Origin of the sequence: Sphingomonas sp. PvP055 (assembly GCF_040546365.1) — a bacterium.
Taxonomy (GTDB): domain Bacteria; phylum Pseudomonadota; class Alphaproteobacteria; order Sphingomonadales; family Sphingomonadaceae; genus Sphingomonas; species Sphingomonas echinoides_A.
The window spans coordinates 848046-904500 of sequence record NZ_JBEPNS010000001.1 but is presented as its reverse complement, the minus strand read 5'-3'; the positions used below and the strand labels follow the sequence as shown (position 1 = coordinate 904500).

54 protein-coding genes (2 of these 54 only partly in view) are annotated in these 56455 nt (G+C 66.3%); 19 read left to right on the top strand and 35 right to left on the bottom strand.

Annotated elements, in window-relative coordinates; all coding sequences use genetic code 11:
• The 15 genes from ABIC16_RS04555 to ruvB all read right to left on the bottom strand — a co-directional run.
• Positions 1-27: the start of a hypothetical protein gene (locus tag ABIC16_RS04555; RefSeq protein WP_354290187.1), read on the bottom strand. 402 nt of this gene lie to the left of the window's left edge; only the first 27 of its 429 coding nucleotides appear in the window; its start codon is at positions 25-27; its stop codon lies beyond the left edge, outside the window.
• 11 nt (positions 28-38) lie between these two features.
• A complete protein-coding gene (locus tag ABIC16_RS04550; protein WP_354290186.1) occupies positions 39-572 on the bottom strand; it encodes a demethoxyubiquinone hydroxylase family protein in 534 nt (177 codons plus the stop codon).
• A 2-nt stretch (positions 573-574) separates the two neighbouring features.
• The gene (locus ABIC16_RS04545) at positions 575-1042 is read right to left on the bottom strand and encodes a disulfide bond formation protein B (RefSeq protein ID WP_354290185.1); all 468 of its coding nucleotides are present in this window, start codon (positions 1040-1042) and stop codon (positions 575-577) included.
• A gap of 1 nt (position 1043) precedes the next feature.
• Positions 1044-2387: a S41 family peptidase gene (locus tag ABIC16_RS04540; RefSeq protein WP_354290184.1), complete on the bottom strand. Its 1344-nt coding sequence runs from the start codon at positions 2385-2387 to the stop codon at positions 1044-1046.
• A gap of 107 nt (positions 2388-2494) precedes the next feature.
• A complete protein-coding gene (locus tag ABIC16_RS04535; RefSeq protein WP_354290183.1) occupies positions 2495-3610 on the bottom strand; it encodes a murein hydrolase activator EnvC family protein in 1116 nt (371 codons plus the stop codon).
• Between the two features lie 59 nt (positions 3611-3669).
• Positions 3670-4092 (bottom strand): 23S rRNA (pseudouridine(1915)-N(3))-methyltransferase RlmH, encoded by a 423-nt coding sequence (locus ABIC16_RS04530; protein ID WP_277968102.1) that lies wholly within the window; start codon positions 4090-4092, stop codon positions 3670-3672.
• Positions 4093-4131: 39 nt separating this feature from the next.
• A complete protein-coding gene (rsfS, locus tag ABIC16_RS04525) occupies positions 4132-4542 on the bottom strand; it encodes a ribosome silencing factor (RefSeq protein WP_431358354.1) in 411 nt (136 codons plus the stop codon).
• 8 nt (positions 4543-4550) lie between these two features.
• Positions 4551-5165 carry a nicotinate-nucleotide adenylyltransferase gene (locus tag ABIC16_RS04520; protein ID WP_277968103.1) on the bottom strand — a complete coding sequence of 205 codons (615 nt, stop codon included), beginning with the start codon at positions 5163-5165 and terminating at the stop codon, positions 4551-4553.
• Positions 5165-6433, bottom strand: a complete 1269-nt coding sequence (locus ABIC16_RS04515; RefSeq protein WP_354290182.1) for a glutamate-5-semialdehyde dehydrogenase — start codon at positions 6431-6433, stop codon at positions 5165-5167. The genes ABIC16_RS04520 and ABIC16_RS04515 overlap by 1 nt, the downstream gene beginning before the upstream one ends.
• 194 nt (positions 6434-6627) lie before the next feature.
• The gene (gene ftsH / locus ABIC16_RS04510; RefSeq protein ID WP_277968105.1) at positions 6628-8580 is read right to left on the bottom strand and encodes an ATP-dependent zinc metalloprotease FtsH; all 1953 of its coding nucleotides are present in this window, start codon (positions 8578-8580) and stop codon (positions 6628-6630) included.
• An 81-nt stretch (positions 8581-8661) separates the two neighbouring features.
• Entirely contained in the window at positions 8662-9696 is a 1035-nt protein-coding gene (tilS, locus tag ABIC16_RS04505; protein WP_354290181.1) for a tRNA lysidine(34) synthetase TilS, read from the bottom strand.
• A 1-nt stretch (position 9697) separates the two neighbouring features.
• Positions 9698-10666 carry a tetratricopeptide repeat protein gene (locus ABIC16_RS04500; RefSeq protein WP_354292261.1) on the bottom strand — a complete coding sequence of 323 codons (969 nt, stop codon included), beginning with the start codon at positions 10664-10666 and terminating at the stop codon, positions 9698-9700.
• Positions 10667-10718: 52 nt separating this feature from the next.
• Entirely contained in the window at positions 10719-11645 is a 927-nt protein-coding gene (locus ABIC16_RS04495; RefSeq protein ID WP_354290180.1) for a helix-turn-helix domain-containing protein, read from the bottom strand.
• Positions 11646-11753: 108 nt separating this feature from the next.
• On the bottom strand, positions 11754-14024 hold the full coding sequence (gene ptsP / locus ABIC16_RS04490; RefSeq protein ID WP_277968109.1) for a phosphoenolpyruvate--protein phosphotransferase: 2271 nt from the start codon (positions 14022-14024) through the stop codon (positions 11754-11756).
• Between the two features lie 69 nt (positions 14025-14093).
• Entirely contained in the window at positions 14094-15116 is a 1023-nt protein-coding gene (ruvB, locus tag ABIC16_RS04485) for a Holliday junction branch migration DNA helicase RuvB (RefSeq protein WP_277968110.1), read from the bottom strand.
• A gap of 59 nt (positions 15117-15175) precedes the next feature.
• Here ruvB and ABIC16_RS04480 point away from each other — a divergent pair, with 59 nt between their 5' ends.
• Positions 15176-16075, top strand: coding sequence for a 2-hydroxyacid dehydrogenase (locus tag ABIC16_RS04480; protein ID WP_354290179.1), 900 nt, complete (start codon positions 15176-15178; stop codon positions 16073-16075).
• A gap of 16 nt (positions 16076-16091) precedes the next feature.
• Here ABIC16_RS04480 and ruvA read toward each other — a convergent pair whose 3' ends face one another.
• The 5 genes from ruvA to ABIC16_RS04455 form a co-directional block, all read right to left on the bottom strand.
• Positions 16092-16688: a Holliday junction branch migration protein RuvA gene (gene ruvA / locus ABIC16_RS04475; RefSeq protein ID WP_277968112.1), complete on the bottom strand. Its 597-nt coding sequence runs from the start codon at positions 16686-16688 to the stop codon at positions 16092-16094.
• 112 nt (positions 16689-16800) lie between these two features.
• Positions 16801-17286 (bottom strand): crossover junction endodeoxyribonuclease RuvC, encoded by a 486-nt coding sequence (ruvC, locus tag ABIC16_RS04470; protein WP_277968113.1) that lies wholly within the window; start codon positions 17284-17286, stop codon positions 16801-16803.
• Positions 17287-17667: 381 nt separating this feature from the next.
• On the bottom strand, positions 17668-18411 hold the full coding sequence (locus ABIC16_RS04465; protein WP_277968114.1) for a YebC/PmpR family DNA-binding transcriptional regulator: 744 nt from the start codon (positions 18409-18411) through the stop codon (positions 17668-17670).
• 142 nt (positions 18412-18553) lie between these two features.
• Positions 18554-18793, bottom strand: a complete 240-nt coding sequence (locus ABIC16_RS04460) for a DUF2312 domain-containing protein (RefSeq protein ID WP_010160912.1) — start codon at positions 18791-18793, stop codon at positions 18554-18556.
• 218 nt (positions 18794-19011) lie between these two features.
• Positions 19012-19308 (bottom strand): DUF1244 domain-containing protein, encoded by a 297-nt coding sequence (locus ABIC16_RS04455; protein WP_354290178.1) that lies wholly within the window; start codon positions 19306-19308, stop codon positions 19012-19014.
• Positions 19309-19391: 83 nt separating this feature from the next.
• Between ABIC16_RS04455 and pyk the strand changes: the two genes are divergently transcribed.
• Positions 19392-20846 (top strand): pyruvate kinase, encoded by a 1455-nt coding sequence (gene pyk, locus ABIC16_RS04450; RefSeq protein ID WP_354290177.1) that lies wholly within the window; start codon positions 19392-19394, stop codon positions 20844-20846.
• Positions 20847-20995: 149 nt separating this feature from the next.
• On the opposite strand, the gene ABIC16_RS04445 is transcribed toward pyk, so the two are convergent.
• Together ABIC16_RS04445 and ykgO are read right to left on the bottom strand one after the other, a co-directional pair.
• The gene (locus tag ABIC16_RS04445; RefSeq protein WP_354290176.1) at positions 20996-21613 is read right to left on the bottom strand and encodes an HAD family hydrolase; all 618 of its coding nucleotides are present in this window, start codon (positions 21611-21613) and stop codon (positions 20996-20998) included.
• Between the two features lie 7 nt (positions 21614-21620).
• The gene (gene ykgO / locus ABIC16_RS04440; protein ID WP_004210176.1) at positions 21621-21746 is read right to left on the bottom strand and encodes a type B 50S ribosomal protein L36; all 126 of its coding nucleotides are present in this window, start codon (positions 21744-21746) and stop codon (positions 21621-21623) included.
• A gap of 150 nt (positions 21747-21896) precedes the next feature.
• Here ykgO and ABIC16_RS04435 point away from each other — a divergent pair, with 150 nt between their 5' ends.
• The 3 genes from ABIC16_RS04435 to ABIC16_RS04425 all read left to right on the top strand — a co-directional run bounded on the left by ABIC16_RS04435 (position 21897) and on the right by ABIC16_RS04425 (position 24229).
• Entirely contained in the window at positions 21897-22586 is a 690-nt protein-coding gene (locus ABIC16_RS04435; protein ID WP_354290175.1) for a DUF4136 domain-containing protein, read from the top strand.
• Positions 22583-23731 carry a M14 family metallopeptidase gene (locus ABIC16_RS04430; RefSeq protein WP_354290174.1) on the top strand — a complete coding sequence of 383 codons (1149 nt, stop codon included), beginning with the start codon at positions 22583-22585 and terminating at the stop codon, positions 23729-23731. The genes ABIC16_RS04435 and ABIC16_RS04430 overlap by 4 nt, the downstream gene beginning before the upstream one ends.
• A gap of 63 nt (positions 23732-23794) precedes the next feature.
• On the top strand, positions 23795-24229 hold the full coding sequence (locus ABIC16_RS04425; protein WP_354290173.1) for a hypothetical protein: 435 nt from the start codon (positions 23795-23797) through the stop codon (positions 24227-24229).
• 24 nt (positions 24230-24253) lie between these two features.
• Here the strand turns inward: ABIC16_RS04425 and ABIC16_RS04420 are convergent, their stop codons facing one another.
• The 3 genes from ABIC16_RS04420 to ABIC16_RS21165 form a co-directional block, all read right to left on the bottom strand.
• Entirely contained in the window at positions 24254-25405 is a 1152-nt protein-coding gene (locus tag ABIC16_RS04420; protein ID WP_354290172.1) for an acyltransferase family protein, read from the bottom strand.
• A gap of 143 nt (positions 25406-25548) precedes the next feature.
• Complete coding sequence (locus tag ABIC16_RS21170; RefSeq protein ID WP_502958282.1) at positions 25549-26445, bottom strand: methyl-accepting chemotaxis protein; 897 nt, start codon at positions 26443-26445, stop codon at positions 25549-25551.
• A gap of 48 nt (positions 26446-26493) precedes the next feature.
• A complete protein-coding gene (locus ABIC16_RS21165) occupies positions 26494-27402 on the bottom strand; it encodes a CHASE3 domain-containing protein (RefSeq protein ID WP_502958281.1) in 909 nt (302 codons plus the stop codon).
• An 893-nt stretch (positions 27403-28295) separates the two neighbouring features.
• Here ABIC16_RS21165 and gpmA point away from each other — a divergent pair.
• The 3 genes from gpmA to ABIC16_RS04400 all read left to right on the top strand — a co-directional run bounded on the left by gpmA (position 28296) and on the right by ABIC16_RS04400 (position 31038).
• The gene (gpmA, locus tag ABIC16_RS04410; RefSeq protein ID WP_354290171.1) at positions 28296-28982 is read left to right on the top strand and encodes a 2,3-diphosphoglycerate-dependent phosphoglycerate mutase; all 687 of its coding nucleotides are present in this window, start codon (positions 28296-28298) and stop codon (positions 28980-28982) included.
• A gap of 432 nt (positions 28983-29414) precedes the next feature.
• The gene (gene purE, locus ABIC16_RS04405; RefSeq protein ID WP_277968142.1) at positions 29415-29894 is read left to right on the top strand and encodes a 5-(carboxyamino)imidazole ribonucleotide mutase; all 480 of its coding nucleotides are present in this window, start codon (positions 29415-29417) and stop codon (positions 29892-29894) included.
• A gap of 76 nt (positions 29895-29970) precedes the next feature.
• Entirely contained in the window at positions 29971-31038 is a 1068-nt protein-coding gene (locus tag ABIC16_RS04400) for a 5-(carboxyamino)imidazole ribonucleotide synthase (RefSeq protein ID WP_354290170.1), read from the top strand.
• Positions 31039-31056: 18 nt separating this feature from the next.
• Here the strand turns inward: ABIC16_RS04400 and ABIC16_RS04395 are convergent, their stop codons facing one another.
• Both ABIC16_RS04395 and ABIC16_RS04390 read right to left on the bottom strand, forming a co-directional pair.
• Complete coding sequence (locus ABIC16_RS04395) at positions 31057-31680, bottom strand: retropepsin-like aspartic protease family protein (protein ID WP_354290169.1); 624 nt, start codon at positions 31678-31680, stop codon at positions 31057-31059.
• Positions 31681-31857: 177 nt separating this feature from the next.
• Complete coding sequence (locus ABIC16_RS04390) at positions 31858-34116, bottom strand: NADP-dependent malic enzyme (protein WP_354290168.1); 2259 nt, start codon at positions 34114-34116, stop codon at positions 31858-31860.
• Positions 34117-34439: 323 nt separating this feature from the next.
• Between ABIC16_RS04390 and ABIC16_RS04385 the strand changes: the two genes are divergently transcribed.
• Positions 34440-35204 (top strand): helix-turn-helix domain-containing protein, encoded by a 765-nt coding sequence (locus ABIC16_RS04385; protein WP_354290167.1) that lies wholly within the window; start codon positions 34440-34442, stop codon positions 35202-35204.
• A gap of 124 nt (positions 35205-35328) precedes the next feature.
• On the top strand, positions 35329-37902 hold the full coding sequence (gene mutS / locus ABIC16_RS04380; RefSeq protein WP_354292260.1) for a DNA mismatch repair protein MutS: 2574 nt from the start codon (positions 35329-35331) through the stop codon (positions 37900-37902).
• Between the two features lie 245 nt (positions 37903-38147).
• Here the strand turns inward: mutS and ABIC16_RS04375 are convergent, their stop codons facing one another.
• Positions 38148-38831, bottom strand: a complete 684-nt coding sequence (locus ABIC16_RS04375; RefSeq protein WP_354290166.1) for a GNAT family N-acetyltransferase — start codon at positions 38829-38831, stop codon at positions 38148-38150.
• Positions 38832-38952: 121 nt separating this feature from the next.
• On the opposite strand from ABIC16_RS04375, the gene ABIC16_RS04370 reads away from it, so the two are divergent.
• A complete protein-coding gene (locus tag ABIC16_RS04370; protein WP_354290165.1) occupies positions 38953-41697 on the top strand; it encodes a [protein-PII] uridylyltransferase in 2745 nt (914 codons plus the stop codon).
• A 139-nt stretch (positions 41698-41836) separates the two neighbouring features.
• Here the strand turns inward: ABIC16_RS04370 and infC are convergent, their stop codons facing one another.
• The 4 genes from infC to ABIC16_RS04350 all read right to left on the bottom strand — a co-directional run bounded on the left by infC (position 41837) and on the right by ABIC16_RS04350 (position 46993).
• The gene (infC, locus tag ABIC16_RS04365) at positions 41837-42340 is read right to left on the bottom strand and encodes a translation initiation factor IF-3 (protein ID WP_232283442.1); all 504 of its coding nucleotides are present in this window, start codon (positions 42338-42340) and stop codon (positions 41837-41839) included.
• Positions 42341-42602: 262 nt separating this feature from the next.
• Positions 42603-44594 carry a threonine--tRNA ligase gene (thrS, locus tag ABIC16_RS04360; protein ID WP_354290164.1) on the bottom strand — a complete coding sequence of 664 codons (1992 nt, stop codon included), beginning with the start codon at positions 44592-44594 and terminating at the stop codon, positions 42603-42605.
• 200 nt (positions 44595-44794) lie between these two features.
• On the bottom strand, positions 44795-46081 hold the full coding sequence (locus tag ABIC16_RS04355; RefSeq protein WP_354290163.1) for a methyl-accepting chemotaxis protein: 1287 nt from the start codon (positions 46079-46081) through the stop codon (positions 44795-44797).
• A 96-nt stretch (positions 46082-46177) separates the two neighbouring features.
• Complete coding sequence (locus tag ABIC16_RS04350) at positions 46178-46993, bottom strand: LD-carboxypeptidase (RefSeq protein WP_277968130.1); 816 nt, start codon at positions 46991-46993, stop codon at positions 46178-46180.
• 46 nt (positions 46994-47039) lie between these two features.
• Here ABIC16_RS04350 and ABIC16_RS04345 point away from each other — a divergent pair, with 46 nt between their 5' ends.
• The 7 genes from ABIC16_RS04345 to ABIC16_RS04315 all read left to right on the top strand — a co-directional run bounded on the left by ABIC16_RS04345 (position 47040) and on the right by ABIC16_RS04315 (position 52436).
• Positions 47040-48446, top strand: a complete 1407-nt coding sequence (locus tag ABIC16_RS04345) for a glutamate ligase domain-containing protein (RefSeq protein ID WP_354290162.1) — start codon at positions 47040-47042, stop codon at positions 48444-48446.
• A gap of 11 nt (positions 48447-48457) precedes the next feature.
• Positions 48458-48700, top strand: coding sequence for a DUF6356 family protein (locus ABIC16_RS04340; protein WP_354290161.1), 243 nt, complete (start codon positions 48458-48460; stop codon positions 48698-48700).
• 146 nt (positions 48701-48846) lie between these two features.
• Positions 48847-49575: an alpha/beta hydrolase gene (locus tag ABIC16_RS04335; protein ID WP_354290160.1), complete on the top strand. Its 729-nt coding sequence runs from the start codon at positions 48847-48849 to the stop codon at positions 49573-49575.
• Positions 49572-50327 carry a tetratricopeptide repeat protein gene (locus tag ABIC16_RS04330; protein WP_354290159.1) on the top strand — a complete coding sequence of 252 codons (756 nt, stop codon included), beginning with the start codon at positions 49572-49574 and terminating at the stop codon, positions 50325-50327. The genes ABIC16_RS04335 and ABIC16_RS04330 overlap by 4 nt, the downstream gene beginning before the upstream one ends.
• Positions 50328-50442: 115 nt before the next feature.
• Entirely contained in the window at positions 50443-50859 is a 417-nt protein-coding gene (locus ABIC16_RS04325) for a VOC family protein (RefSeq protein ID WP_354290158.1), read from the top strand.
• Positions 50859-51593: a hydroxyacylglutathione hydrolase gene (gene gloB, locus ABIC16_RS04320; RefSeq protein ID WP_354290157.1), complete on the top strand. Its 735-nt coding sequence runs from the start codon at positions 50859-50861 to the stop codon at positions 51591-51593. Before ABIC16_RS04325 ends, gloB begins: the two co-directional genes overlap by 1 nt.
• A 51-nt stretch (positions 51594-51644) precedes the next feature.
• Positions 51645-52436, top strand: a complete 792-nt coding sequence (locus ABIC16_RS04315) for a DUF6491 family protein (protein ID WP_354290156.1) — start codon at positions 51645-51647, stop codon at positions 52434-52436.
• 139 nt (positions 52437-52575) lie between these two features.
• Here the strand turns inward: ABIC16_RS04315 and hslU are convergent, their stop codons facing one another.
• The 3 genes from hslU to ABIC16_RS04300 form a co-directional block, all read right to left on the bottom strand.
• Positions 52576-53871 carry an ATP-dependent protease ATPase subunit HslU gene (gene hslU / locus ABIC16_RS04310; protein ID WP_277968139.1) on the bottom strand — a complete coding sequence of 432 codons (1296 nt, stop codon included), beginning with the start codon at positions 53869-53871 and terminating at the stop codon, positions 52576-52578.
• Positions 53872-54043: 172 nt separating this feature from the next.
• Entirely contained in the window at positions 54044-54595 is a 552-nt protein-coding gene (gene hslV / locus ABIC16_RS04305) for an ATP-dependent protease subunit HslV (RefSeq protein WP_277971114.1), read from the bottom strand.
• A 99-nt stretch (positions 54596-54694) separates the two neighbouring features.
• A complete protein-coding gene (locus ABIC16_RS04300) occupies positions 54695-55588 on the bottom strand; it encodes a LysR family transcriptional regulator (RefSeq protein ID WP_354290155.1) in 894 nt (297 codons plus the stop codon).
• 90 nt (positions 55589-55678) lie between these two features.
• Between ABIC16_RS04300 and ABIC16_RS04295 the strand changes: the two genes are divergently transcribed.
• Positions 55679-56455, top strand: the 5' portion of a protein-coding gene (locus tag ABIC16_RS04295; protein WP_354290154.1) for an NAD-dependent epimerase/dehydratase family protein. 171 nt of this gene lie beyond the right edge of the window; the window shows 777 of its 948 coding nt (coding positions 1-777); the start codon lies at positions 55679-55681; its stop codon lies beyond the right edge, outside the window.

Here is a 56455-nt window from a genome sequence, read left to right as displayed (position 1 = left end):
CAGCCGGGGGAACAGGGATCGAGTCATCGGGGTCTCCGTCAAATGCGCTTGGCTGTGGCGATGGCGACCTTGCAGCCCAGCCGGATCAGCCCACTCAGGACCGGATAGCCGATTGCGTTTTCGGCGCCCGCTGCGAGTGCGGTTTCGCGGTGCTCGATTTCCTCGGCCTGGAAGTCGCGGATCGCGTCGGTCAGTTCCGGGTCGCTGTCGCCCAAGGCAACGAGCTGATCCTCATAATGCTTGTCGATTTCGGTTTCGACCGCGGCGGTGCACGCCATTGCCGCTTCCGGGCTGATCGCCGCGGTTGCCGCGCCGAGGGCGAAGCCCGCCACGTTCCAGATCGGTTCGAGGAGCGTCGGACGAACCCCACGCCGCGCCATCATCGCATCGAAGAACGCGCGGTGGCGTTCTTCCTGGTTCGCCATGCCAGCAATCGCGCGCGCGGCTGGGCTGCGGTCCCCGAGCACGGCGAGCTGGCCTGCATAAATGCGGGTCGCGCCGAATTCCCCGGCCTGATCGACCCGGATCATCGATTTGGTCGCGCGGCGCGCATCGCCCGGTTTCCAGTTCATGCTCATTTCCTCCGCAATGCCCAGAAGATGGCGATTGCTCCGCCGATCGAAAAGACCGCGTTGAACCCCGCGAGCGATATGCCGCCGAGCGTCCATTGCGCGACGTCGCACCGCACGATCGGCGCCTTCATGATCGATTCGATCGTGACCGGGCCGGTCATCGTCGACGTGCATTCGGTGAAGCCCTGCCACCAGTGATATTCGACACCCGCGTGGAAGACGCCGATCAGCCCGCTGACTAGGACCGCGACCCCGGCAAGCGCGACGAGCAGGCGCTGCGTCCCCCGCCCCGGCAGGACGAACGCAAGGACCGCAAGAACGAGCGCAACGACATGCGGGTAGCGCTGAAACCAGCACAATTCGCACGGGTACAACCCGCCGACATATTGCGACACGAGCGCGCCGCCAAGCAGCGCCCCCGGCACGACCAGCGCCAACAGGCGCGCAAGCGGGAACCGTTCCGCAGTCATCCTACTTGGCCGCCGTTGCCGACCGCGGAGCAGCGGTGCCGAGGCGACCGATCGTCTGCAACGCATAGTTCATCTGGAAGTCCTCGATCCCCTTCGCCTTCAACTGCTCGGGCGTGGCGGCGAAACGCGGGTCGGTCTTGGTGTCTTCCTCGATCGCGGCGTTGTCGGCCTTGACCTCGTTGATGAGGTGGCGACGCAAATCGTCCTCACGGAACACCGGGCGGGACTTATAATCCGGATCGGAGATCTGTGGCACGGCGATATCGGGTTCGATCCCGCCCTCCTGCACCGACCGGCCCGAAGGCGTGTAATAGCGCGATGTCGTCAGGCGCAGCGCCGCGTTCGCGCCGAGATCGATCACGGTCTGGACCGACCCCTTGCCGAACGAGCGTTCGCCCATGACGAGCGCGCGGTGATGATCCTGCAACGCGCCTGCGACGATTTCCGACGCCGACGCAGTCCCTGCGTTGGTCAGCACGATGATCGGCAGCCCGTGCGCGAGATCGCCCTTCACGTAGCTCTCGGCATAGAAAGGCTCGATATCCGCCTTGTCGCGGCCGCGTTGCGAGACGATTTCGCCGCTGCTGAGGAAATTGTCCGCAACCGCGATCGATTCGTCGCGCAGCCCGCCGCCATTGTCGCGCAAGTCGACGATGTAGCCGAGCGGATCGCGGCCCAACTGCTTCTGGATTCCCTTGATCGCGGCGGTCACGGCATCGCCGGTATGTTCCGAGAATGCGTTGATGTTGATGACGCCGACGCCGTCCTTGACGCTCCACTTGACCGGCTTCTGGACGATCTTCTCGCGGATCAGTGCGACGACGATCGGCTTGTCGCGGCCTGGGCGCAGCAGCGTGAGGCTGACCTTCGATCCGGGAGGCCCGCGCATCTGGGTGATCGCCTCGTCCAGCGACTGGCCGAAGATGAGCTTGCCGTTGATGTGGGTGATATAGTCGCCCGACTTGATCCCGGCGCGCCCGCCCGGCGTGTCTTCCTGCGGCGCAATGACCTTGATCGCCCCGTCCTGCATCGTCACTGTCAAGCCGAGGCCACCGTAGCTGCCCAGCGTCTGGATCCGCAGATTGTCGTAATCGAGCCCGGTCTCATACGCGCTATGCGGGTCGAGCGCCGCGAGCATCCCGTCGATCGCGCCCTTGACCAGCGTCTTGTCGTCGACCTTGTCGACATATTCCGCCTTCACGCGATTGTAGACGTCGAGGAACACCGACATCTCGCGGTAGGTGCCGGTATCGACCGCTGCCATCGCGCTGGTTCCCACCGGAACGATCGCCAGCACTCCCGCAATCGCGGTCGCTTGCAGCAGGGACGTTGAAAAACGCGACATCGGCGAAATACTCGAGCGGCGGAAAGGTACGCTGTACCGTAGCCGGGTTTGCAGGATCAACATTGCACATGGCGCATGAACCGAAGCGGAACAAGCCGCCGCAGCGATCAGCCCAGCAGCGGCGTGAGATCGACCGGCCGGTCGCGCCGCCGAAGTTCGACCGTGACGCGGGGCGCAGCGCCAGCCGGCGCAGTGCCGATCGGCGCGCCCGCGCCGACCTGAGTGCCGACCGCCACGGACGTTGCGCCGAGCCCGGAGACGAGCGAGGTCCACCCCGCGCCATGATCGAGGATGACGATCGTCCCATATCCGCGGAACGGCCCCGCAAAGGCGACCCGCCCCGCCGCCGGGGCGACGACCGGTGCGCCAGCGGTGGGCGCCACGGTCAAACCGCGGGACCGGACGCCCGCGTCCGACACCTCGCCGAAGCCCGTGACGAGTTTTCCGGTCGTGGGCAGGCGATACGGCGCACCGTCCGGCCAGATCGCGCCCATCGTCGCACCCGCGACACCCGGACGGGGTTCCGGCCCCGGAAGGGCCGCAAGCGCGCGTTCGGTGGTGGTTTCGGCACCGGCCTGGTCCATCAGGTCGACAAGCTCGCGCGCGGTTTCGCCAAGCGCGATCGCACGATCCGATTCGAACACGGCGTCGCGCCCCAAGGCGCGCGCGCGCAACCGGTGTGCCAGTTCGAGACGACTGAGCGACAGCCGCTGCGCTTCGAGCCGCGACCGACTTTCCGCCAGCGCCTGCCCCGCGAGCGTGGCCTGCATCTGCAGCGTTCGCGCCTGCGCGAGATCCGTCCGGACGCGCTCCGTCCGCGCGCGGATTACCGGCATTGCGCCCGCCAACACCGCTCGGACATGGACCAGATCGTCGAGCGATCCGGGCTGAATCACCGCCAGTAGCGCCGGGCGCTGCGACAGCGCCTGCAACGCCGCAAGCAGGCGCGCAACGGGGCGTTGCTGTGCCGCCAGACGGGTACGATGGGTGTCCAGCAAACGTGTGACGATCGAAACTTGCGCTTGCCCCGCGACGATGTCGGCCTGCGCCTGTTCGATCCGCGCGGCGACGGCAGCCTCCCGGGCAAGGGCTTGGCGCGCTTGATTCTGCTCGCCCTCGGCTAGACGCTCCAGCGCGGTCGAGCGCGCTGCCGCTGCCGCCGATTGCGCGCGCGCGCGCGCAAGTTCGGTGCGCCGGTCCGCAGGCGGTTGCGCAGGCGCCATGCTACCCGCGCATAGCGTCCCCGCCACCACCAGGGTCACGAGCGTGCGCGACCGCACGATCAACCCTCGCGATGATAGGGGTGGTTGGCCAGGATGCTCGTGGCGCGCCACAGTTGCTCCGCAAGCATGGCGCGAGCGAGCAGATGCGGCCACGTCGCCCGCCCGAAGCTCAGCAGGAGATCCGCCTGCGCGCGCGCCGCATCGTCGAAGCCGTCCGCCGCACCGATCAGGAAGCGAACTTCGCGCACCCCACCGTCCCGCCATTTCTCCAGCGTCGCGGCGATGTCGCGCGAGGGCAGCACGACACCCGTCTCATCCAGCAGAACGACACGCGTTCCCGCTTCGAGGACCGGCATCTTGCCACCCGTGTCGGGCAGTTCGGTCAGCTTGTAGGGCCAGTTCAGCCGTTTGACATAACGCTCGACCAGTTCGGCCTCAGGCCCGCGCCCGATCCGGCCGCGCGCGATGATATGCAGCAGCATTTGCCCTTACCCCTGCCCCGGTCACAGCGCCGGCGCGTGTTACGCTTCGCCGCCGAACGGATCGGGCGTGGCAGGCGGCGTCGGCGCATCACCGAAGGCCCACATCCGTTCGAGATTGTAGAAGCTGCGGACTTCAGGGCGGAACAGGTGGACGATCACGTCGCCGGCATCGATCAGCACCCAGTCCGCGGTCGGCAAGCCTTCGATCCGGGTCGAGCGGCGGAGTTCACCCTTGATCTTCTCGGCCAGCTTCTGCGCCATCGAGGCGACCTGCCGAGTCGAGCGGCCGCTCGCAATTACCATATAGTCGGCGATCGTCGATTTGCCCGCCAGCGGGATCGAAATGGTATCGACCGCCTGGTCGTCGTCGAGCGACGCGAGCACGAGCCGATGCAACGCCTCGACCTCATCGGGTTCGGACGCGCGATACACAGGAGAAGTTGAAGCCAAGGCGATTCCTATTCGGTAGGGGAAGTGACAGCATCTGGCAGGAAATGCCGCTGCCAGGCGGGGTCTGCAGCACGAAGCTGCGTCGCGGAGCGCGGGTCGGGGCGGAAGCGCAACAGCACGAGGGCCGGCAATCTCCACTGCGTCCAGTTCTTCGCCTGGTATGCGGGCCGACGAGCGCGCCGCAACCAACCCATCGCGGGAGCCGCGAGAGCATCGCTGTCATACCCCGGACGCGCGATCACCGCAATCGGAACCTCACGCGCGATCGTGCGCCACCCTTTCCACTGATCGAACTGCGCGAGATTGTCCGCGCCCATCAGCCAGATGAAGCGCTTTCTGGGGTAAAGCCGGCGGAGCCGCGTGACGGTATCCACGGTGTAGCGCGTGCCCAGACGCTGTTCGATCGCGCTGACGCGGATCGGTGCGCGGCGTGCCATCTTGGTCGCGGATGCAACGCGCGCGGCGAATGGCGCCATATCCCGACGGCTATCCTTGAGTGGATTGCCGGGCGAGACCAGCCACCATACTTCGTCCAGCCCCAGCGCATCCAGCGCGGCGAGGCTGATCGCACGGTGGCCGCCATGCGCGGGATTGAACGAGCCGCCGAGAAGACCGACCCGCATCAACCGCGGATCTGTCCCGTACCGTAGCCGATCCATTTGTAGGTGGTAAGCCCTTCGAGCGCGACCGGGCCGCGCGCGTGCAGCCGCCCGGTGGCAATTCCGATTTCGGCGCCGAGGCCGAACTCGCCGCCGTCCGCAAACTGGGTGGACGCGTTCCACAGGACGATTGCGCTGTCGACTTCGGCGAGGAACCGCTCGGCAACGGCTGGGTCGGCGGCGACGATCGCGTCGGTATGATGCGATCCGTGCCGATCGATATGCGCGATTGCGCCATCGACCCCATCAACCAGCGCCGCCGAAGCGATCGCCTCAAGGTATTCGGTATCCCAATCGGCGTCCGTTGCCTGGGGCAGTGCCGGCAATCGCCCCGACAGCGCCGAATCGACGCGAACTTCGCACCCGCCATCGCACAACGCCAAGACCAGGCCGTCCGGATCGCCATATCCGCGATCGATCAGCAACGTCTCCATCGCGCCACAGACGCCGGTCCGCCGCAACTTGGCATCGCGCACGATCGCTTTCGCCATCACAGGGTCGGCTGAGGCGTCGACATAGACGTGGTTGATCCCGTCGAGATGCGCGAGCACGGGCACGCGCGCTTCCGCCTGGACGCGCGCGACGAGGCCCTTGCCGCCGCGCGGGACGATCAGATCGATCGCGGCGCCTCCGTGCGATCCGTCTGCCGCCAGCATCGCGCCGACCGCGGCGCGATCGGTCGTCTGGACCAACTGGACTGCATCCGCCGAAACACCCTCCGCGGTCAGCCCCGAAACCATCGCCGCGTGAATCGCTCGGTTGCTCTCGATCGCCTCTGATCCACCCCGGAGGATGACCGCATTGCCCGACATCACCGCGAGCGCGGCGGCATCCGCGGTGACGTTGGGGCGGCTTTCGTAGATGATGCCGATGACGCCGATCGGCACGCGCACGCGCCGCAGGACGAGACCGTTCGGGCGTGTCCGCTCGTCGATCGTCGCGCCGACCGTGTCCTCAAGCCCCGCCACAGCCACGACGCCATCGGCCATTGCGCGAACGCGGCCGGAATCGAGCCGGAGCCGATCCAGCATTGCCGAGGAAAGACCTGAGGCGACGGCCTTCGCCACGTCGGCGGCATTGGCGGCGAGGATCGTCGCTTCCGCCGCGACGAGCGCCGCCGCGGCCGCGCGCAATGCTGCGGCTTTGGTTTCGGTTGGCACCGTTGCCAGCACACGCGCGGCGGCACGCGAACGGAGCGTCAGGTCTGCGACATGGGCGGCTACATCGGTCATTTCGGAGTCGCTATCATGGCGACGGGTGCCGCCGCAAAGCGAAATCACACGGCGTGCGCGTGGAGGATACCCAAGGGACGACTTCCCCCGCCATCCACGGTGCCTTTTGTGACCGGCCTGTCCCTAAAACGAAAAGAGCGCCGTTCCGATCCGGAACGACGCTCTTCTCAACGGTGAGGCGCGATCAGTTCGAGTCAGGCGCCGAGGGGAGTCGGGCTGCCGAACGGGCCGCCGCCCTTGGGACGACGTGTCTTAGGGATCGACGTTCCGGCGCCCGGTACCGACGGGCTCTTGGGTCCGTCATCGCGCGACAGGCTGCCGTCGGCGATGAGCGCCTTGATCTCGTCGCCCGAGAGCGTCTCATATTCGAGCAATGCGCCTGCAAGCAGGTGTAGCTGATCGATATGATGCGTCAGCAAATGCTTTGCCCGATCGAGACCACCCTGAACGATCGACTTGATTTCGTCATCGATCAGCTGAGCGGTCTGGTTGGACATGCGAACCGGCTGCGAGTTGGAATAGCCGAGGAACGATTCCCCTTCCGGCTGCGAATATTCCACCGGACCAACCTTGTCCGACATGCCCCATTTGGTGACCATGTCGCGTGCCAGACCCGTCGCATATTGGATGTCCGACGATGCACCCGAAGACACTTTGTCATAGCCGAAGATGACTTCCTCGGCGACCCGGCCACCCATCGAGACCGCAAGGTTCGCGTACATCTTGTCGCGGTGGTAGCTGTACGAGTCGCGCTCCGGCAAACGCATCACCATGCCCAGCGCCCGACCGCGCGGAATGATCGTCGCCTTGTGGATCGGGTCCGACGCCGCTTCGTGGATCGACACGATTGCGTGACCGGCTTCGTGATAGGCGGTCATCCGCTTCTCGTCCTCGGTCATCACCATGGAGCGGCGTTCCGCACCCATCATGACCTTGTCCTTGGCTTCCTCGAACTCGGCCATCGCGACCAGCCGCTTGCCCTTGCGCGCCGCCGTCAGCGCGGCCTCGTTGACGAGGTTGGCAAGATCCGCGCCCGAGAAGCCCGGCGTGCCGCGCGCAATGACGCGGGCATCAACGTCGGGTGCTAGCGGCACCTTCTTCATATGCACTTCGACGATCTTGATGCGGCCTTCAATGTCCGGCCGGGGCACAACGACCTGGCGATCGAACCGGCCCGGACGCAGCAGCGCAGGGTCAAGCACGTCGGGACGGTTGGTTGCCGCAATGATGATGATGCCTTCGTTCGCTTCGAACCCGTCCATCTCGACCAGCAACTGGTTGAGCGTCTGCTCGCGCTCGTCATTGCCGTTGCCAAGCCCGGCACCGCGATGACGACCGACCGCGTCGATTTCGTCGATGAAGACGATGCACGGAGCGGACTTCTTGGCCTGTTCAAACATATCGCGGACACGGCTTGCACCGACGCCGACGAACATTTCAACGAAGTCAGATCCCGAAATCGTAAAGAACGGAACCCCCGCCTCCCCCGCAATCGCGCGGGCGAGCAGGGTCTTGCCAGTACCCGGCGAGCCAACAAGCAAGGCGCCCTTCGGGATCTTGCCGCCAAGGCGCGCGAACTTTGTCGGGTCCTTGAGGAACTCGACGATTTCCTGAAGCTCCTCGCGGGCCTCGTCGATGCCGGCGACGTCGTCGAAGGTCACGCGACCTTCCTTTTGCGTCAGCATCTTGGCGCGGCTTTTGCCGAAACCCATCGCGCCCGAGCCGGAATTCTTCTGCATCTGCCGCAGGACGAAATACCCCAGCCCCAGGAACAGGAAGAACGGCAGCGATTGCATCAGCAGAATCTGCCAGATCGGCGCGCCTTCTTCCGGCTTGGCGCTGATCACGACGCCCTTTTCACGCAGGCGGTCGGTCAGACGCGGATCCTGCGGCGCGAACGTGCGAAACTTGGTATTGTCGGAATAGCTGCCGGTGACGACTTCGCCCGCGATATTAACGTCCCGAACCGACCCGGCCTCGACCTTGTCGAGGAACGTCGAATAGGCGATCTGGTTCGCGCCCGTTCCGGCAGTGCGGGTATCGATCAAGGTCACGAACAGCGCCAACGCCACCAGGATGCCGACCCAGATAAGCAGAGACTTCATCCAGGGGTTCGGCCCTTCGGGCGGCTTTTCGTTGTCGTTCATGGGTTGATCGTACCTTTCTCGAACGCTGAAGATAAGCACAGAAGGATTAATGGCAATGGAACGCCGCGGCGGAATCGTCGATCAGCGCGATCGGCGCGGCGGTTCCGGCGTAAATTGCACGATATCAGCGATCGGGAACGCCATTACGCCGCCTTGCGTCGCCGAAACGCCAATCCGAATCGCATCGAGAAACGACTCGACGTTGCTGGCGAGGTCGAACGCCGGGCGGGTGATTCGCGCGGAATGCCGCACGGCGAGAATGGCTCTGCGCACCAGCAGACGTTGCACGGCGCGAGGCAGGTCCGCGATCCGCAGCGCGATCACGCCCTCGCCCCGGTCCAGCAGACGATCGTCCCACAGCCACGCGGCGATCTCCTCCAGCGCAGCGTGTGCCTCGCCAGCGTGATGCGCGGTTCGGGCAAGACCCGCCGGGTCGAGCCACGGCGTATCCGCCAGAAGGCCGCGCACCCGTACGCGTTCGAACTGCCGGTCGGCGTTGCTGGGATCGTCGACGAACGGGATGTTGGCGGCGAGGACGATCGCGCGCAATTCGGCGCGGCGCCAGCCCAGCATAGGCCGGATGATCGCAAAGCCGGAGGACTGCAGCACTGCCGCGGGATCGGCGTGTTGGAACCGATACGGCCGCACGCCCGCCAGCCCGGCCGGGCCGCTGCCGCGCACCGCACGCATCAGCACGGTCTCGGCCTGATCGTCGACATGGTGAGCGGTGGCGAGTGCGACGGCGCCCGTTTCGGCGACCCATTCCCCCAGCCGGTCATAGCGCAACGTCCGCGCAGTCGCCTGGATCGCGCGCGGACCGATCTCCTCATGCAGGGCGAGCGTTTGGTGCGGCACGCTAGCGTTGGCACACCATCGGGCGACCATTGCCGCCTCCGCCGCCGCGGAAGCGCGCAAGCCGTGATCGATTGTCGCAGCCAGAACCTGGTGAGGGAAGGCCGCGGTTGCCAGCGCCAGCATCGCCATGCTGTCGGGCCCGCCCGATACGGCGAGCGCGAGCCACGCCTCCTCCGGCAACGGCCCGCCCAACGTGCGCACCGTATCCGTGCCAAACCGCGCGACGTGCGCGGGATCGAGCCCCGGGACGGGGCCCGTCATCTCACGAACAGCTCGATGCCGCGCGCCCCTTGGCCACGCCCGCCTTCATGCGCGCGTCCGCATCGACCTTGGCGCCATAGGTCCGCTGTAGCTCCGTGTAGACCTTGCACACCTGCGCTGCCGGCTTGTCGAGCTTGACCAGCGCCTGCGCGAGATAGAACAGGCTTTCGGGGGCGCGGTCGCCGTCCGGCCAGTTCTTGTAACTGTCGTAGAACGCGAGGCTGGCAAGCGATGGCTTGTTTTCATCCAGATACGATCGGCCCAGCAGGTTCTGCGCATAGCTGGCGCGCTTGTGCTTGGGATATTTGCTGACGACGGCCTTCAACTGCGTCTCGGCCTGGGGATATTGTTTCGCCGTCCAGAGCCGGTAGCCGTAGAGGTACGTGTCTTCCGCCGGATCGCCGGTCTCGGGTCGCTCGACGCTGACCGTCGACGCGGCATTCGTGGTGGCAGGGGCCCCGCGCGTCGGATCGCCCATCGTCGGTCCTTCCAGCGTACCCCCGCCCCGCGCCGGAGCGGGCCGATCGGCCGGACGCTCCATCGGCGGCTGGTCGGCCGCCGTATTGCCGAACCCGCCGGGGGTCACGCTCGGCTGCGGTGCCGCAGCGCGCGCCGCAGCGGCATCCGCCTCGATCGTCTTGAGACGCCCTTCCATGACGTCGATCCGATGCTGATTGGTCTCCACCGCACCGGTCATCTGGCGAAGTTGCGATTCGAGCGAATCGACCCGCGCGGTCAGGTCTGCCACCGGGCTAGCCGACGGGGTGCCGGGAATCACGGTCTGGGGCTGCGCGGCGACATTGTCGGGTTCGACATAGGCGTTGCCGCCCGGGAACACCTTGCGCTGCACCGCGCGCATCTCGCTCTCGAGCCGCCCGACGCGACCTTCGACGTTGGACTGCGCCATGGCGGGCGTGGTGGCGAGTGCGGACGCCGCGAGCAGGATGGTGACGACTGGAAAACGGCGCATCATGCACCCCCCGATGCGAGACAAGGACAAATCAAGGCGAAGCTACCGGGCGTCACTGCGCAGCGCGGTTGCCTCCCGTCAAGGCGGCGGGTTCGGGGTTCGTCGTGGATGGCGCAGCGATGTTGAGCGCGCTGCCCGTTGCCGGGCCGCCACGCGCACCGCCAGCCGACGCCGCCGGAGCATCGGTTGCAGCAGGCGCCGGCTGCCCGCGCGCGATCAACGCAGCAGGATCGACCTTGACGTCCTTGATCGCGCGCTTGCCGTCGCCCAACGGGGCGATCGGCTGTCCGCCAACTGTCACGCGCAGCTTGTCGGGCCGGCCCACGTTGATCATCGGCCCAACCGCGTCGTCGGGCACCGTATAGGCCTCGCCCGGCGCGAGCGTCCCGATGTACAGAGTCTTGTTCGCGGAATCATAGACTTTCAGCCACACCTCGTCGGTCGCGGTCAGGACGACCGGTCCGTTTTTCGGCGTGGGGATCGGCGCGCTCGCCGGGGGTGCGACCGGCACCGTGCTCGCTACCGACGGCGTGCTCGATGGCACGTTTTCCTCGCTACGGAAGAGATTGGTCCCATACCATAGCCCTGCGCCGATCAGCAGCAGAACCGCCGCGATGAGGGCGCCGACCGCCAGGCCACGGCTCGGCCCGCGCGACGGTTCGACGATCTCATAGGCCTGATATTCGACCCGGCGCGGAGTAGTGGGCTTGTCGACCGCACCGCGAATGTCCCGGCCGATCGACACTTCATCGACGCCGACTGCGCGGGCATACGCCTTGGCGAACCCGACCGAATAGGTGATCGACGGCAGCGCCGCGAAATTGGAGTCCTCGATCGCCTCCAATTGTCGAACGGGAATACGGGTGCGTGCAGCGACTTCAGCCAGGGAAAGTCCCATGGCCTCGCGCGCTTCACGCAACCGCTCCCCAGCTGTCTTGGGGAACAGCGTCGCCTCTTCCGGCGGTAACGGATCGGTCATGCAGTCCTCCGGCCGTACGGTTGCGCCCCAGGTGCGTCCGGCCCTCGCCCCCGTGTCTCACAAAGCGAGCCGGACAAGTCAACGCCTTGCGCGTCGACCATCGTGGCTTCACGCCAGTTCGACGCCGTGTTGCCTGGCCCATTCGGCAAGCGCGCCGCGCATGTCGCGCGGGGGAGCCGCCAGAAGCGTCGCCATATGCGCGGACAAGGCCGCACGATCCAGCGTACGCACCATCGCCTTGATCGGCCCGACCGCGGCAGGCGTGATCGACAGGCGTTCGATGCCGAGCCCGATCAATGCCATCGCCTCCAGCGGACGGCCGCCCATTTCGCCGCAGACCGTCAATTGCACCCCGGCGGCGCGGGTCGGTTCGACCAGACGCACGAGGAAGCGCAGGATCGCGCCGCTCAGCCAGTCGTAGCGTTCGGCAAGCTTCGGATTGGCCCGATCGGCGGCGAACAGGAATTGCGTGAGATCATTCGTGCCGACCGACAGGAACGAGATGTTGGGCAGCAGCAGATCGAGCTGTTCCGCAAGTGCTGGCACTTCGAGCATCGCCCCGTAGCGAATTTCCGACGGCAGCTTCTTGTTGCGGGCCGACAGCCAGTCGCGCTGCGCTTCGAACAGGGCACGCGCCTCGTCGAATTCCCATGGCTCGCTGACCATCGGAAACATCACGTTGAGCGTCCGCCCGGCCGCCGCCTCGAGCAAGGCGCGCGCCTGGACCTTCATCAGGCCGCCGCGTTCCAGCGCCAGCCGCAGCGCGCGCCAGCCCATCGCGGGGTTTTCCTCGTCGGCATCGGCCTTGTTGAGATAGGGCAGCGCCTTGTCGCCACCGATATCGACCGTGCGGAACACGACCGGACGGTCCCCCGCCGCTTCCAGCACGTCACGGTACAACCGTTGCTGCCGCTCGCGCGAGGGAAGCGTCGCCGAAACCAGGAACTGGAATTCGGTGCGGAACAGTCCGATCCCGTCCGCGCCGGTCATGTCGAGCGCGGCAACGTCGTCGCGTAGGCCCGCATTGACCATCACCGTCAGTCGATGCCCATCCTTGGTGATGGGGGCCACGTTCTTGAGCGAGGCGAACACCGCACGGCGTTTCTGGCGGAGCTGGAGTGCGGTCTCGAACGCTTCTTCCATTGCCGAGGACGGACGCGCGAACACGTTGCCCGCGGTGACGTCGAGCAGCAACAGATCGCCTTCCCCTACCAAGCGCCGAATATCGCGGACCCGACCGAGCACGGGCACCCCCATCGCGCGTGCAACGATCGTGACGTGCGCGGTGAGCGAGCCTTCCTCGAGGATCACGCCCTTCAGGCGGCGGCGATCATATTCGAGCAGTTCGGCGGGCCCGAGATTGCGCGCAATCAGGATCGTGTCCTGCCGCAGCCCCATTTGCGCGGCGGTACCCATTTGCCCCGAGACGATCCTGAGCAAGCGGTTCGACAGATCCTCGAGATCGTGCATCCGGTCCGCGAGCAACGGATCGTCGATCTGCCGCATCCGCATCCGGGTGCGTTGCTGCACGCGTTCGATCGCCGCCTCGGCGGTCAACCCGCTGTCGATCGCTTCGTTGATGCGACGGCTCCAGCCTTCGTCATAGGCGAACATCTTGTAGGTCTCGAGGACCTCCTCATGCTCGCCGCCGCCGCCAAATTCGGCCTGGCTCGCGAGCCGCTCGATCTGGTCGCGCATCTTGTCGAACGCTGCATAGACGCGGTGGCGCTCGGCTTCGGCATCCTCGGCGACGGTGTGTTCGACATGGACGCGCGGCTGATGGAACACCGCGCAACCGCTGGCCATACCGTCGACCAGCTTGAGCCCGGCAATCCGCATCGGCGCGGTGGATTGCGGGCGCAGCGTTGCCGAACCGCTCGCATCGACCAGTTCGGCATTGGCGATGAGCTCGCTCAGCACCATCGCGACGGTCTGCAACGCCTCGATCTCGACATCGTCGTAGCGGCGCGATTCGACGTGCTGGACGCACAGCACCCCGACCGCGCGTTCGCGCCGGATGATCGGCACCCCGGCAAAGCTATGGTAACGATCCTCACCCGTTTCGGGGCGATAGACGAAGTCGGGATGCGACGCCGCCTCGTCGAGATTGAGCGTCTCGACCTGTTCGGCGATCGTGCCGACCAGCCCCTCGCCCAGCGACAGCTTGGTGACGTGTACCGCCTCCTGCGCGAGGCCGCGGGTCGCAAACAGTTCGAGGACACCCTCGCGCAGCAGGTAGATCGAGCAGACCTCGCTCGCCATCGCTTCGCCGACGATCCCGACCACCGCGTTGAGCTTTGCCTGCGCAGGCGTACGCGACGCCATCACATCGTGGAGGCGGACGAGAATTTCACGGGCGGAGGCGGCTGCGGTTGGCATGAGATGGCGCTAACAGATTGCAGCGGTGGGTTCCATCTTGCGCCGCACAAGAGAATCGCGGGCGCGGTGTCAGCTGTCGAACAGGCTTTCCTGACTCCCCGCCGGCGGATTGAGCCCGAGGTGCTTCCACCCGCCCGCGTTGAGGCACCGCCCCCGCGCGGTCCGTGCGATCAGGCCGAGCTGGATGAGGTACGGCTCGATCACTTCCTCGACCGTGTCGCGCGGTTCGCTCAGGCCCGCCGCGAGGGTTTCCACGCCGACCGGGCCACCGCGATAGATGTCCGCGATCATCATGAGATAGCGTCGGTCCATCGCGTCGAGCCCGAGCTTGTCGACTTCCAGCCGATTGAGCGCGCGGTCGGCGGCGGTCGCATCGACACTGTCCTGCCCGGCGGCATGCGCGAAGTCGCGGACGCGGCGGAGCAGTCGCCCCGCGATCCGCGGCGTGCCGCGCGACCGGCGCGCGACTTCGGTCGCGCCCTCGGGCGTGATCGCGAGACCGAGCAGTCCCGCCGCGCGCGTCACGACCCGCGTCAGTTCCTCGACGGTGTAGAAGGACAGCCGCACCGGGATACCGAAACGGTCGCGGAGCGGCGTGGTCAGCAACCCCTGCCGCGTCGTCGCCCCGACCAGCGTGAAGCGCGGCAGATCGATCCGCACACTCCGCGCGCTGGGGCCTTCGCCGATCATCAGGTCGAGCGCGCGGTCCTCCATCGCAGGATAGAGGACTTCTTCGACCGCGGGCTGAAGCCGGTGGATTTCGTCGATGAACAGCACGTCGCCGTCCTCGAGATTGGTCAGCAGCGCCGCGAGATCGCCCGATTTCGCGATCACCGGGCCGGAGGTGGCGCGGAACCCGACTCCCATCTCGCGTGCGATGATCTGCGCCAGCGTCGTCTTGCCGAGCCCCGGTGGCCCGAAGAACAGCACGTGATCCAGCGCATCGCCCCGCGCCCGGGCCGCTGCAATGAAGACGCGCAGGTTCTCGCGCGCGGCCTTCTGCCCGACGAAATCGTCGAGCGATTTGGGGCGCAGCGCGGCGTCGACGTCCTCGGGCGTGCGGGCAGCGGTGAGGATGCGGTCTTCGGTCATGCGACGGCGATAGCGCGCGGTGGCTGGGCGGAGCAAGGCACAGCGGGTAAGGCATGGCGATGACTGACCTTCCCGATCTCTACCTCGTCGCCGACATGGCGCCCGATCTGGTCGCTGCGTTGGAGCAGCGCTTCACGGTCCACCGTGGCAATCCGCCCGCGACGACGCGGGCGATCTGCGGCGGGGGAAGCAGTGTGGTGGACGCGGCGCTGATCGATCGACTCCCGGCGCTGGAGATCATCGCGATCAACGGCGTGGGGTATGACGGGATTGACCTGGCCGCAGCGAAGGCGCGTCGGGTTCGCGTGACCAACACGCCCGACGTGCTGACCGACGACGTCGCCGACCTCGCGATCGGCCTGTGGCTCGCGGTCGAACGGCGGATTGCCGCGAACGACGCCGCCGTCCGCGAGGGTAGCTGGAATGTCCCGCTGGCCCGCCGCGCGAGTGGGCGCAAGGTCGGTATTTTCGGGCTGGGGCGGATCGGCGCCGCGATCGCGCGGCGGGCCGAGCCATTCGGCGGTGACATCCTCTACACCGCGCGCAGCCAGAAGCCGGTCGCGTGGAGGTTCCTGCCCGATATCACGACGCTTGCCGCCGCCTGCGACGTGCTGATCCTCGCTGCTCCGGGTGGGGCGGGGACGCAGGGAATCGTGGATGCCGCGGTGCTGGCGGCGTTGGGCCGCAACGGCGTGCTGGTCAACGTTGCGCGCGGCAGCCTGGTCGATCAGGAAGCTCTCGTCGCCGCACTGGAGACGGGCGGGATCGCAGGCGCCGGGATCGATGTGTTCGCGGACGAACCCGTTGTGCCGGATGCGCTCAAGACGATGTCCAACGTGGTCCTGTCGCCGCATCAAGGGAGCGCCACGGTCGAGACGCGCGGCGCAATGGCGGCGCTGGTGATCGCCAATCTCGACGCGCATCTGGCGGATGCGCCGTTGCCGAGCGCCGTGGTGTAGCGCGGCCGCGCCGAGCCTATTTCGCCGCCTTGCGGAGCGCCAGGCGCACCAATGCGTCGAGTGTTGCGCCCTTGCCGAGTTCCTCTTCCGCCGCCGCGACAGCGCTGCTTGCTTCGGCGGGGCGGAAACCGAGGTTGAGCAGCGCCGATACCGCATCCGCGCCCGCGCCGACCGGGGCGACCATCCCGCCCCCGCCGCTGCCGAGCGCGATGCCGCCGGTCTTGTCCTTGAGTTCGCGAACGATCCGCTCGGCGAGCTTGGGGCCGACGCCGTTGGCGCGCGCGACCATCGCCTTGTCCTGCGCGGCGATCGCACGGACCAGATCGGTGGGTTCGAGCGCCGACAGGATCGCGAGCGCAACCCGTGCGCCGACACCCTGCACGCCGGTCAGCAGGCGAAACCAGTCGCGTTCCGAGGCACTTGCGAAGCCGACGAGGCGGATGAAATCCTCGGCGACCAGCATTTCGGTGTGGAGCATGACCGGCTCGCCAACCGGGCCGATCGCCGAGAGGGTCCGCGACGATGCCCCGACAAGATAGCCGACCCCGCCGACGTCGATCACCGCATGGTCGAGATCGGTTGCGCTGAGGACGCCGCGCAGGTGCGCGATCATCGCAGAGCCGCGTTTGGCGGGGTCGCACTTGGCGCTGACGTCACGGGAGCTCCCTTCTTGTTCGGCTTGGAGCCGGTACGTACCCGGAACGGCGCAGCACGGGAAAGCGAAATCAGGGGATGCGCCGCGCGCTTGCCATGTGGTGCGCGTGGCAGATCGCGACCGCGAGCGCATCGGCTGCGTCCGCGCCGTCGATCTTCACGCCAGGGAGCAAGCGCGAGACCATCGCGTGGACCTGCGCTTTTTCGGCGTTTCCGACACCGACTACCGCTTTTTTGACCAGGGTTGCGGCATATTCGCCCACGTCGAGACCGACTCTTGCGCCCGCACATAGCACAACGCCGCGCGCCTGACCGAGCTTGAGTGTGCTTTGCGGGTTGGAATTGACGAACACTTCCTCGACCGCACAGGCGTCGGGCTTGTGATCGACGATGAGCGCGGCAAGCATCGCGTCAAGGTGCGCGAGGCGGCGCGGGAGCGGGGCAGCGGTGTCGGTCTTGAGGCGACCGTTGGCGACGTGGCTCAGGCGGTTGCCCTCGGCGCGGATCAGGCCCCAGCCGGTGGTGCCGAGGCCGGGGTCGAGGCCTAGGATCAGCATTTTGGGTTGGGGTTGAAAGAAAGGGATTTCACGCAAAGGCGCGAAGGCGCGAAGGTTGAAGGCTTTGGGACTGTCATGGGTTTGGCCGGGTCAAGGAAAGGGGGTCTCGCACAAAGCCACAAAGGCACGAAGATTGAAGGTAGGGAAGTGATTCAAGCCCCCCCTTCCCTCGCCGTCTCGAGCATCACCGGGGTTCAATCCTCCGCTTCGCGGAACTGGCGGCAGGAAATACCGGGGCGAGCCCGTCGCGCCGGGAGACATGAACTTCTTCTTTTCGCGGCTTTGCGGCTTTGCGTGATAAATCCTTACTTAGGCCAGTCTCCGTGAGACACTGCCCCACCCCAACCCCTCCCCTGAAGGGGAGGGCCTTTTAGGGAAGGATTAGCCGAGCTTCTCGAGGATCGCGTCGGATACTTCGTAATTGCCCCAGACCGTCTGCACGTCGTCATCGTCGTCGAGAACGTCAATCAGCTTGAACAGCGTTGCCGCATCGTCCTCGCCGACTTCGACCATCGTCTGCGGACGCCACGCGAGCTTGGCGCCCTCGGGTTCGCCGAGCACCGGGGTCAGCGCGGTCACAACTTCGTGGAGCGATTCGTTCGAGGTCCAGATCTCGTGACCCTCGTCACTCGACTGGACGTCCTCGGCACCGGCTTCCAGCGCTGCCTCGAACACCTTCTCGGAATCGCCCGCCGACGCCGGATAGGAAATCAGCCCCATCCGGTCGAACGCATGGCTGACCGAGCCCGACGCGCCGAGATTGCCGCCGTTCTTGGCCATGCCGGTGCGGACGTTGGTTGCGGTGCGGTTGCGGTTGTCGGTGAGCGCCTCGATGATCAGCGAGACACCGCCGGGACCGAAGCCCTCGTAGCGGATTTCCTCGTAATTCTCGGTATCGCCCTTCGATGCCTTGTCGACCGCGCGCTGGATGTTGTCCTTGGGCATCGACTGCGCCTTGGCGGCGTTGATCGCCATGCGCAGGCGCGGGTTCATGTCCGGATCGGGCAGGCCCATCTTCGCCGCGACGGTGATTTCGCGGCTGAGCTTGGAGAACATGCCCGAGCGCTTCTTATCCTGCGCGCCCTTGCGGTACATGATGTTCTTATATTTGGAATGGCCTGCCATGGGTCTCTCTGCTTTGCCTGCGCGTCATCCCGGCGCCGGGTCCGGGATCCATCCTATCCTGTGCCCCATCGCATACCGTCCGGGGCGAAGTGGATGCTGGAACAAGTCCAGCATGACGGCAAGAGTGTAGGTCGTTCGGCGCTTACGCCAGGCCGAGCGCCTGCTTGTAGGTTTCGAGCAGCATCTCCGCCTCGTCGCGGTGATGCTTTTCCATCTTGCGCAGGCGCACGATGGTACGGATCGTCTTGACGTCGAACCCGGTCGACTTGGCTTCGCCGTAAACGTCCTTGATGTCGTCCGCGATGCCCTTTTTCTCTTCCTCGAGGCGCTCGATGCGCTCGATGAGAAGGCGTAGCTGGTCGGCGGCGATGGTCTCGCTCATGAAAAGTCCCCTGCAAACAGATCGTGGACCATCCTTCCCGAACAGGGGCCGGGCGGCGTCGAAGCGTATCGGGGGTGCCGCGCCATATCAGCGGGCACTTTGCGATACGCCGGGTCGACACGCTCGGTGGCGGTTCAGGGCGAATGGCGGTGGACGCGGGCCTTACCCATCTGCGCGCCCCGCGTCACCCCCCAAGCGTCCCCTCTGCCCGCCAAGGCTCATGCGTTCTTGGCGACGCTGTCCTTCATCCGCTGCAATTGCTCGGGTGTCGCGTCGCCCTGATGATGCGTCTTCCACTCGGAATACGGCATGCCGTAGATCGTCTCGCGTGACGCATCCTTGTCCAGCGTGCCGTGCGATGCTTCCTGCACCCAATCGGACAGGCAGTTGCGACAGAAGCCGGCCAGACCCATCAGGTCGACGTTCTGCGCATCGTCGCGGTGGCGCAGATGCAGCACCAGCCGACGGAAGGCTGCCGCCGCCACCGAATCATCAAGTTGGTTCAAATCGCTCATTCCGCTCGCTCCAAAGGTTGATCGTGCGCAGATAGGGGTTAGAGCGGCACGCGCAAAGCCACTCCCCAGGGCAAGGACATTCCATGACAAAGGCCATCAGCCCCCGCGCACGCAAGGTCCGCATTCTCGCGACGCTCGGTCCCGCGAGCAGTTCCCCCGAAATGATCGCGACGCTGTTCGAAGCGGGCGCGGACGCGTTCCGCGTCAACATGAGCCACGGCGACCAACAATCGAAGGTCGCGGTGATCGCGGCGATCCGCGCGCTCGAAAAGACCTACAACCGTCCCTCGACCATCCTTGCGGATCTGCAAGGGCCGAAGCTGCGCGTCGGCAAGTTCGAAGGCGGGCGGGTCGAACTGGTCACCGGCAGCAGCTTCACGCTCGACCGCGATCCGACTCCGGGCGACGCGACTCGCGTCGAGCTGCCGCACCGCGAGATCTTCGAGGCGATCGAGCCGGGCGCGCGCCTGCTGCTCGACGACGGCAAGCTCGTGCTGCGTGTGACCAGCCACACCGAGACGACGATCGTTACCGACGTCGTTGTCGGCGGCGCGCTGTCGAACAACAAGGGGCTCAACGTTCCCGACGTCGTGCTGCCGATGGCGGCGCTGACCGAGAAGGATCGCAGCGACCTCGCCTTCGCGGTCGACCAGGGCGTCGACTGGATCGCGCTCAGCTTCGTCCAGCGACCCGAGGATCTTGCCGAGGCGCGCAAGCTGATCGGCGGCAAGACCGCGCTGCTCGCCAAGATCGAGAAGCCTTCGGCAATCGAGCGGCTCGAGGAAATCGTCGAGGCATGTGACGGCGTGATGGTCGCGCGTGGCGATCTCGGCGTCGAACTGCCGCCGGAGAGCGTGCCGCCGCTGCAGAAGCGGATCATCGAAGTGTCGCGCCGGCTCGGCCGCCCGGTCGTCGTCGCGACGCAGATGCTCGAATCGATGATTTCGTCGCCCTCGCCGACTCGCGCCGAAGTGTCCGACGTCGCGACCGCGATCTATGACGGTGCGGATGCGATCATGCTGTCGGCGGAAAGTGCCGCTGGCGCATGGCCGACCGAATCGGTCGCGATGATGAATGCGATCGGCGAAGCGGTCGAAAAGGACCCGACGCACGGCGACCGGATCCACTTCACGCAGATCCATTCGGACCCGACGACCGCCGACGCCCTGTCGGAAGCCGCCAAGAACATCGCACACACCGTCGATGCGGCGGCGATCATCTGCTTCACCGCTTCGGGTTCGACCGCGCGTCGTGTCGCACGCGAGCGGCCGGGCGTGCCGCTGATGGTGCTGACCCCCAACATCGAGACTGCGCGGCGTGCCGGTCTGCTGTGGGGCGCCTATGCGGTCCACACCAAGGACGTCGATTCGTTCGAGGCGATGGTGGCGAAGGCCAAGCGCATGGCGCTGCGGCACAAGCTGGCGAAGGCGGGCGACCGCGTGATCCTCATCGCGGGCGTGCCGTTCAAGACGCCGGGGTCGACCAACGTGCTCCACGTCGTGCGCATCGTCGGTGACGAGTTGAAGGATTACGGCTGATTTTGGTAACCCCGGGCTCGTCCCGGGGTTCACCTTCACACTCGCAGACGTGCTGCGCTCGTGCTCCTGCGCAGGCAGGAGCCCAGAGTTGCGAAGCGCCACGCCTGTAACCCTGGGCTCCTGCCTGCGCAGGAGCACGACGTTTCAGATCAGCTAAGAATTCCGTGGTTCACCAGATCGGCGCGGAGCGCGTCGGCATCGGTGAACACCACCGCCGGCATGCCGACACTCCGCGCGCCGGCGACATTGTCCTCGCGGTCATCGATAAACAGCGCGTCTGCCGCCTCCAGCCCGAACCGGTCGAGCGCCAAACGATAGATTGCGGGATCGGGCTTGGTCAGCAACTCGTCGCCCGACACCACGATGTCGACGAAGCGATCGAACAGCGCCGCCTCGCGCTCGCGGAACGGCGGCCAGAACTCGCCCGAGAAGTTGGTGATCGCATACAGCGGCACGCCGGCCGCCTCAATCTCGCGCACAAGCGCGTCCATTCCCGGAAGCATGCCCCCGAGTTGCTCGACGAATCGCGGCCCCCAGGCAGCGATCAGATGGGCATGATCCGGATGCGCGACCGCAAGCTCCGCCGAGGTTTCGGCGAAGGGGCGGCCAGCGTCATGCTGGAAGTGCCAGTCCTTGGTCGCGACATCCCGCAGAAACGCATCGAGCGCCCGATCATCATCGATCAGGCGCTCATAGAGGAACCGCGGGTTCCAGTCGTACAGGACGTTGCCGACGTCGAAAACGACGGCACGCGTCCCGGAACGCATCGGGTGATTAACCCTGACGCGCCTTGAAGCGACGGTTGGTCTTGTTGATGACGTACGTGCGCCCACGACGACGGATCACGCGGTTATCGCGGTGACGACCCTTGAGCGACTTCAGGGAATTGCGGATCTTCATGATCGATTCGCTTTGCAAATTCTGGAATGTGGAAAAGAGGCGCTCGCATATGGGGCACGGGAGGCTTAGTCAAGATCGGGTTGCCGCGGAACCCCAACCGGGCGTCGAAGCGTTACCCATCGCAACAAGATCTCTTAAAGGCGCAAGCGCATGAAAATCGGTTTGGGTTTGGCACTGGCAGCAGCATCCACGCTTGCGGCTTGCGCGACGACGCCCCGCAGCGGTCCGGTGGAAGTCACGCGCTTCCACCTCGGCGCACCGCTCGAAACGGGGTCGATCGCGATCGAGCCGATGCAGCGCGGAACGGTCGGGCGCTATGGCACCTATGGCTCGAACGTCGGGGTCGAGCCCTCGCCGCAGAACCCGCAACAGCGGATCCCGATCGAGACGGGACTGGAATTCCAGAACTACGCCAACGCAGTGCAGGACGAGGCCTTGCGGCACGGCTTCACCGCAGCGAGCACGCCCGGCGCATCGCAATATCTCGCGGTCGTCGGCTATAGTCGACAGTTCCGCGAGACCACGCCGCAGAGCAGTGGCGTGCAGATCGGCCTCGGCGGCGGTGGCGGCGGCGGCGGGTATCGGGGCGGCGGCATAGGCCTGGGGGGCGGCATTTCGTTCCCGATCGGCCGCCCGAAATATCGCGCGATCGCGCTGACCGACATGCAGGTGCAGATCCGGCGTCGCAGCGACCAGACGATCATCTGGGAAGGCCGCGCGCAGACCAGCGCGGACGACCGGGCACGCGATGCGCAGCCCGATGCGGTCGCGCGGAAATTGGCTGCAGCGCTGTTCCAGGGGTTCCCCGGCGAATCAGGGCGCACTATCACGGTGAAATGACCGCCTTCTCCCACAGCATCGCCATCAACGCCGCGTTCGACAGCGGCAACATCCAGCTGGTCGGGATCGATTCGGGGGGCAGCAATGCCGCCCGGATCGATCTCAACATCGCGCACGACCGCCAGTCGGATTTCTACCAGTGGTTCCACTTCCGCGCCTCGGGCGTGAAGGGGGCGACCTGCACCTTCCGCATCCTCAACGCCGGGGGCTCGGCCTATCCGTTTGGCTGGCCGGGCTACAAGGTCCGCGTCAGCACCGACCGGATCCACTGGCGGATGATCCCGACGCGCTATGTCGATGGGGTGCTCGAATTCGAATGGACCGGTACGGGCGACCTCGCCTGGTTCGCCTATTTCCAGCCCTATACGATGGAGCGCCACGACGACCTGGTCGCGCGGATCGCGCTCGCGCCGGGGGTCACGCATTACGAGCTCGGCCAGACGCTCGACGGACGCGCGATCGACTGCCTGCAGATCGGTACGGGGGCCAAGCCCGTGTGGTTCTATGCACGGCAGCATCCGGGCGAGAGCATGGCCGAATGGTTCATGGAGGGGCTGCTCGAACGGCTGACCGACGCGACCGAAGCGGGCGTGGCTGGGCTGCTGGAGAAGGCGACCTTCTACTGCGTGCCCAACATGAACCCGGACGGGTCGTTCCGCGGGCATCTGCGCACCAACGCGGCGGGGGTGAACCTCAACCGCGAATGGCTCACCCCGACGCCCGAGAAGAGCCCAGAGGTGCTGTGCGTGCTGGCGGCAATGGACCGTACCGGCGTGGACTTCGCGATGGACGTCCACGGCGACGAGGCGATCCCGGCGAACTTCTTTGCAGGGTTCGAGGGGATTCCGTCGTGGACCAAGGCACAGGGCGCGAAATACACCGACTTTGGGAAGCGGCTCGAGGCGGTGACGCCCGATTTCCAGACCGCCAAGGGCTATGACAAGGCGGCACCGGGTCGCGCGAACTTGTCGATGTCGACCAACCAGGTGGCGGAGCGGTTCGGGGCGGTGTCGATGACGCTCGAGATGCCGTTCAAGGATCATGATCCGAACCCCGATGCCGAATTTGGCTGGTCGGGCGAACGGTCGAAGACGCTGGCGCATGCGTGCTTGACGGTGCTTGCGGACATGATCGACACGATTTGAGAGCGAACACTACCGCGGCGCTTGGACTCAACCTTTGTTGGAGCAATCGGAATGGGTCGGGCCATGTGGATCGCCGTGGCGGCGGTGTTCTCAAGTGGATCGGCGCTCGCGACGACTCCGGCGCCGCGTGCAGTACGGGACGTCATTCAGAATCTGGACCTGACATCTTTCCGCAATTCCGTCGGTCCCCGCCGCCTTCCTGGCAAAACGACCTTCGCGGACTATGACTTCGTGTTGGTCGAGCAAACGCCTGCGGGAGCCCGCCTGCTGCGCACCGATCGGAGCTGGGAGATGAGCTTCATCATCCTGTCCGCCGGTCCGGGGCGCCTGCAGCTCTGTTTCCATGACAGTGCGCTGAAGGGCCCGGGTCAGACATTCAGACCCACCTATAACGCGACATCCGCGCTGCTCGTCACCAAGACACCGCATGAAAACTGGAGCGCACGGCAGGTCGCCGGGGGGTTCCCGAAGTGCCGGAACGCCCCCGAGGACCACTGACCGGGATCCCAGGCACCCCCGCGCCTAGGATCGCGCGCGGGCCAGGAAGCGTGCCGCCAGCCAGCGGCGCACCGGCTCGTCGTAGAGCTTCAGGCTGGCATAGGCGACCGCCACGGCGGTCCCGACCAGCACGACGCCCCAGATCGCACCGCGTGCCGGCGGGATGCGGTTGTCGACCACCCAAGCCGTGTAGAGGTAGATCAGCGGATAATGCGTGATATAGAGCGGGAACGACAGGTCGCCGAAGAATCGCGCGATCCGGACGGTGGGTCCGTCGACCGCCTTCTCCCCTGCCCCGATCGCCACGACCAGTGGAAACAGGAGGAGGACGCACAGCGCGTCGTAGAGCCCGTTGGTCCAGTCATGCGGTGTCGTGCCCATGCGCGGAAGCGCCAACGCCGCGACCAGCAAGACACTGCAAATGCCGAACGCGTGTCGAGTCTTGATGCGCTTTCCCGACCGCATCAGCAGCATCCCCGCGAGGAACGGGAAGCACAGCCGCGCAAGCCCGATATGCACCCCAGCGACGTCGAGCGACCAGCCGCCGACCAAGTCCCGCCGCGGGCCGAGCAGCGCAACCTCCAGCAACAGCGCCGCAGCCAGCAGCATCAGGACGACCAGCACGCGGCTGGACAGTTTGCGCAGGACGAGCGCGTAGGCGATGTTGGCGATATATTCGTAGAACAGCGACCAGGCCGGCCCGTTGAGCGGGTGGATCTCGTCCCATCCGCGGATGTCGAGTTGCTTGGGAAGCGGCAGCAGCGTGAAGCCAAGCAGCATCACCAGCAGCATCTGCCAAACAGGCGTTCCGGCGATCTTGGGGAACAGCCCCCCGGCTTGCTGGTAGAACAACGCCGCGCCGATGATGCTGCCCAACACGACCATCGGTTGCAGCCGGATCAGGCGGCGCGCGTAGAATTCCCACCGGGTCATGCGGCCCCAGCGATCGTCATAGGCGTAGGCGATCACGAACCCTGACAGCAGGAAGAAGAAATCCACCGCAAGATAGCCGTGGTTGACGATCTGCCGCGTCGGGTCGTTGTCGGCATAGGCCTCGAACGTGTGGAAGATCACGACCATCAACGCCGCAACGCCGCGCAACCCGTCCAGCACGACATAGTGGCTCTTGCCCGGCGCGACGGCCGTCGTCGAAGTCGCTGCCGATGCTGTATCCACTTATAGCCTCCCCGCCGTTTTACCGGGCATCCGGTCCAAGGCGCGGGAAGGCAAGGTGTTTCTACAGGAGCGCCCGTTCCTCTACGTGCTCGCCCCCCTGTAGGTCACGGCAGCCTGGTTCTTGTTCCAGGCGCCGCCTCGGCTTAAAAGCTCGCCCAATCGTCGCCGCTTTTTGCAAGCTTCGCGACGATGGTGGCATTGCCGCCCGAAGCCCGATGATTCGCCGATTTTGGCGCCACCGGCACGAAACTCCGCGGCTTGACTGCGCCGCGCGCGCCGCCATCGATGCTGAACTGCTGCGCCTTCTCGGCGAGATGATTCACTTCGGTGTTCAAGCTGCGGGCTGCGGCCGATGTTTGCTCGACCATGGCGGCATTCTGCTGTGTTGCCTGATCCATCGACGCAACCGCCGCGGAAATCTCGGTTACCGCCAAGGCCTGGGCTCTGTTGTCGCTCGCCATGCTGGTAAGCAGCGTATGCACCTCGCTGACCCCACCACTGATATTGGCCAACGCACCGTCGACCCGTTGAACCATGCTGACGGCCGCTCCGATGTCGGTTTGGGTCGCGGTCAACTGGTCCCGCGCGCGTCCCGCTTCCTCCTCTGCCCGCATCGCAAGCGCCGAGACCAGATCCGCAACCACCGCAAAGCCACGTCCGGAATCCCCCGCCCGTCCAGCTTCGACCGCGGCGTTCATCGCCAGCACGCGCGTCTGGAACGCGATCTTGTCGAGCCCTTCTATAACGCTGTCGATGCCCTTCGCGCTCTCCGAAACACGCGTCATCGCCTGAACCGCCTCGTCGGCAATTCCGCGACCACCCGAGACCGTATTGATCGCGCCATCGGCCCGCTCGAGCGTCAATTGCGCGGAGTCGGCCGTCGCCTTCAAGCGCTGGTCCATTTCGGTGATGGCGGCAGACGTCTCCTCCAGGCTCGCGGCATTCCCTTCCGTGCGGCGAGCCAGATCTTCCGAGGCCTGCGCGATTTCGGATGAACCCGTGCGAATTGCACTGGTCGATTCGATCACCGAGCCGATCAATTCGCGCAAGCTGGCGATCGCCTGATTGAAGTTGGCGCGCAAAGCCGCTTAGGCTGGCGGGAATCCGGCTTTGATCTCCACCGCAAGGTCGCCCGTGGCGACGCGGTCCAGATTTTCCGAGATCATGTTCGTCACGAACGCCTGTTCTTCGACCGCCTTCGCGGCAGCTGCGTCCGCGATCTGCTTCGCGCGGGCGTTCTCGCGGAAAACGAGCAAGGCCTTCGCCATCTCTCCGACTTCATCAGCCCGCTCGGTTCCAGCAACGGCAACGTTCGTATCCCCGTCAGCAAGGCGTGTCATCGTTCCCGTCATGCCAACGAGCGGACGGACGATCGCGCGCGCCAGCGACCAGGCCATCAATCCAGCGACGACCACGGCGCCCAACGCGCCAAGCGCCACCGCCATTATCGCATCGTTTTTTGCATCCATCATTTCAACGCGCTGCTGGGCGATGATGGCCTGCTGGCGATCCCGAAGGGCGGCGCTGATCGCACGGACCTTGGGAAGCTGCTTGAGCCCGGAAATTTCCTGCGCACGGCTGCGCGTCGCCGGATCCTGCGCGAGCGTGATCAACTCGGCGAAACGCTTGTTGTTGAGATCGTCGACTTCCGCGCGCAACTCTTTCAGACGATCGCTTTGATCCGCCAACGGATGGCCACTTTCGAAACTCTTCGCAGCAATCTCGAACGCGGCGATATTCTGCCGATATTCGACAAGAAGCTCGTCCCGACCGAGCATCGCGTACCCCCGCAGCGCGTTCTCCTGCTGGATGATCGCGCCCAGCATTGCCTCGCCTTCCTGAGCAAGGTGAATGTTGTTCGCATTGGATTCTGAAATGACCGCGACTTTATTCAAGCTCACATACGTATAGGCGCCGGACAGGATCACCACGAGGATGACCGCGGCAAATGCCGCAATGAGTTTTCCGGAAAGCTTCAGTTGACCGATTAATGACATGCTTGTTTCCTTAGAGAACGATTTGGGCGCGTACGGTGACCGTCGTCCCGTGATCAGACCGCGCGTTGGTAAAGGGACGGTCGGGGTCGGGCCGCCACGCCGCCCAGTTCGACACCGCGACCGCGATCTCCGCGCGCACGGACGAGCGGCGGAAATCGGAGGACCGTGGTATCGTTGAGACGGTTGCCCACGTTCGCCACCGGGCGCAGCGTTCTCCGACCACAGGAGAAGCGTTCGTCAAAACCAACCGCCAACATGAACGAAATGGTGCGACGTCTTGATCGGGTTCCAGTTGCCCCACATCAGAATGGTTCTATCGCCGCTCCGGGAGGCGGAAGCATCCACATCGTGGCCGGTGATCCCATTCTGAGCCGAGGCGACGGCCGCGTATGAGGTTGGTATCTCGATCGACGACCAGGCCGACGAGGTGTTGACGGCCAACAAGACCCAACAAACGCGTAGTATCGACATTGATCCGTCCGAGCATGTCGCTTGGACGATGTCCTAACGCGCTCCCCTTTATCAATAAGTATAGGATAGGGTTCAGCAAAGATGTTCCTCGGCTCTGCAAACGTCTGCTAAGCGCACGCATAGGAGAGAGTTTTCACAAGCAAAAACAAGCTGTCAGATAGACAACGGTAACTGAATATTTATTTATAGGATCTTGCGGGACCACGGTGATGCTCGGGTGACGGATCCCTTCGCGGTATCCCAGAAGCCGCCTTTACGCCGCGAACCGCCGGGCATCGAAGTCAGAGCGAGGCCGCCTCGTCTAAACCGCACGACCGTGCTCGGCCCGAGTTGCCACAACGGTTGATCGAAGCGACCCCAAGCGATAACCCCGGCGCGCAACTGGGTCCCCGGCCGTCCGTCGGGGAAGGAGACCATCGCATATGCCAACGCTCGTCCTGATCCGCCACGGCCAGTCCAGCTGGAACCTCGAGAACCGCTTCACCGGATGGTGGGACGTCGACGTGACCGAAAAGGGGATCGAGGAAGCGCGCGCGGCAGGTCGGTTGATGGCGGAGAAGGGGCTCGATTTCGACCAGTGTTTCACCTCGCTGCAGACCCGCGCGATCAAGACGCTCAATCTGGCGCTCGAAGAGATGCACCGGCTGTGGTTGCCGGTGGAGAAGGACTGGCGGCTCAACGAGCGGCATTATGGCGGGCTGACCGGGCTCAACAAGGCGGAGACCGCGGAGAAGCACGGCGAAGCGCAGGTCCATATCTGGCGCCGCAGCTTCGACGTGCCGCCGCCGCCGATGGAAGCGGGCAGCGCCTATGACCTGTCGCAGGACCGCCGCTATGCAGGAATCGACATTCCCGCGACCGAAAGTCTGAAGGACACGATCGCACGCGTCCTGCCCTATTGGGAGGAACGGATCGTGCCGGCGCTGAAGGACGGGCAGCGCGTGTTGATTTCGGCGCACGGCAATTCGCTGCGCGCGCTGGTCAAGCATCTGTCGGGCATTCCGGATGATGAGATCACCACGCTCGAAATTCCCACCGGTCAGCCAATCGTCTACGAACTCGACGATGGCCTGAACGCGACCGACCGGTATTACCTGAACGAACGCTAAGACGAACGACGCCACCCCGAACGGGTTCGGGGTGGCTCTCGCCGGGCCAACCGACGGTTGGAACGCGTCCGTTCGCTCCGTCTCGACTGGCCAATTCGCGCCGTCCCGATAATGTGCCGGGATCCGTTGACAGCAATACAAACGCTACAACAACTGGCTATCACCGCATGCGGAGAGACCTCCCGCACGGCCGAATTACGCGCTACGCCTTTGGCAACCACACGCCAACGCTTCTACTCGCTGTATTCGTCGATATCCCCGCTGGGCGGTTACACTGGTCTGGCACGCGACCTGAAAATCGACGAACCGGACTCAATACCCGGGTCCAGAGCATTGATAAAACGTGTCTCGCTAAGAATTGTTCCGGGCCCGATGGTCCCCTCGCCCATGGAGACGGTTGCTCTTCATGCGGCCCCCCGCTACCGCCGAGCGATGGAACCCTCGGTCGGCATCATCATGGGCAGCACCTCGGATTGGGAGACGATGCGCCATGCCGCCGATCTCCTGACCGAATTGCAGATTTCGCATGAAGCCAAGGTCGTCTCCGCGCACCGCACCCCCAAGCGGTTGTACGACTATGCCGGAGGCGCGGCGGAGCGCGGGATCAAGGTGATCGTCGCCGGCGCTGGGGGCGCGGCCCATCTGCCCGGCATGGCGGCGGCGCTGACGCATTTACCGGTGCTGGGCGTGCCCGTCGAGAGCAAGGCGCTCAAGGGCGTCGACAGCCTGTATTCGATCGTCCAGATGCCTGCGGGGATCCCGGTCGGCACGCTGGCGATCGGCAAGGCGGGCGCAAAGAATGCGGCGCTGCTCGCCGCCGCGATCCTTGCGCTTTCGGACGCCGAACTGTCTGCGCGATTGCAGGCGTGGCGCGCGGCACAGACCGAAAGCGTCGCGACCGACCCGGAATAATGCGGCGCCTCCCGCTGTCCGCATCCAGACCGCGCGACGCCTTCCCGCCTCTCCCCTCCCGAACGGACCTTACGGCATGACCCCCCTTCCCCCCGGATCGACCATCGGCATCCTCGGCGGCGGGCAACTCGGGCGAATGCTCGCGGTGGCGGCGGCGCAACTGGGCTATCATGTGCGGATCCTCGCGCCTGACGAGGAAGCGGTCGCCGCGCAGACCGCGTCGAGCTTTACCCGCGCGGATTATCACAGCCGCATCGTGCTCGACGAATTCGCCGCATCGGCTGATGTGATCACTTATGAGTTCGAGAACATCGCCCTCGATCCGGTCGCGTATCTCGCGGCCAAGGTACCGGTCCACCCCGCCCCCTCCGCGCTCGGCATCGCGCAGGACCGCGCGGCGGAGAAGGCGTTCGTCGCCGAAATCGGCGGGCGGACCGCCCCCTGGGCGAAGGTGGAGACGCTCGCCGAACTCGAGGCGGCGGTGACGCGGATCGGGACGCCCGCGATCCTAAAGACGCTGCGGATGGGGTATGACGGCAAGGGTCAGGTGCGGATCACCGATCCGGCCGATGTCGCCGCTGCATGGGAGGCGATCGGGCAGCGTCCGGCGATCCTCGAGGGGTTCGTCACGTTCAGCCACGAATTCTCGATCCTGCTGGTACGCCGCGGGGACGGGCAGATGGTGAGCTATCCGCCGCCATGGAACGAGCACAGCGACGGGATCCTCGCGCGGTCGACGCTGCCCGCGCCCGCCGAGATCGCGTCGCAATGGGGCGAGGCGGCGGCGCTGGCCGGGCGGATCGCGGACCGGCTCGATTATGTCGGCGTGCTGGCATGCGAATTCTTCGCATCGCCCGATGGCCCGGTGTTCAACGAAATGGCGCCGCGGGTCCATAATTCGGGGCATTGGACGATCGAGGGTGCGGCCTGTTCGCAATTCGAGAACCACATCCGCGCGATCTGCGGCCTGCCGCTGGGCGATACCGCGTTGCGAGCGCCGCGGGTCGAGATGGAAAACCTGATCGGGCATGATGCCGACCGCTGGGCGGAGATCCTCGCGGAACCGGGCGCGCATCTGCACCTGTACGGCAAGGAAACGCGACCGGGGCGCAAGATGGGGCATGTTACCCGGCTGGGGCGGTAGCGCGCGGCGCGGAACCGCTCAGCGCACCTGCTGCGGGTGATGCGGCTGGAGGATGAGCACGCCATCCTCGACGCGCCAGGATTTGAGGCGGGAGAGAAAGTTCATCCCGACGACGTTCATGTCGCCGAAGGCGGGCGACACCACCACCGGCACGTCGCGCGCGACGACATTGCCGATCCGCAGTTCCACGATGGTCGCGGTCTGCGCCGCGATCGTGCCGTTGGCGGTCTGCATCATCACCGGCACCATCGCATCGCGCGGTTTGATTCCGGCGGCGGCGGCGGTGTCCGCGCTCAGCGCGGTGACGGTCGCGCCGCTGTCGACCAGCATCCGTTTCTCATAATCGCCGATCCTGACGCGCACCCAGAAATGCCCGTCGGGGGACATGCGGACATGCGTTTCGCCGCCGACCGCCTGTTGCTGCCCCATCTGGAACCGCTGCGCCATCCGCGCGAACATCGGGTCGAATTGCGCGCGCTCGGACAGGATCACCAGCACCAGCACGATCGCCCCCGCGGTCAACCCGAACGACAGCAACCGACCGATGAACGGCACGCGCCGCGCGATCAACATCACCACAACCACGGCGGCGATCAACAGGTACAGCGACGTATGACCGCCGAGGTCGGGAACAGCACTCACGATCGCAAGATAAGGCGCCGGCAGGTGATTAAAAGACTGGTCGCTCACGCTCGCCGGACACCGGGCGCACATTCCGTCTCGTCGGGCAGCCACCTGGGGCCCTTCGCCGCGGTTTCATGCTCCCACACAATCCCTTGATCCGGACACGCGGCGATAGGGGCCCCGCGTGTCCGCGGATCACCGCGCGATGCCGCCCGCTGCCAGCACCGCCAGCGTCACCAGTTCGCTCGCGGTCGAGGTCATCGGCGCGATCTGGACCGACTTCTCCATGCCGACCAGCATCGGCCCGATCACCGCGTCGCCGCCAAGTTCGCGCAGCAGCTTAGCCGAGATGTTGGCGGATTGCAGACCCGGCATGATCAGCACGTTTGCCGGCCCCGACAGGCGCGCGAACGGATAGTTGGCGAGCTGCTTGGGGTTGAGCGCGACGTCGGGGGCCATTTCGCCCTCATATTCGAACCCGACCTGCCGCCCGTCGAGCACGCCGACCGCCGCGCGGATATTCTCGAGCCAATTGCCCTCGGGGTTACCGAAGGTCGAATAGCTGAGGAACGCCACCCGCGGCTCATGCCCCATGCGGCGGGCGACCAGCGCGGTCTGTTCGGCGATGTCGGCGAGTTCCTCGGCCGACGGGCGCTCGTTGATCGTCGTGTCCGCCATGAACACGGTATGGCTCTGCCCGACCATCAGGTGGATCCCGAACGGGATACGCCCCTCGGCCGGATCGATCACGCGGCGGATCTCGCGCATCGTGTGCGCATAGGTGCGCGTGATGCCGGTGATCATCGCATCCGCTTCACCGAGCTGGAGCAGCACCGCGCCGAAGATGTTGCGATCCTGGTTGATCATCCGCTCGCAATCGCGGCGCAGATACCCGCGCCGCTGGAGCCGCTGGTACAGGAAATCGACCATGCGCGGGACGAGCGGCGAATTGCGGCTGTTGTGCAGTTCGTAGCTGTCGGGATCGGCGACCCCGAGCGACCGCAACCGGTCCGGCACGTCGTCGCGCCCGACCAGCACCGGCGTGCCGTACCCGCCATCCTTGAACGCGATCGCCGCGCGCAGCACGACTTCCTCTTCGCCCTCGGCGAACAGCACGCGCTTGGGGTGCGCCTTCGCGCCCTCATAGGCGAGCGTCAGCACCGAGGTGGTCGGGTTGAGCCGCGCCTTCAACTTCTCGCGGTAGGCGTCGAGGTCGAGGATCGGCTTGGTCGCAACACCCGAATCCATCGCCGCCTTGGCGACCGCGACCGGGATGATCTCCATCAGCCGCGGATCGAACGGCGTCGGGATGATATATTCGGGGCCGAAGGTGTGGTGGACGCCGTAAGCCAGCGCGACCTCCTCGGGCACCTGCTGCCGCGCGAGCGCCGCCAGCGCGCGCGCGGCGGCGATCTTCATCTCGTCGTTGATCGTCGTCGCGCGCACGTCGAGCGCGCCGCGGAAGATGAACGGGAAGCACAGGACGTTGTTGACCTGATTGGGGAAATCCGAGCGCCCGGTGGCGATGATCGCATCGGGCCGCGCCGCTTTTGCTTCGGGCGGCGTGATCTCGGGGGTGGGATTGGCCATCGCGAAAATGATCGGCTTGGGCGCCATCTTCATCAGCTCGTGCGCTGGCAGCGCACCCGCCGCCGAAACGCCGATGAACACGTCGGCGCCGTCGAGCGCTTCGGCGCGCGTCCGCTTGGTCGTGTTGACGGCATGCGCCGACTGCCACTGGTTGATGTCGTCGCGACCCTGGTAGATCACCCCACCCAGGTCGATCATCGTCAGATGATCGCTCGGCAGGCCCATCGTCTTGATCAGCTCGGCGCAGGCGATTGCGGCGGCACCCGCGCCGTTCATCACGACCTTGGTCGTCTTGATGTCGCGCCCGGTGAGGAACAGCGCGTTGATCAGGCCCGCCGCGCAGATGATCGCGGTGCCGTGCTGGTCGTCATGGAACACCGGGATGTTCATCTTCGCGCGCAGCGACTGCTCGATGATAAAGCATTCGGGCGACTTGATATCTTCGAGATTGATGCCGCCGAAGCTCGGCTCCATCAGCTCGATCGCGTCGATCAGCCGGTCGGGGTCCTCGGTCTTCAGTTCGATGTCGATCGCGTCGACGTCAGCGAAGCGTTTGAAAAGGACGGCCTTCCCCTCCATCACCGGCTTGGATGCGAGCGCGCCGAGATTGCCGAGGCCGAGGATCGCGGTCCCGTTGGAGATGACCGCGACGAGATTGCCTTTGGCCGTATAGTCATAGGCGCAGGAAGGATCGGCGGCGATCGCCAGGACCGGGACGGCCACGCCGGGAGAATAAGCGAGCGCGAGATCGCGCTGCGTTGCCATGGGCTTAGACGCGATGATCTCGATCTTGCCGGGGCGTCCTTCCGAGTGGAACAACAGCGCCTCGCGCTCGGAAAACTGGACGTTGGATTCTTCGGACATGAGGCGCGCACTCCTGGATGCGGTTGCCTTAAGCCGACTTTGCCCGGATGGGAACGCCCCTAGTCGTCGCTACGACCGCCAAACGCTGCAGAAGAGGACCGGATTGCGTCGATCCTGCGCCCACCCAACGCCGGAATGCTGCAGAATGCGTCGGGTGGCGTCACGAAGACGACGTTGCTTTCGCTTTTGTGTCCGGCATTGTCCCGGCGAGGAAGATGGAGCAAATCTGTAAAAGACCGATGCGGATGATAGCGGGGGCGCTGCGTGTAGGACATGGGAATGAATCGGACCTCCCGGCGGCAAGGCAGCAAAGGGGGAACCACATGATTTTGAGCGAGCGGGAGAAGGAGGCACTGCGCCTGCTTCTGGTAGGGTACGATGCCAAGTCGATAGCCAACCTGCTCGGGCTGTCGGTGCATACCGTTAATGACCGACTGCGGGATGCGCGGCGCAAGATGGGCGCGACGAGCAGCCGCGAAGCGGCGCGACGCCTTGCCGCAACCGAGCCGGGGGCTCCCGATATCTTCGGGGCCAAGGAAATCGGGGGTGCTGAGCCCGCGGTTCCGGCGCCAGGGACCGGGGTGCCCGCACCACGCCGATCATCGGGATACGGCATTGCGTGGCTTACCGGAGGAATGCTCATCATGTCGCTTCTCATCGCAGCGGTTGCTCTCTCGATGATGGCCGGGACCGACCGCGCCGGACCGCCATCCCTGCGGAATGCCGCGACGACCCTCCAGAAGCCTGCCGAAACGAAGGCCGCGTCGATCGCGCACGCCTGGCTCGAACTGGTCGATACGGGTCAGTGGGAGTCCAGCTGGAACGCCGCGGGCACCCTGTTCCAGACCAACCTTCCCACGGCGCAATGGACCGCGACGATCCAGTCCGTCCGGCAACCGCTGGGGCTGGTGTCGTCGCGCGTCCTGCAAAGCGCGGTAGAGACGAAGACGCTGCCGGGCGTGCCGGACGGCGACTATCAGGTCCTTCAGTTCAAGACGCGCTTCGCGACCAAGCCCGAGGCGGTCGAAACCGTCATCCTCACGCGCGAACAGGCCGGCTTGCGCGTTGCCGGCTACTTCATTCGCTGATTGGGTAGCCCGCCAGACCATCGGGCAGCATCTGCCCGATGACGGGCGGGGGAATCTTCGCTACCCAGCGGCGATGCCATCCGCTTCCCCCGCCCCTGCCCCGACTGCCGCCGCTCCCACGCCGATGATGGCGCAATATCTCGCGCTCAAGGCGGAGGCGGCGGATTGCCTGCTGTTCTACCGGATGGGCGATTTCTTCGAACTGTTCTTCGACGATGCCAAGATCGCCGCCGCCTGCCTCGACATCGCGCTGACCGCGCGCGGCGAGCATCACGGCGTGCCGATCCCGATGTGCGGCGTGCCGGTCCATGCCGCCGACGGTTATCTCGCGCGGCTGATCAAGGCGGGGCACCGCGTCGCGATCGCCGAGCAGACCGAAAGCCCCGCCGAGGCCAAGAAACGCAGCGGCAAGACGCTCGTCTCGCGCGCGATCGTCCGGGTCGTCACCGCAGGCACGTTGACCGAGGAAGCGTTGCTCGATGCGCGCAGCGCAAACTGGTGCGTCGCGATCGGCGAGGCGGGCGGCGCGGTGGCGATCGCCGCCGCCGACATTTCGACCGGGCGGTTCGAGCTGATCGCGTGCGATGCCGCCGGGATCACCGCCGAACTCGCGCGGCTTGGCCCCGCCGAGACGATTACGTCCGATGCGAGCGACTTTGCCGAGCTGGCGACGATGCAGCGCCCGCGCGCGGAATTCGACAGCGCGCGCGGCGAGGCGCGGCTGAAGGCGCTCTACGCGGTCGCGACGCTCGACGGGTTCGGGCAGTTCGACCGCGCGGCGTTGTCGGCGGCGGGGGGCCTCGTCGCGTATCTCGACCATACCGCCAAGGGCGCGATGCCGTTCCTGCGCCCGCCCCGGCTTGGCGCCAGCGCGCAGCACATGGCGATCGACGCGGCGACGCGCGAAAGCCTGGAACTGACCCAAACCACCACCGGCGCGCGCAAGGGCAGCCTGCTCGATTCGATCGACCGGACCGTCACCGCGGCGGGCGCGCGGCTGCTCGGCGCGGATATTGGCGCGCCGCTGATGGAGCGTGGGCCGATCGAGGCACGGCTCGATCTGGTCGCCTTGCTGACCAACGACGGCGGATTGCGGGAATCGCTCCGGGGGACGCTGCGGAGCATGGCGGATATCGGGCGCGCGCTCGGGCGGCTCGCGGCGGGGCGGGGTTCCCCGCGCGATCTCGGGCAGTTGCGCGACGGGCTCGACGGCGCGTGGCGACTGGGCGAGCGGCTCGACGGGATTGCCGCCCCCCCGGCATTGCTTACCGACCTCGCCCCGCGCCTGCGCGGGCATGGCGCGCTGATCGACCTGCTGACGCGCGCGCTCGTCCCATCCCCGCCGATCGATGCGTCGGACGGCGGCTATATCGCGGCGGGCTATGACGCAGCGCTTGATGACCTGCGCGATGCGGGCGCGGGCGGACGGCGCGCGATCGCCGCGCTCGAGGCCGATTTCCGTGCGCGGACTGGGGTGGCGCAGCTCAAGATCCGCCACAACGGCGTGCTCGGCTATCATATCGAAGTCCCCGCGCGGTCGGCGGACGGGCTGATGAAGCCCGATAGCGGCTTCATCCACCGCCAGACGATGGCGGGTGCGGTGCGCTTCAACGCGCCCGAACTCCACGAAGTCGCGGCCAAGGTGACGCAGGCGGGCGCACACGCGCTCGCGGCGGAGGCGGCGCATCTCGAGGATCTGGTCGCCGCTGCGCTCGACCGGCGCGAGGCGATCGCCACGACCGCCGATGCGCTCGCGCGGCTCGATGTTGCGGCTGCGCTTGCCGAGCGTGGCTGCGAAGGCGGCTGGGCACGGCCCGAGCTGGTCGACCACGCGTGTTTCGACATCACCGGCGGGCGGCACCCGGTGGTCGAGGATGCGCTGGCGAAACGTGGCGAACGCTTCGTCGCGAATGACTGCCGCCTGTCGGAGGATTCGCGGCTGTGGCTCGTCACCGGGCCGAACATGGGCGGCAAGTCGACCTTCCTGCGCCAGAACGCCGCGATCGCGGTGCTCGCGCAGGCGGGGAGCTTCGTCCCCGCAACCGCGGCGACGCTCGGGCTGGTCGATCGGCTGTTCAGCCGGGTCGGCGCGTCGGACAATCTCGCGCGCGGGCGCTCGACCTTCATGGTCGAGATGGTCGAGACCGCCGCGATCCTTGCGCAGGCGACCCCGCGCAGCTTCGTGATTCTCGACGAGGTCGGGCGCGGCACCTCCACCTATGACGGGCTCGCGATCGCCTGGGCGGTGGTCGAGGCGATCCATGACGACAATCGTTGCCGCTGCCTGTTCGCGACGCATTATCACGAGCTGACGCGCCTCGCGGAGCGGTGCGAGGCGCTGACGCTCCACCACGTCCGCGCGCGTGAGTGGAAGGGCGAGCTGGTGCTGTTGCACGAGGTGTCCGAGGGGCCGGCGGACCGGTCCTACGGGTTGGCGGTCGCGCGGCTGGCGGGTCTGCCGCCGGTGACGATCGCACGCGCCAAGGCGGTGCTGGCGAAGCTCGAGGCGGGGCGCGCCAAGACCGGTGGGCTGGCGGCGGGGCTGGATGACCTGCCGCTGTTCGCCGCAGCGATCGAGGCGGAGGAAGAGGAATGCGACGCGATCCGCGCCGAGGTGGAGGCGCTGGATGTGGATGCGCTGACGCCGCGCGAGGCGTTGGAGACGCTGTACCGGTTGAAGGGGCTGGCGCGGGGGTAGCGTTTTTCGGACCGCTCCCGAGCGGAGGAAGGGGGGCACCCCTCCCCTTCCGTCATCCTGAACGTGTTTCAGGATCCAGCCCTCCACGAGACCGGACTGGGCCTGTTGCGCGGTGGATGCTGAAACGCGTTCAGCGTGACGGCGGCTTTTGGGGCACGGGTGACGATCAAACCACCGGTTGCCTAATTTCGCAGAACGCACGCCTTCGCGGGAAGGACGGATCGGGGGATGCGCCGGGCCGGACCTCACCCCCGCGTCACCACCGTATAGGTCATCTCCCGCCGTACCGCGAACCCGAGCGCGCGGTAGAGCGCCACCGCCGGATTGTCCGGATAGGTATGCAGGAACACCCCCTCCCCGCGCTCCAGCAGCGGTGCGAGTACCGCTTCCATCAAGGCGCGCGCGAAGCCCTGTCCGCGATGGTCGGGATGCGTGCACACCGCGCTGATCTCGCTGAACCCCGGTACCTTCATCCGCTCGCCCGCCATCGCGACCAGCCGCCCGTGGCGGCGCACGCCGACATAGCCGCCTTGCAGATGCGTGCTCCCGAAGAACGGCCCCGGCGCGGTCAGTGTCGCGAGCGCCAGCATTTCGTCCGCGTCGGCATCGCCCAGCGGCACGATATGCAGCGCGCGCGGCGTCCGGTTCAGCCGGGTCGCGACCATCTGGTCGATCCGACGCTCCGACACCACGACCGTCCCCGGAAGCGCCGGCACCGGGTCCGCCTCGAGCACCCCGAGCGTCCCGCCCTCCTCGATCAGCGCGGCCAGCGCCGCACACGCCGCCGGCGAGTCGTCCGCCGCCGCGCCGAACAGGTTGACCTCGGGCCGGAACCGCACGGCAAGCGCACCGCCAATGGCAAGGGCGGCGTGGCGTCCCGTCAGGCTGTACCAGATCGGGCGGTCGAGCGGGGAGAAAGTGTTGGTCATGGCAGGGTTAGAGCATCAAGCGCAGCGGGACGCATCCCGCGGATTGCCGCCAAACGCATCGGAGCCCGCACGCGTGTTCAACCCGCGTGACGTTCGACCGCACACCCCCTATCACCCGGGAATGCCTCCGCGTTTCGAATCCCTCCCGCAGCGCCGTTCGATCATCGACCGCCGCACCCTCGCCGATGCGCTCGCCGCGCTGGAAGGGGACGCCAGCACGCTGCGTGCCGGGGCGTTTGCCTTGCTCAAACAGGCGCTCGACGCTGGTCGCGCCGAGATCGGGCGGCGGCTGATCGAACATCCCTCGCGCGGGCTGGAAGCGGCGGCGGCGCAGGCGTTCCTGGTCGATCAGTTGCTGCGGCTGATCTACGATTTCATGGTCCAGCGGATCTATCCCAATCCCAACCCGACCACCGGCGAACGCATCACGGTCATCGCGGTCGGCGGCTATGGTCGCGGCGAGATGGCGCCCTATTCGGACATCGACGTCGGTTTCCTGACCCCCGGCAAGCAACCGCCCTGGGCCGAGCAGGTGATCGAGGCGATGCTCTACACACTGTGGGACATGGGGCTGAAGATCGGCCACAGCAGCCGCTCGCTCGACGAGATGGTGCGGCAGGCGAAGGGCGACGTGACGATCCGCACCGCGCTGCTCGAGGCGCGTTACGTGTGGGGCGACCAGGCGCTGTACGACGAGGCCGCGCGCCGCTTCAAGGCGGAGGTCCAGGCCGACACCGCACGCCAGTTCATCGCCGACAAGCTCGCCGAGCGCGACGTGCGCCACCACAAGATGGGCGACACGCGCTATGTCGTCGAGCCCAACGTCAAGGAGGCGAAGGGCGGGCTGCGCGATCTCCACACTTTGTTCTGGATCGGGAAGTACGCGTATAACGTCACCGAGCCGGGCGAGCTGGTCGAGGCCGGGCTGCTCAGCCGCGACGAATATCGCCAGTTCCACCGCGCGGAGAATTTCCTGTGGGCGGTGCGGTGTCATCTCCACGCCATCTCGAACCGTGCCGAGGACCGGCTGACCTTCGACCTGCAGCGCGAGATTGCCGAACGGATGCGCTTCGCCGACCGGCCTGGCAAATCCAAGGTCGAGCGGTTCATGCATTATTATTTCCTCCAGGCGCGCACCGCGGGCGACCTGACGGGGGTGTTCCTCGCGCATCTCGACGAGAAGTTCGCGGCGCGTGGGCGGCGCTTTGGTTTCCCGGTGCTGCGACGCTCGCCGCGCAAGCTCAACGGGTTCACGCTGGTGCGTGGGCGGCTCGCGCTGCCGGCGGACGATTTTCTCGCGGAGAAGCCGGTGCGGCTGATCGAGCTGTTCGCGCTGGCCGACAAGCACAAGCTCGAGATCCACCCGCTCGCGATGCGCGCCGCCGCGCGCGACGCGAAGCTGGTCGACGACATAAGGCAAGACCCGACCGCGAACGCGCTGTTCCTCGACGTGCTGACCAGCCGCCGCGACCCCGAGACGGTGCTGCGGTGGATGAACGAGACGGGGGTGTTCGGTCGCTTCGTTCCCGATTTCGGCCGTGTCGTCGCGCAGATGCAATTCGACATGTACCACCATTACACCGTCGACGAACATACGATCCGCGCGATCGGCCTGCTCGCGCGGATCGAGCGGGGCGATCTCGATGCGGACCATCCGTTGTGTTCGGCGCTGTTCAAGCAGATCGTGTCGCGGCGGACATTGTACGTCGCGGTGCTGTGCCACGACATCGCCAAGGGGCGTGGTGGCGACCATTCGGTGCTCGGCGCCGAAGTCGCCGAGCGGCTCGCCCCGCGGCTGGGGCTGAACCCCGCGGAAACCGAGACGGTCGCCTGGCTGGTGCGCTGGCATCTGCTGATGTCGGCGACCGCGTTCAAGCGGGACCTGTCGGACTTCAAGACGATCCTCGACTTTACCGCCGTGGTGCAAAGCCCGGAGCGGCTGCGCCTGCTGCTCGTGCTGACGGTCGTCGATATCCGCGCGGTCGGGCCGGGGGTGTGGAACGGCTGGAAGCGGCAGTTGCTCGCCGACCTGTACGAATCGGCCGAGGAAGTGCTGCGGCTCGGCCACAAGCAGAAGGGCCGGACCGAGCGAGTCGCGACCAAGCAGGCGGCTTTACGCGACGTGCTGGGGTGGGACGCCGCGACGTTCGCCACGCTGGTCGCCAAATTGCCGGAGCCCTATTGGGTCGCCGAGCCCGAGGACGTGATCGCCGACAATGCCACGTTGATCGCGCAGGCGGGCGACACCGCCTTGTCGATCGCCGCGCGGGTTTACCCCGAACGCGGCGCGACGCTCGTCACGGTGTATGCGGCGGATCACCCCGGGCTGTTCTACCGGATCGCGGGGGCGATCAGCATTGCGGGTGGGAACATCATCGATGCGCGAATCCACACCACGCGCGACGGCATGGCGCTCGACAATTTCCTCGTGCAGGATCCGGTCGGCCGTCCGTTCGACGAGGCGGGGCAGCTCGTACGGCTCAAGAAAGCGATCGAGGATGCGCTCGCCAACCGCGTCAAGCTGGTCGACCGGCTGCTGGCAAAGCCGCTGCCGCGCACCCGCGCGGAAGCCTTCCCGATCGCGCCGAACGTGCTGATCGACAACAAGGCGTCGAACCGCTTCACCGTGATCGAAGTGAATGCGCGCGACCGGCCCGCGTTGCTGCACCAACTGGCGCATGCGCTGTTCCAGTCGAAGGTGACGATCCATTCGGCGCACGTCGCCACGTACGGCGAACGCGCGGTGGACACGTTCTACCTGACGGACCTGACGGGCGAGAAGATCGGCGTCGGGAGCCGGTTGCGGACGATCGAGCGGCGGCTGCTGGGCGCGGCGGCGGGAGAGCGGATCGTCGAGGCGGCGTGAAGATGTGAAGTCGCCCCCTCCCCCGTTCGTTTCGAGCGTAGTCGAGAAAGCTGGCACCAGCGCCGGTTTCTCGACTCCGCTCGAAACGAACGGAAGGAGGGGATGCCCGTCGCACCGGTAGATACCGATGCCTTGAGGCTTACTTGGGCGCGAGCACCATCAGCATCTGACGGCCTTCCATGCGCGGATAGGCTTCGACCTTGGCGGTCTCGGTCACGTCGGCCTGGACGCGCTGGAGCAGCGCCATGCCGAGCTGGCCGTGGCTGAGCTCGCGGCCGCGGAAGCGGAGCGTGATCTTGACCTTGTCGCCTTCGTCGATGAACTCGAGCACCTTCTTCATCTTGGTGTCGTAATCGTGGTCATCGATGTTCGGACGCATCTTGATCTCCTTGATCTCCTGCGTCTTCTGCGACTTGCGCGCGAGGTTCGCCTTTTTCTGCGCCTCGTACTTAAACTTGCCGACATCGAGGAACTTGGCGACGGGCGGATCGGCGTTGGGCGACACCTCGACCAGGTCGAGACCGACCTCGCGCGCCTGCTCCATCGCCTCGCGCGTGTACATCACGCCAAGGTTCTCGCCGTCCTGGTCGATCACGCGGACCTTGGCGGACTGGATGAATTCATTGAAGCGAGGGCCATTCATCGGCGGCGCCTGGCGGTTCATCGGGGGTCGGATAGGTGTAGCTCCTCTGGTCGTTGACAGGTGTATATAGGGGTTTTCGGGGGAAAACGGAAGATGCGCTCGTGTGGGATGTAATGATCCCGCGAGGGGCGTGTTTCGTTGGGAAACTCCCCTCCCCTTCAGGGGAGGGGCTGGGGGTGGGGCAGTGTCTCACCGAGCGTGGCGCTTGGTACTGCCCCACCCCAACCCCTCCCCTGAAGGGGAGGGGCTAAGAACGCAGGCGTTACAGGTCCGGGGCCTTGGCCGCTTCGGTGAGCATCGCGATCGCGTCGTCGAGCGTCAGGAACTGCTGGCGGTCGCTGCCCAGCTGGCGCAGTGCGACCTTGCCTTCCTCGGCCTCGCGCTTGCCGACGACGAGCAGGTTCGGGACCTTCGCCAGCGAATGCTCGCGCACCTTGTAGTTGATCTTCTCGTTGCGCAGATCGGTCTCGACGCGGATGCCGGCCGCCTTGAGCTTCTCGGCAACCTCGCGCGCATAATCGTCCGCGTCCGACACGATCGTCGCGACCACCGCCTGCACCGGCGACAGCCACAGCGGGAAGCGCCCGGCGTGATGCTCGATCAGGATGCCGATAAAGCGTTCGAACGTCCCCAGGATCGCGCGGTGGAGCATGATCGGTCGATGCCGCTCGCCATCCGCACCAACATACGATGCATCGAGTCGCTCAGGCAGGACGCGGTCCGACTGGATCGTGCCGACCTGCCACGTCCGCCCGATCGCGTCGGTCAGGTGGAATTCGAGCTTGGGCGCGTAGAACGCCCCCTCGCCCGGCAGTTCCTCGAACTTCGCCTTGATCGACTCGCTGAGCTTCGAGCCGAGCACCGCCTCGCGCAATTCGGCCTCGGCCTTGTCCCACATCTCTTCGGTGCCGAACCGCTTCTCAGGGCGCAGCGCGAGCTTGACCGCATAATCCTCAAATCCGAGGTCACGGTACACGCTGTCGAGCAGCTCGCAGAATTGCTGCACCTCGGCGACGAGCTGGTCCTCGCGGACGAAGATATGCGCGTCGTCCTGCGTGAACTGGCGGACGCGCATGATGCCGTGGAGCGCGCCGTGCGGCTCGTTGCGATGGCAGCAGCCGAACTCGGCCATGCGGATCGGCAGGTCGCGATACGATTTGATCCCCTGGCGGAAAATCAGCACGTGCGCCGGGCAGTTCATCGGCTTCAGCGCCATCATGTCGGCATTGTTGCTGACGATCGCGGCGTCATCGTCGGTGTTGGGGATCTCGTCGGGAACGACGAACATGTTCTCGCGATACTTGCCCCAATGGCCCGACTGTTCCCACTGGCGCGCGTCCATCAGCTGCGGGGTCTTCACCTCGGCATAGCCCGCCGCGTCGAGCCGGCGCCGCATGTACGCCTCGAGCTGGCGCCACAGGATGAAGCCCTTGGGGTGCCAGAACACCGAACCCTGCGCCTCGGACTGGAGATGGAACAGGTCCATTTCCTGCCCGATCTTGCGGTGGTCGCGCTTGCCCGCTTCCTCGAGCATCGTGAGATGCGCGTCGAGCTGCTTCTTGTTGAGCCAGCCGGTGCCGTAGATGCGGCTGAGCATCGCGTTCTTCTGGTCGCCGCGCCAATAGGCGCCCGACACACGCGTCAGCTTGAACGCGTTCGGGTCGAGCTTGCCGGTCGAGACCATGTGCGGTCCGCGGCACATGTCGAGCCACTTGCCCTGACGGTAGATCGTCAGTTCCTCGCCATCGGGAAGCTCGGCGGCCCATTCGGCCTTGAACGTCTCGCCCTGCTGCTGCCACGTCTCGATCAGCTGCTCGCGGCTCCACACTTCGCGGATGAACGGCTCGTTGCGACCGATGATCGCGCGCATCTCGGCCTCGATCGCGGGGAGATCGTCGTCGGTGAACGGGCGGTCTTTCGGCGCGAAATCGTAATAGAAACCGTCGTCGGTCGCCGGGCCGAAGGTGATCTGCGTGCCCGGGAACAGGTGCTGGACCGCTTCCGCCATGACATGCGCGAGATCGTGCCGCGCGAGTTCGAGCGCATCCGCCTCGTCGCGGGCGGTGACGAGCGCGAGCGCGCTGTCGCCGTCGAACGGGCGCATGATATCGCGGAGCTCGCCATCGACGCGTGCGGCAATCGCCGCCTTGGCGAGACCCGGACCGATCGCCGCGGCGATGTCCGCCGGCGTAGTCCCCGGGGCAACCTCGCGGACGGAACCGTCGGGTAGCGAGATGCGGAACAGCGCGGACATGAGGACAAGGACTTTCCGTGAGGGATGAAGGCCGCGGCTTAAGCCGGGTGCGCTGATATAGGCAAGCGCACGCGATCCGTCACCCTGTCGTGGAAACGTACGACCCATCCGCCAAAAGGGGCGCACCGATGGCGCGCCCCTTTGTCTTCCCAGTCGCCCTTCCCGGCCGTCCGCGCGTGATCCCGGTGTCTTCCGCGCGGTCAGGCATAGGCATGCCGCGCCGGCTCTACCCGGAACCGGTCCGCCTGTGCGGCAAGCTGGACCACTTCCTCGGAGAGGTTGCGCGCCGCCGCAGACGTCTGTTCGACCATTGCGGCATTTTGCTGGGTGGATTGATCCATCGCGTGGACCGCGGTGCTGACTTCGGTGATCGCACTGGCTTGCGCGGCATTGTCGCTGGCAATCTGCTCGGCCAGCTGCGCGGCCTGTTCGCCCGATGTCAGGATCACGCCGAACGCATCGTCGACCTTCTGCACCGCGTCGACCGCGGCCCCGATGTCGACGCGAGTCGCGCTCAACTGGTCGCGGGCGCGCTTCGATTCTTCTTCCGCACGCATCGCCAGCGCGCTGACGAGATCCGCGACGACCGCGAACCCGCGTCCCGCATCCCCGGCACGCCCGGCCTCGACCGCCGCGTTCATCGCGAGCACGCGCGTCTGGAACGCGATCTTGTCGAGCCCTTCGATCACGTCGTCGATGCCCTTTGCGCTATCCATCACGCGCGTCATCGCTTGGACTGCGACATCGGTGCGGCTGCGCCCTTCGAGCACCGCGACCTTGGCCTGTTCGCTGGTCTCGACCGATTGCGTCGCGGCGCGCGCCGTGGCTTTCAGGCGCGAATCGACTTGCTGGATCGCGGCGGCGGTCTGTTCCAAGCTGGCGGCGTTGCTTTCGGTGCGCCGCGCGAGATCGTCAGAGGCCTGCGCGATCTCGCTCGATCCGGTCTGGATGTTGCCGGTGCTCGTCATTACCGAGCCGAGCAAGGCGCGCAAATTGCCGAGCGCCTCGTTGAAGCTCGCCTTGAGCGGCGCATAGACTGGCGGATATTCCTCGACGATGTCGGCGGTCAGGTCGCAGTTGGACAGGCGACCGAAATTGTCCGCCATGCGGCGGACGATCTGCGAGTTGATTTCCGCCTCCTCGTTGAGCGCGTGCTGCGCCTGCGCGGTCGCGCGGAAGGCGAACATCGCCTTGGTCATCCGCCCGACGCAATCCTTATACTCGGTAAATTCGATGGGCGTGTCGAGGTCGCCCGCCGCGAGCCCCTCCATCCGCACCACGGTCGAGACATAAGGCACGCACACCGCCTCGCGAAACAGATGCGCCAGCACGACCCCAACGCCGGTTACGCCCAGCGCGACCCACACCGCCATGGACGACGGCAACAGCACGGTGGACAGGGTCGTGACGCCCAAAAGCGCCACGAACGTCCCGTAGGACACCAGCATCTTCAAGCGAATGGGCGCATCGGCCCGAAACCAGTTCATAGGAAAACCCCGCGCTATAGGACGGCGTGCGACGCCTCGCTGGGACCATCATAGAAAGCCGGCGGTCCGGGCGGGACGCCGCAGGGATTTTTCGTGTCAGGCGACCCCGAACGGCACCACGCGGTTGTTGCGGACGTGCCCGATCTCGGCGCGCCCGAGATAGGGCACGCGCATCTCGCCGCACCAGCGCTGAATCATCGTCTCGATCGTCTCGCCCCATTCGGGTTCGTTCGCCTGGACTTCGCTGATCTGCCCGAGCCGGACGCCGGCGATCCCCTTGAGCTGCGTCGCATGCGCCATGGTGAACAGCATCCGGTCGATCCGGTAGAGCGGTTCGGACACTTCCTCGACGATCAGCACATGGTCGGTCAGGTCGGGGAGCCACGGCGACCCGATCAGCGCGGTCAGGATCGCGAGGTTGAACGCCGCCGCCGGTCGCCCGTCGAGCCCGGGCTCGAGCACCGAACGATCCTTTTTCGTCAGCCACAGCAGGCCGCGACTGAAGCCGACGCCGCCGTCGCCGCTGCCCGCGGTCGAGACCATCGGCCCATGCACCGGCCGCCCGATCCGCGCGGCGTAGAGCGCGCCGAGCACGAACCCCATGTCGGAGAAGCCCATATAGGTCTTGCGCCGCGCCGCCTCGCCCAGCGCCGGGATCGCCGCCTGGAGGATCCGGTTCGACCCGTAGCCGCCGCGCGCGAACCACAGCGCGTCGATCGTCGGATCGTTCGCCATGTCGACGAAGGCGGCGGTACGCTCGGCATCGGTGCCCGCGAAATGCCCGTTGGACAGAAAACATTGCGGGTGGACGACCAGATCGACCTCGGGCGCAATGATCGCCGCGAGGCCCTGCGCGCGTGCCGCCAGCGCTGCGTCGATCCCGCGGGCGGGGGCCACCACTCCGATCTTCATACCATTTCCTGTGGCGATTTATGCTGCCCCGCGATAGCGCCGGGGAATGACTAACGGCAAACCCTACTTCTTCGTCGGCATCGGTGGCAGCGGGATGATGCCGCTCGCGATGATCCTCGCCGGGCGCGGTGCGACCGTAGCGGGATCGGACCGGACGCTCGATGCCGGGCGGCTGCCCGCCAAGTTCGACGACCTCGCCGCCAAGGGCGTCACGCTGTTCGCGCAGGATGGCTCGGGTGTGACGTCGGCGGAGCAGATCGTCGTGGCGTCGGCGGCGGTCGAGGCGAGCGTCGCGGACATCGTCGCGGCGGAGCGTGTCGGCGCGGCGCGGTTGAGCCGCCCCGAACTGCTCGCCTCGCTGTTCAACGCGAGCGCGCTGCCGATCGGGGTTGCGGGGACGAGCGGCAAATCGACCGTCACGGGCATGATCGGCTGGATCCTCCACGCCTGCGACCGCGATCCGACCGTGATGAACGGCGCGGTGATGAAGAATTTCGCGAGCGACGATGCGCCCTTCGCGAGCGCGCTGGTCGGCGATGGCGAAGCGTTCGTCAGCGAAGTCGACGAAAGCGACGGGTCGATCGCCTTGTACCAGCCACGGATCGCGGTGCTCAACAACGTCAGCCTCGACCACAAGTCGCTCGCGGAATTGCGCGCGCTGTTCGGCGCGTTCGCGGGCAAGGCGGAGACGACGATCCTCAACGTCGGGGATGCCGAGGCGGCGGCGCTGGCGCGGACACTCGATCCCGCACGGCTGGTGACCTTCGCGATCGACCAGAGCGCGGACTTGCGCGCGACCAACCTCGTCCCAGCCCCGTCCGCAATCACGTTCGACCTAGTGGCGAAGGGCGTGACCTATCGCGTGCGCTTGTCCGTGCCCGGGGCGCACAATGTTTCCAACGCGCTCGCGGCGCTCGGCGCGGCGCGCGCGGCGGGGGTGCCGCTCAAGGACGCGATCAAGGCGATCGAGGGGTTTACCGGCCTCAAGCGCCGGTTCGAGTTGGTCGGCGAAGCGGACGGCGTGACGGTGATCGACGATTTCGGACACAACCCCGACAAGATCGCGGCGACGCTGGCGACGCTCCACGCGTTTCCCGGGCGGTTGCTCGTGCTGTTCCAGCCGCATGGCTATGGCCCGCTCAAGGTGATGCGGGACGAACTGATCGCGATGTTCCGGGAGCAGTTGCACGACGACGACCGGCTGGTGCTGCCCGATCCGGTCTATCAGGGCGGCACCGTCTTGCGCGAGGTGACCAGCGCCGACATCGTCGCGGGGATCGGCGAACGCGCGCTGCACATCGCCGATCGTGCCGACGCGGCGACATGGCTGGTCGAGCAGGCGTGCCCCGGCGACCGGATCGTGATAATGGGTGCCCGCGACGATACGCTCAGCCAGCTCGCCGCCGATGTGCTGGCGCGGATCGCGCAGAAACGCGGCACGCCCGCCGCCTGAAGGAGACGCCGATGTTCCGCCGCCTGTTCCTCGACCATCCCGCCACCGTCGGCGAAAGCTACACCGAGCATTTCGGCGTCGCGTCGCGTTTCGGGATGACGATGATCGTCGGCGGTCTGGGCGCGGTGGTGCATGCGTTCGTACCGGCGTGGTGCAAGACCAGCGGGAGCCGGACGGTTGCCGAGCTTCACCGCCAGATGGTGGTGAAACGCGGCGAGGTCGCACAGGTGCGCAGCGTCGATTACGTGATCTGACGCGTCTTATTATCCAAAACTTTGGTTCCCCCGCGCAGGCGGGGGCCCAGAGTTGCCGAGTCCAACGCCCGTAACCCTGGACTCCCGCCTTCGCGGGAGAACGATGGTCAGTGCAACCATGCCCCACCCTATCCGCGAGTAATTTGATGATCACCCCAAAAGCCGAACGCCCCCGGCTCGCCTTCAAGCGCACCAAGGGGACCGGCCCGACGGTCGTGTTCCTCCCCGGCTACGCCTCCGACATGACCGGTAGCAAGGCGCTCGCGCTCGAAGCTTGGGCGGTCGCGCAGGGCCGTGGGTTCGTGCGGTTCGATTATGGCGGGTGCGGCAAGAGCGAGGGCGCGTTTGCGGACCAGACGCTCGCCGACTGGCGCGACGACGTGCTGACCGTGCTCGACCAGCTCGTCACCGGCCCGGCGATCCTCGTCGGGTCGTCGCTTGGCGGCTGGCTGATGCTGCTCGTCGCGCGGGATCATCCGGCGAAGGTCGCGGCGCTGGTCGGCGTCGCGCCCGCGCCCGATTTCACTGACTGGGGCTTCACCACCGAGGAAAAGCTCGCGTTGCTCTCCGACGGGCGGATGGAACGTCCCTCGCCGTATGGCCCCGAACCGACGCTCTATACCCGCGCCTTCTGGCAATCGGGTGAGGCCAACCGGTTGATGTCGGGCGGGATCGCGGTCGATTGCCCGGTGCGCTTCGTGCAGGGGATGAACGACGCCGACGTCCCCTACAACCGCACCGTGCGGCTGGCGGAACTCGTTCGTTCAGCCGATGTGCAGGTGCATCTGATCAAGGACGGCGACCACCGCCTGTCGCGCGACTCCGATATCGCGCTGCTGATCCAGGCGATCGAGGATGTGACGCCCGCCTTATGATCCTGTTCCTCCTCGCCCAGGCTGCTACTCCCACGCCGATGGGCCCGGTCGGCCCCGCCTCCAGCGAACGCGCGCGCTACGAGCATTGTCTCGACCGTGCGACCTCCGACCCGGCGGGTGCGGAAGCCGAGGCGGGCGCGTGGCGGGTTGCGGGCGGCGGGTTCCTCGCAAGCCAGTGCCTCGGCATGGCGTATAGTCGCGAACAACGCTGGTCCGCCGCGTCCATCGCGTTCGAAACCGCCGCCACCGCCGCCGAGAAGGCCAAGGATGCGCGCAGCTCGGGCTATTGGGCGCAAGCGGGCAACGCCTGGCTCGCGGCGGGCGACGCGAGCAAGGCGCGCGCCGCGCTCGATGCCGCGATCGCGAGCGGGACGCTGACCGGCATGGACCTTGGCGAAGCGCATCTCGACCGGGCGCGGGCGCTCGTCACCGCGAACGACATGGAGGGCGCGCGCGACGATCTCGACCGGGCGTTGAGCGAAGTTCCGAAGGACCCGCTGGCGTGGCTGTTGTCGGCGACGCTCGCACGGCGCACCGGCGACATGCCGCGCGCGCAAAAGGACATTGCCGAGGCGCTTCGGCTGGGTGGCGACGACAGCGACGTCCAGCTCGAGGCGGGCAATATCGCCGCCAAGGCGGGCGACGCGACCAATGCCAAGGCGGCGTGGCAGCAGGCCGCCAACCTTCGCCCCGACAGTCCATCGGGCAAGGCGGCCGCGGCGGCGTTGCAACAGTTCAGCGGCGCGCAATAGGCGGTCACAAGCCCGCGATGGGGTGCGCGGGAAAGCGTCCCGATTGCGTCGCCAGGGTGGCAGACCAACCGGCGCGCCCCTATCTGACGAGGCAACCGCATGGGAGCGCCTGTCGATGAAGTACCTCCACACCATGATCCGCGTCACCGACCCGGTCGCGACGATCGATTTCTTCAAGGTCCTCGGCCTCGAGGAAGTTCGCCGGATCGACAATGAGAAGGGCCGCTTTTCGCTGATCTTCCTCGCTGCCCCCGGCGATCACGACGCGCAGGTCGAGCTGACCCACAATTGGGACCCGGAAGCGTATGACGGCGGCCGCAATTTCGGCCACCTCGCCTACCGGGTCGAGAATGTCTACGAGACGTGCCAGCGCCTGATGGATTCGGGCGTGACGATCAACCGCGCGCCGCGCGACGGCAACATGGCGTTCGTCCGCACCCCCGACAACATCTCGATCGAACTGCTCCAGGAAGGCGACCCGCTCCCGCCCGCCGAGCCGTGGTCGTCGATGCCCAACACCGGCGTCTGGTAATGGCAACCGATCTCGAGATCGTCTGCGTCCCCGCGCTCAGCGACAATTACGTATGGCTGATCCACGACACCGTTTCGAACGAGACGGTGGTCGTCGACCCGAGCGAGGCCGAACCGGTGCTCGCGGCGGCGGAGCAGCGCGGCTGGACGATCTCGCAGATCTGGAACACCCACTGGCATGGCGATCACACCGGCGGCAACGCCGCGATCAAGGCGCTCGGCGCGACGGTCAGCGGACCTTCGGCCGAGGCTGACCGGATCCCGACGCTCGATTATGGCCTGCGCGAGGGCGACAGCGTGCGGATCGGCGCGCACGTTGCGCGGGTGATCGAGACGCCGGGGCATACCGCCGGGCATATCGTCTTTCACATGGCGGACGATGCGCTGTTGTTCAGTGGCGACACGCTGTTCGCGATGGGCTGCGGGCGGTTGTTCGAAGGCACTGCGGCGCAGATGTTCACCAACATGCAGCGGCTGGCGGATCTGCCCAGGGACACGGTCGTCTATTGCGCGCACGAATATACCGCGTCGAACGGTCGCTTCGCCGTGGTGGCTGAGCCGGACAATGCCGCGGTCGCAGAGCGGATGCGCGACGTCGATGCGAAACGCGCGGCAGGGCAGCCGACCGTCCCCACGACGATCGCGCTGGAACAGGCGACCAACCCCTTCCTTCGTGCGTCGTCCGCAGAGCAGCTTGCCGAGCGGCGTGCGGCGAAGGATGCTTTCCGGGGGTGAACGGTGTACGATCCTCCCAGGCAGGGGACACGCCAGCCAGAGGATGATCTGATGATTCGTCTGTTATTACCCGTCGTGCTGCTGACCGTCGGCAGCGCGGCCTTGTCCGCCGACAAGCGGACGACCAGCCAGGAACGCCAGGCCGCCAAGGACTCGGCCGAACTCGACAAGCGTCTGGCCGGGCTGGTGCCGGGCAAGCCCGAGCAATGCATACAGCAGACCCGCTATCGCGACTCGACGCGGATCGGCGATACGATTCTGTATATTTCCACCAAGAACGACCTGTACCGCACCGACACCAATGGCGGCTGCTTCGGGCTGCGGCGTGGCGATGCGATCGTAACCCGCACCTATACCGGGCAATTGTGCCGGGGCGACATCCTCCAGACGGTCGATCTCGTCTCGCGTATTCCGAGACGGGAGCTGCACGTTCGGTGCGTTCACGCACTATCGCAAGCCATGATCCGGCTCACGCTCGCCGCGCTGGCGCTGGGGGCGGCGACGTCCTCCGACACGCGCGATCTCGATGCGGCGCTCAAGGATCGGACGCCGGGTGCGCCGCAGAATTGTCTGCGCGGTTTCGGCAGCCAGACGCAGAACCCGCAGATCATCGACGATCACACGCTGCTCTATCCCGACGGCAGCCGGATCTGGCGCAACGACTTGCCCGCGGCGTGTCCGGGGCTAGATTCCAATGCGATCCTCGTCACTGAGGTGCGCAGTGGGCAGCTTTGCCAGAACGACCAGATCTATACGCTGCAGCGTGGGGGGATCGGGATACCCGGGCCGCGCTGCCGGTTGGGGATGTTCACGCCGTACAGCAAGGTGAAGCGGGCGCGGTAAGCCCGACCACCGACCCACCCATACTCCGTTCGCCCTGAGCGAAGTCGAAGGGCCCTCGCAGCAGGATCGATGCCTGTGCCGCGAAAAGGCTTCGACTTCGCTCAGCCCGAACGGGTCGGGGGAGGAGCCCACCTGCCCCTTACAACACGAACCGGCTGAGGTCGGTATTGCGCGCAATCCCCGCGAGATGCGTCTCGACATAGGCCGCGTCGATCGCGATCGTCTCGCCGCCGCGGTCCTCGGCGTTGAAGCTGATGTCCTCGAGCAGCTTCTCCATCACCGTCTGCAAGCGCCGTGCGCCGATGTTCTCGACGTCGCCGTTGACCAGTGCCGCCATCTTCGCAATCGCGCGGATGCCGTCCTCTGTAAAGGTGATCGTGACGCCCTCGGTCGCGATCAGCGCCACATATTGCTGCGTCAGCGACGCTTTGGTGTCGCTCAGGATCGCAACGAAATCATCCTCGGTCAGCGCCTTCAATTCGACGCGGATCGGCAGGCGCCCCTGCAACTCGGGGAGCAGGTCGGACGGCTTCGCGACATGGAACGCGCCGCTCGCGATGAAGAGGACATGGTCGGTCTTCATCGGCCCGTATTTGGTCGCGACCGTCGTTCCCTCGATTAGCGGGAGCAGATCGCGCTGGACGCCCTCGCGGCTGACCGAACCGCCGCGCACGTCGCTCACCGCGATCTTGTCGATCTCGTCGAGGAAGACGATCCCGTTCGCCTCGGCATCCGCGAGCGCGACGCGGCTGACCTCGTCCTGGTCGAGCCGCTTGTCCGCCTCTTCCTCGACCAATTTGTCCCACGCCTGCGGCACGGTCAGCTTGCGGCGCTTCATCTGGCCGCCGCCGAACGCCTTGCCCATCATCTCGGACAGGTTGATCATCTGCGCGCCGCCGCCGGGCATTTCGAACGGCATGTTGGGCGCGGCCTCGAGTTCGATCTCGATCTCGGTGTCGCGGAGATGGCCGTCGTGGAGGCGCTGGCGGAACGCTTCCCGCGTCGCTTCGCTCGCGCCCTTGCCGGTCAGCGCGTCGAGCAGCCGCGCGAGCGCGGCTTCCTCCGCCTTGTCCTTGACCGCGCTGCGGCGGCGTTCCTTCTCGAGCCGGACCGCTTCCTCGACCAGGTCGCGCGCGATCTGCTCGACGTCGCGACCGACATAGCCGACCTCGGTGAACTTGGTCGCTTCGATCTTGATGAACGGCGCGTCGGCGAGCTTGGCCAAACGGCGGCTGATCTCGGTCTTGCCGCAGCCGGTCGGCCCGATCATCAGGATGTTCTTAGGGGACACCTCGTCGCGCAGATCGTCGCCGAGCTGCTGCCGCCGCCAGCGATTGCGCATCGCGACCGCGACCGCGCGCTTGGCGTCGGCCTGACCGATGATGTGCGCGTCGAGCGCGCGGACGATGGCCTTGGGGGTAAGGGAGTCGTTCATTTGTCTCTCTCAAGCCGCTTCCCTTCAGGGAAGGGGTTGGGGGTCTCTCTCAAGCCCCTCCCCTCCAGAGGAGGGGTTGGGGTGGGGCAGTTCCGGGTGCCTCGGGCGGGGGGCATGTTTCCCACGTCCCCACCCCAACACCCTCCCCTGAAGGGGAGGGGCTTTGCTTGGCTCAGGGCGTTTCGATGCTTTCGACCGTCAGGCGGTCGTTGGTGTAGACGCAGACCTCCGCCGCGATCGCCATCGCCTTGCGGCAGATCGTCTCGGCATCGGCTTCGTAATCGACCAGCGCCCGCGCGGCCGCGAGCGCGTAATTGCCGCCCGACCCGATCGCCGCGACGCCTGCCTCGGGCTCGAGCACGTCGCCGTTGCCGGTCAGGATCAGCGTCACTTCCTTGTCCGCGACGATCATCATCGCTTCCAGGTTGCGCAGATACTTGTCGGTCCGCCAGTCCTTGGCGAGTTCGACCGCCGAGCGCAGCAACTGCCCGTGATGCTGCTCGAGCTTGCGCTCCAGCCGCTCGAACAGCGTGAAGGCATCCGCCGTCGCGCCCGCGAACCCGGCGATCACCGAGCCGTCACCGAGCCGCCGCACCTTCTTGGCGTTGGGTTTCATGACCGTCTGGCCCTGTGTCACCTGACCGTCTCCGGCGATGACGACTCGACCATTGCGACGCACGGACAGGATCGTGGTGCCGTGCCACACCGTTTCGTTTCCACTCATGCAGCGCGATATGGGGCGGCGGTGCGCGCGGTGCAATCGGTCTGCCGCAGCGGCGGAGCATCTCGCGGGACTGTGCCGCTCCAGCTGCGCGGGTTTGGGTCAACCGCCGCCGCGCGGTGGTGCGCCGAATTCGGCGACCAGAGCGTCGAAGACTGCGCGGCATCGCGGGCTGTTGCCGAGGTCTTCGTGCATCACGATCCAGACACCGAGGTCGATCGCGAAGCCATCCGGCAGCACGCGGACGAGCTGCGGATCGCGCGCGGCAACCGGGAGCTGGCAGATGCCGATCCCGAAGCCCGCTCGAATCGCGGCAAGCTGCGCAACGTCGCTGTCGACCCGCAGCGCGAACGCCGCGCGGTTCAGTTCGGGGAAAAGCTCGGCAATGGCGCGGATCGCCGGGGTCTCCGTGTCGAACCCGATGAGATCATGGTCGGCCAGATCGGCGACGGTCGTGGGCGCGCCGCGACGCGCGAGATAGTCCGCATGGGCATGCAAGCCGAGCGGGATCGGCAAGACCTTGCGCGCGATCAGCGACTGCTGAGTCGGTTGCACCATGCGCACCGCGATATCGGCCTGGCGCTGCAGCAGGTCATCGACGCTGTTCGACGCCGAAAGCTCGAACGCGAGCGCGGGATGCCGCTTCCGCAGCCGCGCCAGCATGGCCGGGAGATGCTCGGCGCTGACCACTTCGCTCGCGCTGATCCGCACGGTTCCGGCGACCGTGTCGGCACCGCCATCCGCCGTGCGCAGCAGGGCCGCCGTGGTCGAGGCAAGCAACGCGGCGTAGGGCCTAAGCTCGATCGCGGCGGCGGTCGGCGTCAGGCCGCGCTGCGAACGCACGAACAGATCGCGCCCGATCGCCTGTTCCAGCGCGTCGATATGGCGCGCGACGCTGGGCTGGGTCAGCCCGAGGCTGCGCGCAGCGCCTGACAAGGAACCGGTCCGCAACACCGCGTCGAACGTACGATACAGATCCCAGCTCGGTGCGCTCATCTGTTCTCGTATAATCGATCCACGAATTTCGGCAATTTCGTTCAACCGGGATCGGCTGCATCTCTTCGCCACACACAGCGGAGACGAACCATGGAACGCAAGATCGCATTGGTACTGGGCGCAACCGGCGGAATCGGCAGCGCCGTCGCGCGACGACTGCGGGAAAGCGGCTGGCACGTTCGTGCGCTGCATCGCGCGCCCGACCGCGTGGCGGCACGGCATGACTTCGAATGGCATGCCGGGGACGCGATGGTCACGCGCGACGTTGCCGCCGCCGCCAAGGGCGCAGCGTTGATCGTCCACGCGGTGAACCCGCCGGGCTATCGCGACTGGGATCGGCTGGTCCTACCGATGCTCGACAACACCATCGCCGCGGCGCGCGCGAATGATGCTCGGATCCTGTTTCCAGGCACCGTCTACAATTACGGTCGCGACGCCTTTCCGGACATTGCCGAGGACGCGCCGCAGCATCCCAACACCCGCAAGGGTGCGATCCGCGTGGAGATGGAGCGACGGCTGCGCGCCTTCGCCGAGACCGAGGCGGGGCGTGTGCTGATCGTGCGCGCGGGTGACTTCTTTGGCCCCGGAGCGGCGAACAATTGGTTCGCGCAACTGGTCCCGGCGGGCAAGCGGCCCGCTGCCATCACCTATCCCGGTAGACGGGGCGTCGGGCATCAATGGGCGTATCTGCCCGACGTCGCCGAGACCATGGTACAGTTGCTGGAGACGGACGGGCTGGACGCTTTCGCCAGCTTTCACATGGAGGGGGTGTGGGACGCCGACGGTACGACAATGACCGACGCGATCTGCCGAGCATTGGGCGATCCCGCGGTGCCGGTCCGCAAGACACCGTGGTGGGTGATGCGG

What these genes read in the sequence shown, in the direction of transcription:
- ABIC16_RS04425 (WP_354290173.1), top strand. Translation starts at nt 23,795, where the DNA reads ATGTGGATCGCCGTGGCGGCGGTGTTCTCAAGTGGATCGGCGCTCGCG.
- ABIC16_RS04430 (WP_354290174.1), top strand. Translation starts at nt 22,583, where the DNA reads ATGACCGCCTTCTCCCACAGCATCGCCATCAACGCCGCGTTCGACAGC.
- ABIC16_RS04400 (WP_354290170.1), top strand. Translation starts at nt 29,971, where the DNA reads ATGACCCCCCTTCCCCCCGGATCGACCATCGGCATCCTCGGCGGCGGG.
- purE (WP_277968142.1), top strand. Translation starts at nt 29,415, where the DNA reads ATGGAACCCTCGGTCGGCATCATCATGGGCAGCACCTCGGATTGGGAG.
- ABIC16_RS04530 (WP_277968102.1), bottom strand. Translation starts at nt 4,092, where the DNA reads ATGCTGCTGCATATCATCGCGCGCGGCCGGATCGGGCGCGGGCCTGAG.
- ykgO (WP_004210176.1), bottom strand. Translation starts at nt 21,746, where the DNA reads ATGAAGATCCGCAATTCCCTGAAGTCGCTCAAGGGTCGTCACCGCGAT.
- ABIC16_RS04325 (WP_354290158.1), top strand. Translation starts at nt 50,443, where the DNA reads ATGAAGTACCTCCACACCATGATCCGCGTCACCGACCCGGTCGCGACG.
- ABIC16_RS04550 (WP_354290186.1), bottom strand. Translation starts at nt 572, where the DNA reads ATGAACTGGAAACCGGGCGATGCGCGCCGCGCGACCAAATCGATGATC.
- ABIC16_RS04520 (WP_277968103.1), bottom strand. Translation starts at nt 5,165, where the DNA reads ATGCGGGTCGGTCTTCTCGGCGGCTCGTTCAATCCCGCGCATGGCGGC.
- gpmA (WP_354290171.1), top strand. Translation starts at nt 28,296, where the DNA reads ATGCCAACGCTCGTCCTGATCCGCCACGGCCAGTCCAGCTGGAACCTC.
- ABIC16_RS04540 (WP_354290184.1), bottom strand. Translation starts at nt 2,387, where the DNA reads ATGTCGCGTTTTTCAACGTCCCTGCTGCAAGCGACCGCGATTGCGGGA.
- ftsH (WP_277968105.1), bottom strand. Translation starts at nt 8,580, where the DNA reads ATGAACGACAACGAAAAGCCGCCCGAAGGGCCGAACCCCTGGATGAAG.
- ruvB (WP_277968110.1), bottom strand. Translation starts at nt 15,116, where the DNA reads ATGACCGAAGACCGCATCCTCACCGCTGCCCGCACGCCCGAGGACGTC.
- ABIC16_RS04390 (WP_354290168.1), bottom strand. Translation starts at nt 34,116, where the DNA reads ATGTCCGAAGAATCCAACGTCCAGTTTTCCGAGCGCGAGGCGCTGTTG.
- ABIC16_RS04455 (WP_354290178.1), bottom strand. Translation starts at nt 19,308, where the DNA reads ATGAGCGATTTGAACCAACTTGATGATTCGGTGGCGGCGGCAGCCTTC.
- ABIC16_RS04335 (WP_354290160.1), top strand. Translation starts at nt 48,847, where the DNA reads ATGATCACCCCAAAAGCCGAACGCCCCCGGCTCGCCTTCAAGCGCACC.
- ABIC16_RS04500 (WP_354292261.1), bottom strand. Translation starts at nt 10,666, where the DNA reads ATGCGCCGTTTTCCAGTCGTCACCATCCTGCTCGCGGCGTCCGCACTC.
- ABIC16_RS04375 (WP_354290166.1), bottom strand. Translation starts at nt 38,831, where the DNA reads ATGACCAACACTTTCTCCCCGCTCGACCGCCCGATCTGGTACAGCCTG.
- ABIC16_RS04350 (WP_277968130.1), bottom strand. Translation starts at nt 46,993, where the DNA reads ATGAAGATCGGAGTGGTGGCCCCCGCCCGCGGGATCGACGCAGCGCTG.
- tilS (WP_354290181.1), bottom strand. Translation starts at nt 9,696, where the DNA reads ATGACGGGCCCCGTCCCGGGGCTCGATCCCGCGCACGTCGCGCGGTTT.
- mutS (WP_354292260.1), top strand. Translation starts at nt 35,329, where the DNA reads ATGATGGCGCAATATCTCGCGCTCAAGGCGGAGGCGGCGGATTGCCTG.
- ABIC16_RS04480 (WP_354290179.1), top strand. Translation starts at nt 15,176, where the DNA reads ATGACTGACCTTCCCGATCTCTACCTCGTCGCCGACATGGCGCCCGAT.
- ABIC16_RS04535 (WP_354290183.1), bottom strand. Translation starts at nt 3,610, where the DNA reads ATGGCGCCTGCGCAACCGCCTGCGGACCGGCGCACCGAACTTGCGCGC.
- gloB (WP_354290157.1), top strand. Translation starts at nt 50,859, where the DNA reads ATGGCAACCGATCTCGAGATCGTCTGCGTCCCCGCGCTCAGCGACAAT.
- ABIC16_RS04355 (WP_354290163.1), bottom strand. Translation starts at nt 46,081, where the DNA reads ATGAACTGGTTTCGGGCCGATGCGCCCATTCGCTTGAAGATGCTGGTG.
- hslU (WP_277968139.1), bottom strand. Translation starts at nt 53,871, where the DNA reads ATGAACGACTCCCTTACCCCCAAGGCCATCGTCCGCGCGCTCGACGCG.
- ABIC16_RS04445 (WP_354290176.1), bottom strand. Translation starts at nt 21,613, where the DNA reads ATGCGTTCCGGGACGCGTGCCGTCGTTTTCGACGTCGGCAACGTCCTG.
- ptsP (WP_277968109.1), bottom strand. Translation starts at nt 14,024, where the DNA reads ATGCCAACCGCAGCCGCCTCCGCCCGTGAAATTCTCGTCCGCCTCCAC.
- ABIC16_RS21165 (WP_502958281.1), bottom strand. Translation starts at nt 27,402, where the DNA reads ATGTCATTAATCGGTCAACTGAAGCTTTCCGGAAAACTCATTGCGGCA.
- ABIC16_RS04465 (WP_277968114.1), bottom strand. Translation starts at nt 18,411, where the DNA reads ATGGCAGGCCATTCCAAATATAAGAACATCATGTACCGCAAGGGCGCG.
- ruvA (WP_277968112.1), bottom strand. Translation starts at nt 16,688, where the DNA reads ATGATCGCGCACCTGCGCGGCGTCCTCAGCGCAACCGATCTCGACCAT.
- infC (WP_232283442.1), bottom strand. Translation starts at nt 42,340, where the DNA reads ATGAATGGCCCTCGCTTCAATGAATTCATCCAGTCCGCCAAGGTCCGC.
- ABIC16_RS04495 (WP_354290180.1), bottom strand. Translation starts at nt 11,645, where the DNA reads ATGACCGATCCGTTACCGCCGGAAGAGGCGACGCTGTTCCCCAAGACA.
- pyk (WP_354290177.1), top strand. Translation starts at nt 19,392, where the DNA reads ATGACAAAGGCCATCAGCCCCCGCGCACGCAAGGTCCGCATTCTCGCG.
- ABIC16_RS04340 (WP_354290161.1), top strand. Translation starts at nt 48,458, where the DNA reads ATGTTCCGCCGCCTGTTCCTCGACCATCCCGCCACCGTCGGCGAAAGC.
- ABIC16_RS04330 (WP_354290159.1), top strand. Translation starts at nt 49,572, where the DNA reads ATGATCCTGTTCCTCCTCGCCCAGGCTGCTACTCCCACGCCGATGGGC.
- ruvC (WP_277968113.1), bottom strand. Translation starts at nt 17,286, where the DNA reads ATGCTGATCCTAGGCCTCGACCCCGGCCTCGGCACCACCGGCTGGGGC.
- ABIC16_RS04385 (WP_354290167.1), top strand. Translation starts at nt 34,440, where the DNA reads ATGATTTTGAGCGAGCGGGAGAAGGAGGCACTGCGCCTGCTTCTGGTA.
- ABIC16_RS04515 (WP_354290182.1), bottom strand. Translation starts at nt 6,433, where the DNA reads ATGACCGATGTAGCCGCCCATGTCGCAGACCTGACGCTCCGTTCGCGT.
- ABIC16_RS04460 (WP_010160912.1), bottom strand. Translation starts at nt 18,793, where the DNA reads ATGAGCGAGACCATCGCCGCCGACCAGCTACGCCTTCTCATCGAGCGC.
- ABIC16_RS04545 (WP_354290185.1), bottom strand. Translation starts at nt 1,042, where the DNA reads ATGACTGCGGAACGGTTCCCGCTTGCGCGCCTGTTGGCGCTGGTCGTG.
- ABIC16_RS04370 (WP_354290165.1), top strand. Translation starts at nt 38,953, where the DNA reads ATGCCTCCGCGTTTCGAATCCCTCCCGCAGCGCCGTTCGATCATCGAC.
- hslV (WP_277971114.1), bottom strand. Translation starts at nt 54,595, where the DNA reads ATGAGTGGAAACGAAACGGTGTGGCACGGCACCACGATCCTGTCCGTG.
- thrS (WP_354290164.1), bottom strand. Translation starts at nt 44,594, where the DNA reads ATGTCCGCGCTGTTCCGCATCTCGCTACCCGACGGTTCCGTCCGCGAG.
- ABIC16_RS04300 (WP_354290155.1), bottom strand. Translation starts at nt 55,588, where the DNA reads ATGAGCGCACCGAGCTGGGATCTGTATCGTACGTTCGACGCGGTGTTG.
- ABIC16_RS04315 (WP_354290156.1), top strand. Translation starts at nt 51,645, where the DNA reads ATGATTCGTCTGTTATTACCCGTCGTGCTGCTGACCGTCGGCAGCGCG.
- ABIC16_RS04435 (WP_354290175.1), top strand. Translation starts at nt 21,897, where the DNA reads ATGAAAATCGGTTTGGGTTTGGCACTGGCAGCAGCATCCACGCTTGCG.
- ABIC16_RS04345 (WP_354290162.1), top strand. Translation starts at nt 47,040, where the DNA reads ATGACTAACGGCAAACCCTACTTCTTCGTCGGCATCGGTGGCAGCGGG.